The organism is Streptomyces sp. NPDC085937 (genome assembly GCF_044540535.1).
GTDB lineage: Bacteria > Actinomycetota > Actinomycetes > Streptomycetales > Streptomycetaceae > Streptomyces.
In genome coordinates this window covers 220,927-275,663 of the sequence record NZ_JBITSH010000006.1, presented here as the reverse complement: position 1 = coordinate 275,663, position 54,737 = coordinate 220,927, and the positions used below count along the sequence as shown (strand labels likewise).

Annotated in this window: 55 protein-coding genes and 2 pseudogenes (2 of these 57 only partly in view); 30 read left to right on the top strand and 27 right to left on the bottom strand. The window is 73.3% G+C overall.

Annotation, left to right across the window (positions count from 1 at the left end; all coding sequences use genetic code 11):
- On the top strand, positions 1 to 1,032 hold the 3' portion of the coding sequence (locus tag ACIF8S_RS15900; protein ID WP_399999709.1) for an FUSC family protein. 456 nt of this gene lie to the left of the window's left edge; the window shows 1,032 of its 1,488 coding nt (coding positions 457–1,488); its start codon lies off the left edge, out of view; its stop codon occupies positions 1,030 to 1,032.
- A 636-nt stretch (positions 1,033 to 1,668) separates the two neighbouring features.
- Here the strand turns inward: ACIF8S_RS15900 and ACIF8S_RS15895 are convergent.
- From ACIF8S_RS15895 to ACIF8S_RS15875, 5 genes are all read right to left on the bottom strand, one after another.
- The gene (locus ACIF8S_RS15895) at positions 1,669 to 2,592 is read right to left on the bottom strand and encodes a sirohydrochlorin chelatase (RefSeq protein ID WP_399999708.1); all 924 of its coding nucleotides are present in this window, start codon (positions 2,590 to 2,592) and stop codon (positions 1,669 to 1,671) included.
- Positions 2,593 to 2,676: 84 nt separating this feature from the next.
- Positions 2,677 to 3,690, bottom strand: coding sequence for an N-acetylglucosamine kinase (locus tag ACIF8S_RS15890; RefSeq protein ID WP_399999707.1), 1,014 nt, complete (start codon positions 3,688 to 3,690; stop codon positions 2,677 to 2,679).
- The gene (locus ACIF8S_RS15885; RefSeq protein ID WP_399999706.1) at positions 3,687 to 4,364 is read right to left on the bottom strand and encodes a uracil-DNA glycosylase; all 678 of its coding nucleotides are present in this window, start codon (positions 4,362 to 4,364) and stop codon (positions 3,687 to 3,689) included. Before ACIF8S_RS15885 ends, ACIF8S_RS15890 begins: the two co-directional genes overlap by 4 nt.
- A 73-nt stretch (positions 4,365 to 4,437) precedes the next feature.
- On the bottom strand, positions 4,438 to 5,523 hold the full coding sequence (locus tag ACIF8S_RS15880) for a WD40/YVTN/BNR-like repeat-containing protein (RefSeq protein ID WP_399999705.1): 1,086 nt from the start codon (positions 5,521 to 5,523) through the stop codon (positions 4,438 to 4,440).
- Positions 5,524 to 5,799: 276 nt separating this feature from the next.
- On the bottom strand, positions 5,800 to 7,488 hold the full coding sequence (locus tag ACIF8S_RS15875; protein ID WP_399999704.1) for a DNA alkylation response protein: 1,689 nt from the start codon (positions 7,486 to 7,488) through the stop codon (positions 5,800 to 5,802).
- A 182-nt stretch (positions 7,489 to 7,670) separates the two neighbouring features.
- On the opposite strand from ACIF8S_RS15875, the gene ACIF8S_RS15870 reads away from it, so the two are divergent.
- Positions 7,671 to 8,435, top strand: coding sequence for a PaaX family transcriptional regulator C-terminal domain-containing protein (locus ACIF8S_RS15870; RefSeq protein WP_399999703.1), 765 nt, complete (start codon positions 7,671 to 7,673; stop codon positions 8,433 to 8,435).
- A gap of 134 nt (positions 8,436 to 8,569) precedes the next feature.
- On the opposite strand, the gene ACIF8S_RS15865 is transcribed toward ACIF8S_RS15870, so the two are convergent.
- Entirely contained in the window at positions 8,570 to 9,649 is a 1,080-nt protein-coding gene (locus tag ACIF8S_RS15865) for an NADH:flavin oxidoreductase/NADH oxidase (RefSeq protein ID WP_399999702.1), read from the bottom strand.
- A gap of 123 nt (positions 9,650 to 9,772) precedes the next feature.
- Here ACIF8S_RS15865 and ACIF8S_RS15860 point away from each other — a divergent pair, with 123 nt between their 5' ends.
- Together ACIF8S_RS15860 and ACIF8S_RS15855 are read left to right on the top strand one after the other, a co-directional pair.
- The gene (locus ACIF8S_RS15860) at positions 9,773 to 10,126 is read left to right on the top strand and encodes an ArsR/SmtB family transcription factor (RefSeq protein ID WP_399999701.1); all 354 of its coding nucleotides are present in this window, start codon (positions 9,773 to 9,775) and stop codon (positions 10,124 to 10,126) included.
- Between the two features lie 26 nt (positions 10,127 to 10,152).
- Positions 10,153 to 10,687: pseudogene (locus ACIF8S_RS15855) on the top strand (hypothetical protein); the annotation flags it as partial.
- Here ACIF8S_RS15855 and ACIF8S_RS15850 read toward each other — a convergent pair.
- Entirely contained in the window at positions 10,632 to 11,975 is a 1,344-nt protein-coding gene (locus tag ACIF8S_RS15850; RefSeq protein ID WP_399999700.1) for an FAD-dependent oxidoreductase, read from the bottom strand. The pseudogene ACIF8S_RS15855 and the gene ACIF8S_RS15850 overlap by 56 nt on opposite strands.
- Before the next feature lie 200 nt (positions 11,976 to 12,175).
- On the opposite strand from ACIF8S_RS15850, the gene ACIF8S_RS15845 reads away from it, so the two are divergent.
- Positions 12,176 to 12,640: a DUF6214 family protein gene (locus ACIF8S_RS15845; protein ID WP_399999699.1), complete on the top strand. Its 465-nt coding sequence runs from the start codon at positions 12,176 to 12,178 to the stop codon at positions 12,638 to 12,640.
- 24 nt (positions 12,641 to 12,664) lie between these two features.
- Here ACIF8S_RS15845 and ACIF8S_RS15840 read toward each other — a convergent pair whose 3' ends face one another.
- Entirely contained in the window at positions 12,665 to 13,336 is a 672-nt protein-coding gene (locus tag ACIF8S_RS15840; protein WP_399999698.1) for a DUF305 domain-containing protein, read from the bottom strand.
- 208 nt (positions 13,337 to 13,544) lie between these two features.
- Between ACIF8S_RS15840 and ACIF8S_RS15835 the strand changes: the two genes are divergently transcribed.
- Positions 13,545 to 15,047: an LVIVD repeat-containing protein gene (locus tag ACIF8S_RS15835; protein ID WP_399999697.1), complete on the top strand. Its 1,503-nt coding sequence runs from the start codon at positions 13,545 to 13,547 to the stop codon at positions 15,045 to 15,047.
- Here the strand turns inward: ACIF8S_RS15835 and ACIF8S_RS15830 are convergent.
- From ACIF8S_RS15830 to ACIF8S_RS15815, 4 genes are all read right to left on the bottom strand, one after another.
- Entirely contained in the window at positions 15,035 to 15,712 is a 678-nt protein-coding gene (locus ACIF8S_RS15830) for a TetR/AcrR family transcriptional regulator (protein ID WP_399999696.1), read from the bottom strand. The genes ACIF8S_RS15835 and ACIF8S_RS15830 overlap by 13 nt on opposite strands.
- Before the next feature lie 86 nt (positions 15,713 to 15,798).
- The gene (locus ACIF8S_RS15825) at positions 15,799 to 16,599 is read right to left on the bottom strand and encodes a phosphatase PAP2 family protein (protein WP_399999695.1); all 801 of its coding nucleotides are present in this window, start codon (positions 16,597 to 16,599) and stop codon (positions 15,799 to 15,801) included.
- A 112-nt stretch (positions 16,600 to 16,711) separates the two neighbouring features.
- Entirely contained in the window at positions 16,712 to 17,647 is a 936-nt protein-coding gene (locus ACIF8S_RS15820) for a M56 family metallopeptidase (protein ID WP_399999694.1), read from the bottom strand.
- A 103-nt stretch (positions 17,648 to 17,750) separates the two neighbouring features.
- Positions 17,751 to 18,293, bottom strand: coding sequence for a DUF5134 domain-containing protein (locus ACIF8S_RS15815; protein WP_399999693.1), 543 nt, complete (start codon positions 18,291 to 18,293; stop codon positions 17,751 to 17,753).
- Positions 18,294 to 18,523: 230 nt separating this feature from the next.
- On the opposite strand from ACIF8S_RS15815, the gene ACIF8S_RS15810 reads away from it, so the two are divergent.
- Entirely contained in the window at positions 18,524 to 20,260 is a 1,737-nt protein-coding gene (locus tag ACIF8S_RS15810) for an FUSC family protein (protein ID WP_399999692.1), read from the top strand.
- Positions 20,257 to 20,958: a MarR family transcriptional regulator gene (locus ACIF8S_RS15805; protein ID WP_399999691.1), complete on the top strand. Its 702-nt coding sequence runs from the start codon at positions 20,257 to 20,259 to the stop codon at positions 20,956 to 20,958. Before ACIF8S_RS15810 ends, ACIF8S_RS15805 begins: the two co-directional genes overlap by 4 nt.
- Before the next feature lie 81 nt (positions 20,959 to 21,039).
- On the opposite strand, the gene ACIF8S_RS15800 is transcribed toward ACIF8S_RS15805, so the two are convergent.
- Positions 21,040 to 21,438, bottom strand: coding sequence for a VOC family protein (locus tag ACIF8S_RS15800; protein WP_349799512.1), 399 nt, complete (start codon positions 21,436 to 21,438; stop codon positions 21,040 to 21,042).
- A 149-nt stretch (positions 21,439 to 21,587) separates the two neighbouring features.
- Here ACIF8S_RS15800 and ACIF8S_RS15795 point away from each other — a divergent pair, with 149 nt between their 5' ends.
- On the top strand, positions 21,588 to 22,130 hold the full coding sequence (locus tag ACIF8S_RS15795; RefSeq protein ID WP_399999690.1) for a GNAT family N-acetyltransferase: 543 nt from the start codon (positions 21,588 to 21,590) through the stop codon (positions 22,128 to 22,130).
- A gap of 22 nt (positions 22,131 to 22,152) precedes the next feature.
- On the opposite strand, the gene ACIF8S_RS15790 is transcribed toward ACIF8S_RS15795, so the two are convergent.
- Positions 22,153 to 22,836 (bottom strand): glycerophosphodiester phosphodiesterase, encoded by a 684-nt coding sequence (locus ACIF8S_RS15790; RefSeq protein WP_399999689.1) that lies wholly within the window; start codon positions 22,834 to 22,836, stop codon positions 22,153 to 22,155.
- A gap of 254 nt (positions 22,837 to 23,090) precedes the next feature.
- Between ACIF8S_RS15790 and ACIF8S_RS15785 the strand changes: the two genes are divergently transcribed.
- The 5 genes from ACIF8S_RS15785 to ACIF8S_RS15765 all read left to right on the top strand — a co-directional run bounded on the left by ACIF8S_RS15785 (position 23,091) and on the right by ACIF8S_RS15765 (position 27,695).
- Positions 23,091 to 24,488, top strand: a complete 1,398-nt coding sequence (locus ACIF8S_RS15785; protein ID WP_399999688.1) for a DUF6421 family protein — start codon at positions 23,091 to 23,093, stop codon at positions 24,486 to 24,488.
- Between the two features lie 38 nt (positions 24,489 to 24,526).
- A complete protein-coding gene (locus ACIF8S_RS15780) occupies positions 24,527 to 25,273 on the top strand; it encodes an SDR family NAD(P)-dependent oxidoreductase (RefSeq protein WP_399999687.1) in 747 nt (248 codons plus the stop codon).
- Positions 25,270 to 26,340 carry a threonine aldolase family protein gene (locus ACIF8S_RS15775; RefSeq protein ID WP_399999821.1) on the top strand — a complete coding sequence of 357 codons (1,071 nt, stop codon included), beginning with the start codon at positions 25,270 to 25,272 and terminating at the stop codon, positions 26,338 to 26,340. The genes ACIF8S_RS15780 and ACIF8S_RS15775 overlap by 4 nt, the downstream gene beginning before the upstream one ends.
- A gap of 75 nt (positions 26,341 to 26,415) precedes the next feature.
- Positions 26,416 to 27,000 (top strand): transglutaminase domain-containing protein, encoded by a 585-nt coding sequence (locus ACIF8S_RS15770; RefSeq protein ID WP_399999686.1) that lies wholly within the window; start codon positions 26,416 to 26,418, stop codon positions 26,998 to 27,000.
- Positions 27,001 to 27,002: 2 nt separating this feature from the next.
- The gene (locus tag ACIF8S_RS15765) at positions 27,003 to 27,695 is read left to right on the top strand and encodes a B3/4 domain-containing protein (RefSeq protein ID WP_399999685.1); all 693 of its coding nucleotides are present in this window, start codon (positions 27,003 to 27,005) and stop codon (positions 27,693 to 27,695) included.
- A gap of 212 nt (positions 27,696 to 27,907) precedes the next feature.
- On the opposite strand, the gene ACIF8S_RS15760 is transcribed toward ACIF8S_RS15765, so the two are convergent.
- Positions 27,908 to 28,636, bottom strand: coding sequence for a 1-acyl-sn-glycerol-3-phosphate acyltransferase (locus ACIF8S_RS15760; protein ID WP_150155920.1), 729 nt, complete (start codon positions 28,634 to 28,636; stop codon positions 27,908 to 27,910).
- Between the two features lie 191 nt (positions 28,637 to 28,827).
- Between ACIF8S_RS15760 and ACIF8S_RS15755 the strand changes: the two genes are divergently transcribed.
- From ACIF8S_RS15755 to ACIF8S_RS15725, 7 genes are all read left to right on the top strand, one after another.
- On the top strand, positions 28,828 to 29,244 hold the full coding sequence (locus ACIF8S_RS15755) for a TlpA family protein disulfide reductase (protein ID WP_399999684.1): 417 nt from the start codon (positions 28,828 to 28,830) through the stop codon (positions 29,242 to 29,244).
- Between the two features lie 217 nt (positions 29,245 to 29,461).
- Positions 29,462 to 29,971 carry a flavin reductase family protein gene (locus ACIF8S_RS15750; protein WP_399999683.1) on the top strand — a complete coding sequence of 170 codons (510 nt, stop codon included), beginning with the start codon at positions 29,462 to 29,464 and terminating at the stop codon, positions 29,969 to 29,971.
- Between the two features lie 218 nt (positions 29,972 to 30,189).
- A complete protein-coding gene (locus ACIF8S_RS15745) occupies positions 30,190 to 30,978 on the top strand; it encodes an electron transfer flavoprotein subunit beta/FixA family protein (RefSeq protein ID WP_399999682.1) in 789 nt (262 codons plus the stop codon).
- 61 nt (positions 30,979 to 31,039) lie between these two features.
- A complete protein-coding gene (locus tag ACIF8S_RS15740) occupies positions 31,040 to 32,002 on the top strand; it encodes an electron transfer flavoprotein subunit alpha/FixB family protein (RefSeq protein WP_349799488.1) in 963 nt (320 codons plus the stop codon).
- A gap of 216 nt (positions 32,003 to 32,218) precedes the next feature.
- On the top strand, positions 32,219 to 33,532 hold the full coding sequence (locus tag ACIF8S_RS15735; protein ID WP_399999681.1) for a DUF6986 family protein: 1,314 nt from the start codon (positions 32,219 to 32,221) through the stop codon (positions 33,530 to 33,532).
- 93 nt (positions 33,533 to 33,625) lie between these two features.
- Complete coding sequence (locus tag ACIF8S_RS15730; protein ID WP_399999680.1) at positions 33,626 to 34,123, top strand: DUF2975 domain-containing protein; 498 nt, start codon at positions 33,626 to 33,628, stop codon at positions 34,121 to 34,123.
- Positions 34,123 to 34,362 (top strand): helix-turn-helix domain-containing protein, encoded by a 240-nt coding sequence (locus tag ACIF8S_RS15725; RefSeq protein WP_399999679.1) that lies wholly within the window; start codon positions 34,123 to 34,125, stop codon positions 34,360 to 34,362. Before ACIF8S_RS15730 ends, ACIF8S_RS15725 begins: the two co-directional genes overlap by 1 nt.
- Before the next feature lie 98 nt (positions 34,363 to 34,460).
- Here ACIF8S_RS15725 and ACIF8S_RS15720 read toward each other — a convergent pair whose 3' ends face one another.
- Positions 34,461 to 35,255 carry a hypothetical protein gene (locus tag ACIF8S_RS15720; RefSeq protein WP_399999678.1) on the bottom strand — a complete coding sequence of 265 codons (795 nt, stop codon included), beginning with the start codon at positions 35,253 to 35,255 and terminating at the stop codon, positions 34,461 to 34,463.
- 13 nt (positions 35,256 to 35,268) lie between these two features.
- A complete protein-coding gene (locus ACIF8S_RS15715; RefSeq protein WP_199785241.1) occupies positions 35,269 to 36,363 on the bottom strand; it encodes a LacI family DNA-binding transcriptional regulator in 1,095 nt (364 codons plus the stop codon).
- A 206-nt stretch (positions 36,364 to 36,569) separates the two neighbouring features.
- Here ACIF8S_RS15715 and ACIF8S_RS15710 point away from each other — a divergent pair, with 206 nt between their 5' ends.
- Complete coding sequence (locus ACIF8S_RS15710) at positions 36,570 to 37,523, top strand: ROK family protein (RefSeq protein WP_399999677.1); 954 nt, start codon at positions 36,570 to 36,572, stop codon at positions 37,521 to 37,523.
- A gap of 68 nt (positions 37,524 to 37,591) precedes the next feature.
- Positions 37,592 to 37,786 (top strand): hypothetical protein, encoded by a 195-nt coding sequence (locus ACIF8S_RS15705; RefSeq protein ID WP_399999676.1) that lies wholly within the window; start codon positions 37,592 to 37,594, stop codon positions 37,784 to 37,786.
- A gap of 265 nt (positions 37,787 to 38,051) precedes the next feature.
- On the opposite strand, the gene ACIF8S_RS15700 is transcribed toward ACIF8S_RS15705, so the two are convergent.
- Complete coding sequence (locus ACIF8S_RS15700; protein WP_399999675.1) at positions 38,052 to 39,230, bottom strand: Cmx/CmrA family chloramphenicol efflux MFS transporter; 1,179 nt, start codon at positions 39,228 to 39,230, stop codon at positions 38,052 to 38,054.
- A gap of 454 nt (positions 39,231 to 39,684) precedes the next feature.
- On the opposite strand from ACIF8S_RS15700, the gene ACIF8S_RS15695 reads away from it, so the two are divergent.
- Positions 39,685 to 40,725: an NUDIX domain-containing protein gene (locus ACIF8S_RS15695; RefSeq protein WP_399999674.1), complete on the top strand. Its 1,041-nt coding sequence runs from the start codon at positions 39,685 to 39,687 to the stop codon at positions 40,723 to 40,725.
- Positions 40,726 to 40,769: 44 nt separating this feature from the next.
- On the opposite strand, the gene ACIF8S_RS15690 is transcribed toward ACIF8S_RS15695, so the two are convergent.
- Positions 40,770 to 41,510, bottom strand: coding sequence for an MBL fold metallo-hydrolase (locus ACIF8S_RS15690; protein ID WP_399999673.1), 741 nt, complete (start codon positions 41,508 to 41,510; stop codon positions 40,770 to 40,772).
- A gap of 90 nt (positions 41,511 to 41,600) precedes the next feature.
- Positions 41,601 to 42,962, bottom strand: a complete 1,362-nt coding sequence (locus ACIF8S_RS15685; RefSeq protein WP_399999672.1) for a dipeptidase — start codon at positions 42,960 to 42,962, stop codon at positions 41,601 to 41,603.
- 194 nt (positions 42,963 to 43,156) lie between these two features.
- Here ACIF8S_RS15685 and ACIF8S_RS15680 point away from each other — a divergent pair, with 194 nt between their 5' ends.
- Positions 43,157 to 44,395, top strand: coding sequence for a geranylgeranyl reductase family protein (locus ACIF8S_RS15680; protein ID WP_399999671.1), 1,239 nt, complete (start codon positions 43,157 to 43,159; stop codon positions 44,393 to 44,395).
- Here ACIF8S_RS15680 and ACIF8S_RS15675 read toward each other — a convergent pair.
- Positions 44,379 to 44,834 carry a nitroreductase family deazaflavin-dependent oxidoreductase gene (locus tag ACIF8S_RS15675; RefSeq protein WP_399999670.1) on the bottom strand — a complete coding sequence of 152 codons (456 nt, stop codon included), beginning with the start codon at positions 44,832 to 44,834 and terminating at the stop codon, positions 44,379 to 44,381. The two genes, ACIF8S_RS15680 and ACIF8S_RS15675, sit on opposite strands and share 17 nt — an antisense overlap.
- Before the next feature lie 156 nt (positions 44,835 to 44,990).
- On the opposite strand from ACIF8S_RS15675, the gene ACIF8S_RS15670 reads away from it, so the two are divergent.
- The 3 genes from ACIF8S_RS15670 (at position 44,991) to ACIF8S_RS15660 (ending at position 47,758) form a co-directional block, all read left to right on the top strand.
- A complete protein-coding gene (locus ACIF8S_RS15670) occupies positions 44,991 to 45,722 on the top strand; it encodes a TetR/AcrR family transcriptional regulator (protein WP_399999669.1) in 732 nt (243 codons plus the stop codon).
- A gap of 102 nt (positions 45,723 to 45,824) precedes the next feature.
- Complete coding sequence (locus tag ACIF8S_RS15665) at positions 45,825 to 47,096, top strand: sensor histidine kinase (RefSeq protein ID WP_399999668.1); 1,272 nt, start codon at positions 45,825 to 45,827, stop codon at positions 47,094 to 47,096.
- Entirely contained in the window at positions 47,093 to 47,758 is a 666-nt protein-coding gene (locus ACIF8S_RS15660) for a response regulator (protein WP_399999667.1), read from the top strand. Before ACIF8S_RS15665 ends, ACIF8S_RS15660 begins: the two co-directional genes overlap by 4 nt.
- Here ACIF8S_RS15660 and ACIF8S_RS15655 read toward each other — a convergent pair.
- The 4 genes and pseudogenes from ACIF8S_RS15655 to ACIF8S_RS15640 all read right to left on the bottom strand — a co-directional run bounded on the left by ACIF8S_RS15655 (position 47,719) and on the right by ACIF8S_RS15640 (position 51,037).
- Positions 47,719 to 48,025: pseudogene (locus tag ACIF8S_RS15655) on the bottom strand (DUF6332 family protein). The gene ACIF8S_RS15660 and the pseudogene ACIF8S_RS15655 sit on opposite strands and share 40 nt — an antisense overlap.
- 41 nt (positions 48,026 to 48,066) lie before the next feature.
- Complete coding sequence (locus ACIF8S_RS15650; protein WP_399999666.1) at positions 48,067 to 48,801, bottom strand: maleylpyruvate isomerase family mycothiol-dependent enzyme; 735 nt, start codon at positions 48,799 to 48,801, stop codon at positions 48,067 to 48,069.
- A 54-nt stretch (positions 48,802 to 48,855) separates the two neighbouring features.
- Positions 48,856 to 49,734 (bottom strand): SDR family oxidoreductase, encoded by an 879-nt coding sequence (locus ACIF8S_RS15645; RefSeq protein ID WP_399999665.1) that lies wholly within the window; start codon positions 49,732 to 49,734, stop codon positions 48,856 to 48,858.
- Between the two features lie 139 nt (positions 49,735 to 49,873).
- Complete coding sequence (locus tag ACIF8S_RS15640; RefSeq protein ID WP_399999664.1) at positions 49,874 to 51,037, bottom strand: MFS transporter; 1,164 nt, start codon at positions 51,035 to 51,037, stop codon at positions 49,874 to 49,876.
- Between the two features lie 262 nt (positions 51,038 to 51,299).
- Here ACIF8S_RS15640 and ACIF8S_RS15635 point away from each other — a divergent pair, with 262 nt between their 5' ends.
- Positions 51,300 to 51,782, top strand: coding sequence for a hypothetical protein (locus tag ACIF8S_RS15635; RefSeq protein ID WP_399999663.1), 483 nt, complete (start codon positions 51,300 to 51,302; stop codon positions 51,780 to 51,782).
- Positions 51,783 to 51,962: 180 nt separating this feature from the next.
- On the top strand, positions 51,963 to 52,628 hold the full coding sequence (locus ACIF8S_RS15630) for a class F sortase (RefSeq protein ID WP_349799447.1): 666 nt from the start codon (positions 51,963 to 51,965) through the stop codon (positions 52,626 to 52,628).
- Between the two features lie 67 nt (positions 52,629 to 52,695).
- On the opposite strand, the gene ACIF8S_RS15625 is transcribed toward ACIF8S_RS15630, so the two are convergent.
- Together ACIF8S_RS15625 and ACIF8S_RS15620 are read right to left on the bottom strand one after the other, a co-directional pair.
- Positions 52,696 to 54,204 carry a tripartite tricarboxylate transporter permease gene (locus ACIF8S_RS15625; protein WP_399999662.1) on the bottom strand — a complete coding sequence of 503 codons (1,509 nt, stop codon included), beginning with the start codon at positions 54,202 to 54,204 and terminating at the stop codon, positions 52,696 to 52,698.
- Position 54,205: 1 nt separating this feature from the next.
- Positions 54,206 to 54,737: the 3' portion of a tripartite tricarboxylate transporter TctB family protein gene (locus ACIF8S_RS15620; protein WP_399999661.1), read on the bottom strand. Its footprint extends 5 nt past the window's final position; 532 of the gene's 537 nt are visible here — the last part of the coding sequence; its start codon lies off the right edge, out of view — the gene reads right to left on this strand; it ends in the stop codon at positions 54,206 to 54,208.

The following is a 54,737-nucleotide window of genomic DNA, read 5'->3' as shown; positions in this document are numbered from 1 at the left end:
GCGGCGGTGCGGTTCGGGCTGTGGTGCTACGAGCGCCGGCTGCCCCCGGCGGCCGTGCCGGCACCGCCCGGCGGTACGGGGCTGGCCCGCATCACCACCCGCCAGGCGGTCCAGGCGACCGCCGGCTCCGGCTTCGCCCTGCTCATGGGCCAGCTGGTGTCCGGGGAACGCTGGTACTGGGCGGTGGGCGCCACCTGGTGGGTCTTCGTCAACACCACCTCGCGCGGCGAAACCCTGGTGCGCGGCTTCCGCCGGGTGCTGGGCACGGTCGTCGGCGCCGGACTCGCGCTGCTCGTCGCCGTCCCCGCGCACGGCGACGGACCGGTTACGGCCCTGGTCGTCGCCGTCTCCGTCTTCGGCATCTTCTACACGGCGGCCGTCTCGTACACGTGGATGATGCTCTGGGTGACGGTGCTCGCCGCCATGCTCTACGGCCTCCTCGGTGTACTCACGCCGGCCCTGCTGGGCCTGCGGATGGTGGAGACCGGCGTCGGTGCGCTGGGTGCCGCCCTGGCGGTGGTGTTCGTGCTGCCGGTGTCCACCCACAGCGTCACCGACGCCTGGATCCAGCGGGCGCTGCGCTGCGTCCACGCCTGCACCGCGCAGACGGCCGCACGGCTGGCCGGTGCACCGGACGCCGACCCGGCGCCCACGGTCACGGAGCTGGAGCAGCTCCTCGCCCGGGTACGCCTGTCGGTGGCGCCGCTCGTGCACCCGCTCAACCCCATGCTCGGCCGCAAGCGGCGGGCGCGCCGGGTGCTCGCCCTGCTCGACGACTGCGCCCGGGAGATCCGCGGCCTCGTCGCCGTCGCCGGCGACCCGGAGGCCTCGCACGACGCCCGCCTGGCGGCGGCCTGCTGGCGCGTGGAGGCGGCCGTCGAGGCCCTCACGGGCGGCCGGGACATCGAGGTCCGCACGGCCCCGCCCGCGACGGAACCGGCCCTGGCCCACCTCCACAGCCTGGAACGTGCCCTCGCCGAACTCTCCACCCCCCTCCGCACCCCACCGGGCTCCCCCCTCGTAGGCACCTGACCCGCCCGCCCCACCGGCCCGCTTCCATGGGGCCTGGGCCACACTGCCGTCGGCCGGCACGCCTGTGCAGCCCGGCGGAGCCCGACTCGGGCGGCACGCCGGTGGCCGGCGGAGCGCCGCCCGAGTCGGCCCGCCGCGGGTGCCGCACCCGGCTTGGCTCGCAGACCTAACGCGCCGGATTCGGCCTCGCTCGCGGACGGCGGGCGCAACCGAGCGCTCGGTCGAGCCTCGCCCCTGTGCACCGCCGTCGGGCCACGCGTACTCGTCACGGTGAGAGCCGGGCGACCGCTTCAGTGGGGTGCCGCCGTAGTCGTACGGCGCCAGGCACGGTCCGAGACGTCCGCGACCGGCCGACGCCGCCTTCTGACCCGGGTGGCGCGCGCAGTCCGGACACGTGCGCCTGCGGCCGGTGGCACCGGCTCCCCGGGGGAGGCCTGCCCGGCCACGAGCCGGCCCCGTGCTCACGAGGCTCTTACCGCCCAGCGCCGGCGGGTCGGCCGCATCACGGGGTCCGGCCGTCGGGGCGTGACGTGCCGTGGCCGAGCGCCGCGCGCACCCCCGCGCCGCGTACGTCGAAGGGCCCGCTCCGGTTGTTCGGAGCGGGCCCTCTCGGCGTCCTGCGGGATAACTCTGGCGTCAGCGGGCCGGCGTGCTCTGGGCCTGCTGCGGGGCGATGCCCAGGGCGGTCGTGTACTTGGCGAGGGCCAGCTTGCCGATCGCCGGGTACGGGCCCAGCGCCTCGGACGCGGGGCAGCCCGCCTCCTTCGCGGCCTCCTCGACCAGCGAGGCGTCGATCTCCGGGCCGATCAGGTACGGCGCCAGCGCCAGCTGCTGCGAACCGGCGTTGCGCAGCTGCTCGGCCACGGAGGCGATGGAGCCCTCCTGGTCGAGGGCCGCGGCCATCACCGGCACGGCGAGGCGCGCGGCGAGCAGCATGCCGGTGATACCGGCCGCCTGCACCGCCTCGTCGCCGCCCACGGACGCGAGGATGATGCCATCGGCGGCGGTCGCCACGGTGAACAGCCGGGCGCGGTCGGCACGCGCCAGACCCGCCTCGGACAGCCGCACGTGCAGCGCCTCGGCGAGCAGCGGGTGCGGGCCCAGCACATCGGTCAGCTCGGCGGCGACCCGGCTGTCCATCACGGCCTGACGGATCTGGCGCAGCAGCGCGCTGTCCGGGCCGGCGAGCAGCGGGACGACGACGGCGACCGGGCCGTCGGGCTCCTTGACGTCCGAGCCGGCGGCGCGCGCCTGCTCGAAACGGGCGGTGCGCTCCTCGGCCGCGCGCGCCAGGACGGACGTCAGCGAGGGGTACTCCTCGTCGCCGCCGTCGAGGTGGCCGATCCGGGCGTCGAGACCGGGCAGCTCGGAACGTGCGATGCTCACGACCTCGTCGGCGAGCGAGCGGGTGGCACTACTGGGCGTACCCGGCACGGCGAGGACGAGCGCGGGCGCGTCCTCGGGAGCCACCAGGGGTTCGGGACGGCGGTGCCGTCCGGGCTGGCGGGGGCGCGGCATTCGTACGGGCAGGCCGGACGCGGGCCCAGTGGGGGTGCTCATGTTGCGGCATGTTAGTGGCTTCCCGGGCTCCCCTGTTCGGGGAGGGTGCAGGTGAGCGGTATCCGTCCGGTTTTGTCGGATGAGTTACGTACGGGTGCCGGCTGTGCGGGCCATCTCCTCGACTCCCGCGCCGGTCACACACAGCATCTTCTCGTCACGCGGAAGAGTCAGGTGACCTGCTGCGAGGTCCTCGGCGATCCGCACCGCGCCGTGCAGCGGATCCCCCTCCGCGTCGACCCGGCGCACCCCGGGCAGCCGCTCCGCCAACCGCTCGTCCAGGGGCCCCGAAAGCGCGGCACCCAGCCCGAACAGACCGCCGGTGCACCCGACCACACGCTCGCCCTCCGCGGGACCGGGACACACCGCCGCGGCGGAATCGGCCATGTGACGGGCCGCCTCGCGCAGGACGTCCACGGCCACCGGGTCCCCGTCCACCGCGCACGCGCCCACGCGCGGGGCGAACGAGGCGAGCACGGCCGCCCGGTCGTCCCGCGGATACACCTGGCCGGGCAGCCCGGTGACCGGCCCGAACAGCTCCTCGGCGGCCGCCAGCAGCCGCGCGGAGCCCCCGTCCCGTCCGTCGTGCGCACGCAGTGCGGCCTCCAGACCCGCCCGCCCGATCCACGCACCGCCGCCGCAGTCGCCGAGCAGATGGCCCCAGCCGTCCGCCCGGCGCCAGCCGGCCAGATCGGTGCCGACCGCGATCAGGCCCGTACCCGCCGCGATCACCGCGCCGGGCCGGGCCCCGAGCGCACCCACGTACGCCGTCACCGCGTCGGCGGCCAACGCCACGCGGCGCACGCCCAGGTCGCGGGCCAGCCCGCCCGGCAACTCCGCGCGCAGCGCGTCACCCAGGCTGGCCATCCCCGCCGCGCCGATCGCGGCCGTGTCCAGCCGCTCCAGCCCCGCCTCGGCGCACAACGCCCGCGCCATCGGCAGCAGTTGCTCCATGAAGTGACCGGGGTCCAGCCCCCGGTCACCGGTGCGCACCGGCACGTCCGAGGACGCCCGGCCCAGCGGACCGCGCCCGCGCACCCCGACGACGGCCCGCAGGCCCGAGCCGCCGGAGTCGACGGCGAGGTACCCCGCCTCGGTCACGGCAGGCGCCAGTCCACCGGCTGCCCGCCCTGACGGATCAACAGGTCGTTGGCCCGGCTGAAGGGGCGTGAGCCGAAGAACCCGCGGTCCGCGGACATCGGCGACGGGTGCGCCGACTCCACGGCGGGCAGATCACCCAGCAGCGGGCGGCAGTTGCGGGCGTCACGCCCCCACAGGATGGAGATCAGGGGCTTGCCCCGTGCCGCCAGCGCGCGTATCGCCTGCTCGGTGACCTCCTCCCAGCCCTTGCCGCGGTGGGCGCCGGGCTTGCGCGGGGCCGTCGTCAGCGCCCTGTTGAGCAGCAGCACGCCCTGCTCGGTCCACGGGGTGAGGTCACCGTTCGACGGCTGGGGCAGGCCCAGGTCGCTGTTCAGCTCGCGGAAGATGTTGATCAGGCTGCCGGGCAGGGGGCGTACGTCGGGCGCGACGGAGAAGCTCAGGCCCACCGCGTGCCCCGGGGTGGGGTACGGGTCCTGCCCGACGATCAGGACGCGTACCTCGTCGAAGGACTGCTGGAAGGCCCGCAGGACGTTCGCCCCCGCAGGGAGGTAGGTGCGTCCCGCTGCGATCTCCGTGCGGAGGAAGTCCCCCATCGCGGCGATTCGTCCCGCCACCGGTTCGAGGGCCTGCGCCCAGCCCGCTTCGACGATCTCGTTCAAGGGTCGTGGTGCCACGGGCGTCACCCTACTGCCGTGACGTCGGCGGAGATCAACCCGTGGCCCGGACCCGGCGGGATCCGCACGTACCTCACCCGACGACCGCGGCCCGCACGCACAGCACGTCCGGCAGGTGGGAGGCCAACTGGCGCCAGCTGTCCCCGTCGTCGGCGGACGCGAACACCTCGCCGTTGCGGTTGCCGAAGTAGACGCCCGCCGGGTCGGCGTCGTCGCTGCACATCGCGTCGCGCAGCACCGTGCCGTAGTGGTCCTCCTGCGGCAGTCCCGCCGACAGCGGCTCCCAGCTGCCCCCGGCGTCCGCCGTACGGTAGACGCGACATCGCCGGCCGGCCGGCACCCGGTCGGCGTCGGCGTTGATGGGGAACACGTAGGCGGTGCCTCCGTGACGTGGGTGGGCCACCATGGCGAACCCGAAGGTCGACGGCAGTCCCTCGCCGATGTCCGTCCACTTCCCGCCCGCGTCGTCGCTGCGGTAGACCCCCCAGTGGTTCTGCAGGTACAGCCGGTCCGGGTCCGCCGCGTCCCGGGCGACCTTGTGCACGCACTGCCCGAACTCCGGGTTCGGGTCCGGCAGGAACACCGCGGACACCCCCGAGTTGGACGGGCTCCAGCTCGCGCCGCCGTCCTGGGTGCGGAACACGCCCGCCGTGGAGACCGCGACCGTCACCGCCCGCGGGTCACGGGCGTCGGTCAGCACCGTGTGCAGGCCCTCACCGCCGCCGCCCGGCACCCACTTGGAGCGGGTGGGGTGCTCCCACAGCGGCCGGACCAGTTCGAAGGACTCTCCGCGGTCCTCCGAGCGGTACAGCGCGGCCGGTTCCGTCCCCGCGTACACCACGCCGGGCTCGGCCGCGGCCGGGTGCAGCTGCCAGACCCGCTCCAGCGAAGCGCCCGTGTCCGGTGGGAACTTGACGGCGGGGCGGGCCGGCTCGGTCCAGCTGCGGCCCAGGTCGTCCGAGTGGAACACCGACGGTCCCCAGTGCGCGCTGTCCCCGCCCACGAGCAGCCGGGGGTTCGGCCCCCGCGTGTCGATCGCGACCGAGTACACGGCCTGCGCGTTGAAGTAGGGGGACTCGTCGAACTCCCAGGAGCCGCCTCGCCGGCGCCCGATGAACAGGCCCTTGCGGGTGCCCACGGCGAGCAGTACCTCGGTCATGCCGATCACCTCCGTGACGTCGCCTTCGACGTCGTCAGATCAGGACACCGGTCAGTGTGCACCCCACCACTGACAGTGACCCCCGGACGGGCCCTCACCGCAGGTCACAGCGGTGAGGCGGCCGAACGCCGAAGGCGCGACGACCCGCCCGCACGGCGACCGGACCCGATCCCGCCCAGCCCCGTCCGGACCGAGGTTCAGCCCCGCCGCCGGCCCATCCGTGCCCCCCATTCGTGCCCCCCGTCCGTGCCCCCCCATCCGTGCCCCGACCCCGGCTCACCCCTGCCCCGGCAGCGCCCGCTCCACGATCGCGTCCAGACCGGACCCCGCCGGCAGCGTCCCGAAGGCGTGCCCCCAGTCGCCGCCGAGCCGGGTGGCGCAGAAGGCGTCGGCCACCGCGGCCGGCGCCTGCCGCACCAGCAGGGACGCCTGCAGGGTCAGGGCCATCCGCTCCACCAGCCGCCGGGCCGTCCCCTGCGATCCCTCGGCCAGCTGGTCCTTCAGACCGGCCACGGCCGCGTCCAGCCGGGCGTCCGAGCCATGGGTGAGAGCCAGTTCGTCGAACAGCGCCTGCGCGGTCGCCGGGTCGCGGCCGACCGCCCGCAGCACGTCGAGGGCGTTGACGTTGCCCGAGCCCTCCCAGATCGACAGCAGCGGGGCCTCGCGGTAGTGCCGGGGCATGCCCGACTCCTCGACGTAGCCGTTGCCGCCGAGGCACTCCAACGCCTCGGCGGTGAAGGCCGGGCCGCGCTTGGTGACCCAGTACTTGCCGACGGCCGTCGCTATCCGCCGGAACGCGGCCTCCTTCTCGTCCCCGCGCACCGCGCGGTCCGCCGCACCGGCCAGCCGCAGGGTGAGGGTGGTGGCGGCCTCGGACTCCAGCGCGAGATCGGCCAGCACGTTGCGCATCAGCGGCTGGTCCAGCAGGCGCGCACCGAAGGCGGAGCGGTGCCGCGCGTGGTGGCCCGCCTCGACGAGCGTCTTGCGCATCAGGGCGGCCGACATCATCACGCAGTCCAGCCGGGTGCAGTTGACCATCTCGATGATGGTCTTCACGCCCTGGCCCTCGGGCCCGACCAGCCAGGCGACGGTGCCGTCGAACTCGGGCTCGGAGGAAGCGTTGGAGCGGTTGCCCAGCTTCTCCTTGAGGCGCTGGATGCGGAAGGTGTTACGGGTGCCGTCGGGCAGCACCCGGGGCACCAGGAAGCAGGACAGCCCTTCCGGGGCCTGGGCCAGCACCAGGAAGACGTCGCACATCGGCGCCGAGGTGAACCACTTGTGGCCGCGCAGGGTGTAGACGCCGGGCTCGGTGGTCGGCGTGGCGACCGTGCTGTTGGTCCGGACGTCGGAGCCGCCCTGCTTCTCGGTCATCCCCATGCCGGCCAGCAGTCCGCGCTTCTCGGCCGGCACGCGCAGCCCCGGGTCGTACTCACGGCTCGTCAGCAGCGGCTCGTAGATCTTCGCCAGCTCGGGCTGCCGGCGCAGGGCGGGGACGGCCGCGTACGTCATGGACGTGGGGCAGCCGTGTCCCGCGTCGGTGTGGCCCCACACCAGTCCGCCCGCCGTGCGGGCCACGTGCGCGCCGGGGCGGTCGTCCGCCCAGGGGGAGCCGGCCAGTCCCTCGGTGACGGCCGTGCGCATCAGGTGGTGCCAGCTGGGGTGGAAGTCGACCTCGTCGACGCGGTGCCCGTACCGGTCGTGCGTGCGCAGCTCGGGCTCGTGACGGTTGGCCTGGTCGGCCCACTCCTGCGCCTCCTCGCTGCCCGCGAGCCGTCCGAGCCGGCGCAGGTCCTCCTCCGCCCAGCCGGCCCCCTCCCGGCGCAGTCCCTCCAGCAGGGCGGCGTCGTCGGACGCGTCGTAGGGGGCCGGGGGAGGGGGCTGGTTGGTGACGTCGTGCGTGGCCCCGCCGGGGACGTCGAGTCCGAAGGGGGCCTGCTGCGGCTCGTCCGCGCGTGTGAGGGTCATGACTGAGTGTTGCACTATTTCTGCGAACGCATCAATAGTGCAACACACCCATACATCAGTGCCCGCGCACGTCCCTGAGCCGTGCCGGTCGATCAGCGCCTCCATCGCGCCGTCCCGGCCGAGGGGGGTGGGGACCCGCCTGACGGAACCCGGGCATGGCCGGGGGCCTAAAGTACGGCTCCATGGGAAGCGGGAACGCGGCGGAGCCGGCACCGGGGGAAGCGCCGCCGCGCCCGCTCTCCGCGCGGTCGGTGATCCTCAGTCTGCTGCTGGGTACGCACCCGCCGGAGCTCCCGGCGCGCGAGCTCGGACGGCTGGTGGAGGGCTTCGACGTCGGCGGTTCGACGCTGCGGGCGGCGCTCAGCCGGATGGTGGCCGCCGGAGACCTGCGGCGCACCGACATCGGCTACCGCCTGAGCGACCGGCTGCTGGAGCGCCAGCGCCGCCAGGACGAGTCCGTACGGCCGCGTACGCGCGCGTGGGAGGGGGACTGGGAGCTGGTGGTCATCACCGCGACCGGGCGCGGCCCCGCCGAACGGGCGGACCTGCGCACCACTCTGACCGGTCTGCGCCTCGCCGAGCTGCGCGAGGGGGTATGGCTGCGCCCCGCCAACCTCGACCGCCCGCTCCCCGCCGGACTGGACGAGGTGGCCGAACGCGGCACCACCCGCCCCGCGCGGCCCGCCGCCGAACTCGCCGCACTCCTCTGGCCCCTGGACGCCTGGTCGGACGCGGCGCGTGCGCTGCTCGGGCACGTCGGGCGCACCGGGCGTCCGGCCGAGCGGCTGACCCTGTTCGCGGCCGTGGTGCGCCATCTCCTCGCCGACCCCGTGCTGCCCGCGCCCCTGCTGCCCCCGGACTGGCCCGGCGACGAGCTGCGGGCGGTGTACGCGGACTACCGGCGGGAGCTGGAGGGCGAGGTGCGTTCGCTGGTGGGCGGGGCCTGACCGCACGCGGTCGGACGTATGGCGGCCGACAGCCGTAGGGACGCCGCCGGAGACGCCCCCGACGGACGCCGGCGGCTCGGACGTCCCTCGCGGGTGTCCGGGCCGCCGGCGTGACGGTGTGGGCGGTGAGCAGGTCAGACGGAGAGGTGGTACTGGTCCGGCACGCGGACCCGCCCGTCCAGATCGCGGGCGGCCTGCCGGGCCCAGGACGGGTTGCGCAGCAGCTCACGGCCGAGCAGCACCGCGTCGGCCTCGCCGTTGGCGAGAATCTTCTCCGCCTGCTCGGGGTCCGTGATCAGCCCCACGGCGGCGACGGGCATGGGGGTCTCCTGGCGCACCCGCGCGGCGAACGGCACCTGGTAGCCGGGTCCGGTCGGGATGCGGACGCCGGTGGCGTTGCCGCCGGTGGAGACGTCGAGCAGGTCGATGCCGCGGGCGTGCAGGTCGGCGGCGAGACGGACGGTGTCGTCCGGGGTCCAGCCGTCCGCCTCCAGCCAGTCCGTGGCGGAGACGCGGAAGAACAGCGGCTTGTCGTCCGGCCACTCCTCGCGCACGGCGTCCACCACCTCGAACGCGAACCGCGTCCGGTTCTCGTACGAACCGCCGTAGGCGTCGGTGCGGTGGTTGGAGTGCGGGGAGAGGAACTCGTTGATCAGGTAGCCGTGGGCGCCGTGGATCTCGGCGATCTCGAAACCTGCCGCGAGCGCCCTGCGGGCGGCGGCGCGGAACTGGCCGACGATCTCCCTGATCTGCTCCGTGCTCAACTCGTCCGGCACCTGGTGGCGCTCGCTGAAGGGAACCGCGCTGGGTGCGACCGGCTGCCAGGCGTGGTCGTCCGGTCCGAGCGGAGCCCCGCCCTTCCAGGGCCGGTCGGTCGCGGCCTTGCGTCCGGCGTGCGCGAGCTGGATGGCCGGCACGGTGCCGTGCGCGGCGAGGAAGCGGGTGATCCGGCGGAACGCCTCGACCTGGGTGTCGTTCCAGATGCCCAGGTCGTACGGCGAGATGCGGCCCTCGGGCGACACCGCCGTGGCCTCGGCGACGATCAGACCCGCACCGCCGGTGGCGCGGGCGGCGTAGTGCGCGAAGTGCCAGTCGTTCGGGGCGCCGGCCTCCGGGCCGTCCGGCGCCGCGGAGTACTGGCACATCGGGGCCATCCACACACGGTTGGGGATCGTCAGGGCGCGCAGGGTGTACGGCTCGAAGAGCGTGCTCACGATGAGCTCCATTCGGCGGAGACGGCGGGTGTGCGACTCGTACGATAGCCGTCGTAGTACGGCGGATGTCAAACTACGAAGGTTCTCGTACAATGAGGGCTCCCAAGGCACCATGGAGCCGCCGTGACGACCGACCTTCCCAGCCGCCGCGTCCTGCCCCACCCCGCGCGGGACGAGGTCCGCCTGGAGTCCGTGCTGCACGCGCTGTCCGACCCTGTCCGGATGCGCATCGTCCGCGAACTCGCGGGCGCCGAGGCCGCGTTGTCCTGCTCCTACTTCGACCTCCCGGTCACCAAGTCCACCACCACGCACCACTTCCGCGTGCTGCGCGAGAGCGGTGTGATCCAGCAGGTGTACGAAGGCACCGCCAAGATGAACGGCCTGCGCCGGGAGGATTTGGACGCCCTGTTCCCCGGCCTTCTCGACGCCCTCCTCGTCGCGGCGCGCCGGCAGGCGACGCGGGACGCCCAGTCCTGACGCGCCGCCCCCGCGCGGTCAGAGGGCCGGCGGTGTGCCGGCTGCTCGGTGAGGGCGGTGACCGCTACGTCGCGACGGCCATGGAAAGGACGCCGCCCACGGACGCGGCCGGGCTCACGCGGCTGACGGGGACCTGGCTCGGCATCCGCCGCTCCCGGGCGGGAGTTCCTGGACGCCTACCCGCTGCCGCTCCGGCCGGTGTCCACCGAGCCGCCCGTCGAACCGTGGCTGGAGTCACGCGACGCGGCGGGACGCGAGCCGGTCGCCGGCGGGGCGCGAGCCGTTCGCCGGTGGGATGCGGCTGTGCACGGTGACCAGCTTCGGGGGCGTGCCCGCCGTGGCCGTACCGACGGGAACGCGCGACGGACTGCCGTGCGGGGTGCGGGTCGGGGGGCGTGCGTTCCGGGGACGGACCTGTGCCTGGCCGCCGCCCAGGAGATCGAGGACCGCCCCGGCGTGCTGACGCCGGTCGACCCCGTACGTGACGTCCCGGCCGGAGCCCGGACTACCCGCCCTCCTCCCGGGCCGCGGTCAGCAGCGCCTCCCAGTCGGGGAGTTTGACGACACCCCGCCCCAGGGAGGCGCCCAGGCGTGCCTCGGCGCGCTCGATGGCCTGCCAGCCCCGCCACGGCACCGGGTCGACGCCCTGCGCCCGCAGGGCCGTCAGCGGGTCGCCGGGCAGATCCCGCCGGGTGAGCGCCGGTGCGTCCGCCAGCAGGGACGTCACCGTCTCCTTGGCACACGAGCGGTTGGTGCCGATGACACCGGTCGGACCCCGCTTGATCCAGCCCGCCACGTACTCGCCCGGCGCGACCGCACCCCCGCGCAGCACCCGCCCCGCGAGATGCGGCACCGTGCCCGTCGCGGCGTCGAACGGCAGCCCCTCCAGCGGTACGCCCCGGTAGCCGACCGACCGCAGCACCAGCCGGCCCTCGATCACCTCGAAGCGGCCCGTCCCCGTGACCCCGCCCCGTCCGTCCGGCGCGGTCCGTTCGAAGCGCACGGCGCCCACCGCGCCGTCCCGGGCGAGCACTTCGACCGGGCGGAGGAAGAAGCGCAGCCGGATCAGGCGCCGGACGCCGGAGCGCGCCGGACCGGTCCAGCCGCGCAGCACCTCGACGTTGCGGCGGCCGGCCGGGGGCAGCCCGGCGGGGTCGGTGAACCCGGGGTCCAGCGCCGCCTCGGCCGCGTCGACCTCGACCCCCGTGTCCGGCAGCGTCCCCAGTTCGCGCAGCTCCTTGGTGGTGAAGCGGGCCTGCGACGGACCCCGCCGGCCCACCATGTGGATCTCCGTCACCTCGCTCGCCGCCAGCGCGGTCAGCGCCCCGTGCGGCATGTCGGTCGGGCTCAGCTCACCCGCCCCGCGCGCCAGCATGCGGGTGACGTCCACGGCGACGTTCCCCACGCCGACGACCACGGCCGACCGCACCCCGCGCAGGAACCCCAGGTCGGCGGCGTCCGGGTGCGCGCTGTACCAGGACACGAACTCGGTCGCCGACCAGCTGCCCGGCAGCTCCTCGCCCGGGATGCCCAGCCGCCGGTCCGTGGCGGCCCCCACGCAGTACACCACCGCGTGGTACAGCTCCCGCAGCCGGGCGGGCGGCACCCCGTCCGGGCCGACCCGGACCGCGCCCAGGAAGCGCACACGCTCGTGCTCCAGCACCGCGCGCAGGTTGTTCTGCAGCGACTTGATCTTCTCGTGGTCCGGTGCCACGCCGTAGCGGACCAGACCGTAGGGGCACGGCAGACGGTCCAGGACGTCGACGCGTACCCGGGGATCGAGCTGGACGAGGCTCTGCGCGGTGTAGCACCCGCTGGGCCCGGACCCGACGACGGCGACACGCAGCACGCGGAACTCCTCACCCCGGGGGATCGACAGGAGATCGCCGATGCCTCCAGCATGGCACCGTCCGCACTCCGCTGACAGGGTGCCGTCGGCCGTCCGGGGTGCGTGTTCCTACGGAGGGAAACTGATCACGCGGTTACGTTGCCTGTGTGCTCGAGGCATCTTTTCTTCAACTTTCCGATCGCTCTCCGGCGGAGGGTGCGGTGTCCGTGTGGCCCGCGTGGGAGGTGCGGGAGGGCGAGCGGGCCACCCGGTGGCTCCATGTGCGGGTGGCCTTCCGTGACGGCGCCACGATCGAGGCGCTGGCGACGGTGTGCGGGGGGTGGGTCTGTGTGGAGGACGTCCAGGCCCGCCCGGCGCTCGCCCTGGAGGACCTGGCCGTGTTCGCCGACTGGATCGAGGGACCGCTGGCCGAGGCGTGCGGCGCCGAGCCGGAACCGGACCGCGGGGAGGACGCCGGCGGTGCGCACCGGGACGGCTCCGGCCCGTCCGGCGGGCGGGCGCAGTGGCCGCTGGTGGCCCGGACCTACCGCGCGGCGCAGGAACGCGGCGCCGATCCGGTCCTCGCGGTGATGGACCGGACCGGGTACAGCCGGCGCGGGGCACTGCGGCTCATCGGGCGGACGCGCGACGCGGGTCTGCTCTCCCCGCGCCACGCCCGCCGCTGAGCGGCCCGTCCTCCGGGCGGGGCGTCACAGCAGGTCGCGCATCCGGTTGATCTCGCTGGTCTGCTGCGCGACCACGTCGTCCGCCATCTCCTCGATCCGGATGTTGTTCCCCTGGCCCTTCACGTCCGTGGCCATGGTGATCGCGCCCTGGTGGTGCGTGATCATCAGCGTGAGGAACAACTGGTCGAAGGCCTTGCCCTCGGCCGCGCGCAACTGCTTCAACTGCGCCTCGGTGGCCATCCCGGGCATCGTCGCGTGGTCGTGCCCGTGCCCCGACTCCCGCTCCGGCTTGCCGTGGGTGCGCAGCCAGCCCCGCATCGCACCGATCTCCGGCTTCTGCGCCGCGGCGATCCGCTCGGCCAGCTTGACGACCTTCACCGACTCGGCGCGCCCGGGCGCGAGTTCGGTCATGTCCAGCGCCTGCGCGTGGTGCTGGATCATCATCCGCGCATAGGACACGTCCGCGGAGTTGGGGGAGTCGTCCTCGGTGCGCTGCCGCTGGGCCTCCTCGGCAGACAGGGTCCGGTTCTGCTCGCCGGGCGCGCCGGGCGCGATCACCGAAGGTCCGGTCGCGGGGGCCGACTTGGCGCCGTCCGAGTCGGGGTCGGAGTCGCAGCCTACGAGCCCGAGGACGGCCAGCGCGGTCAGCCCGGCGGTGACGACGGACAGGCGCGGCACGCGGCGGCGGTGGTGCACATGGACCTCCTGTGGCTTGGCGGTATTCCCGCTCGGCGGTGGTGCGAACACCTCGTGAGTGTCGGTGACCGTCCTAGCACGCTTCCGCGCAACTTCGATCAAAAAACTTTGTTGCGATGCTGTGGAGCCCCTGTTGGTATGTGCATGTCGAAGACGATACTGCCGGTGCCACACCGTTCCAACGTGAACGGAACCAGGGAGGAAAACAGTGATCCTGTTGAGCGTTTCCCGCACCCGGCGGAGACGGCTGGGAGTTGCCGCGGCAGCGGGCGGCCTGCTGGCCGCGCTGCTCACCGCCGCGCCCGCCGCGGCGATCCCGGACCCGGGGGACTCGCCCGCCGCCGCGAAGGAAGTGTCCCGCAGCGACCAGGCCGAGGCCCGCGCCGCCATCAAGAGCGGTGAGATACCCGGCCAGGACGAGATCGTCCACTCCGCCAACATCAAGCACGTGGCCAACATCCCCAAGGACGTGCTGTCCGGCACCAACTCGGACCTCGCCTTCCAGGGGAAGTACGCCTTCGCCGGCAACTACGACGGCTTCCGCATCTTCGACATCAGCAACCCCAAGGCACCCAAGACGGTCGCCCAGGTGCTGTGCCCCGGATCGCAGAACGACATCTCCGTCTCCGGCAACCTGCTGTTCCTGTCGACGGACTCCTCGCGCAGCGACAGCAGCTGCAACAGCACCACGCAGCCCGCCACCGAGAAGTCCTCCTGGGAGGGCATGAAGGTCTTCGACATCAGCGACAAGCGCAACCCGCGCTACGTCGCCGCCGTCGAGACCGCCTGCGGCTCGCACACCCACACGCTGGTGCCAGACCGCAAGAACGTATACGTCTACGTCTCCTCCTACTCGCCCAACGCCGCCTACCCGGACTGCCAACCGCCGCACGACGGCATCTCCGTGATCAAGGTGCCGCGCAAGGCCCCGCACAAGGCCGCCCTGGTCGGATTCCCCGTGCTGTTCCCGGGTGAGGGCCCGGACGGCGGCGGCAACCCGGGCGCGCCCACCAACCCGGGCGTCTCCAAGACCACCGGCTGCCACGACATCACCGTGCTGCCCTCGAAGGACCTGGCCGCCGGCGCCTGCATGGGCGACGGCATCCTGTTCTCCATCAAGAACCCCGAGCGTCCGCGGGTGATCGACCGCGTCCAGGACAACGTGAACTTCGCGTTCTGGCACTCGGCGACGTTCAACCAGAAGGCCAACAAGGTCGTCTTCACCGACGAGCTGGGCGGCGGCGGCGCGGCCACCTGCAACGCGGAGATCGGCCCCAACCGCGGCGCCGACGGCATCTACGACATCGTCGGCAAGGGCGACCGCAGCAAGCTGGTCTTCCGCAGCTACTTCAAGATCCCCCGCCACCAGGCGGACACCGAGAACTGCGTGGCCCACAACGGCTCGCTGATCCCCGTCCGCGGCCGTGACCTGATGGTCCAGGCCTGGTACCAGGGCGGCATCTCGGTCTGGGACTTCACCAACTCCAAGAAGCCGCAGGAGATCGCCTACTTCGAGCGCGGACCGCTCTCCACCGACCAGCTGGTCACCGGCGGTTCGTGGTCGGCGTACTACTACAACGGCTACATCTACTCCAACGACATGGCCAAGGGCTTCGACGTCCTGAAGATCGACGACAAGCGCACGGACGCGGCCCGCAAGGTCCACATGGACGAGCTCAACGTGCAGACGCAGCCGGACTACTTCGACTGAGTTCCCGGCTCCGTCGCGAAGAACCGGGCCATGTCCGTCCGGTCCTTCTCCCTCGTCCCGCCGGTCCCCTCGGGGTCCGGCGGGACACCCATCTCCCAGTCCAGCCGGTAACGCTTGAACAGTTCGGCACGCAGCACCGGCACGGGCATCGGCGCCCCCGGCATCACGGCCGCGTACACGGCGCCCATCAACAGCGCCCGCAGCATGGGGTAGTCGGCTCCGACGTCCTTCGAACCGTGCCGTGCCACGGTGTCGCTGAGCAGCTCCGCCAGCCGCCGCTGCTCGGGACAGGGCAGGAAACCCTCGGCCTGCAGCAGCCCCGCCATGTGCCAGCGCATCAGCACCGGGCGCTCGCGCGCCAGGCCCAGGATCGCGTCGACGGCCCGCGCCATCCGCTCCCGGCCGTCCTCCGTGCGCGGCTCGCGCTCCAGCCCCTCCTCCAGGGTGCGGTGCATCAGCCGGTGCACCGCGGACTGCACGAGCTGCCGCTTCCCCGGGAAGTAGTACGACACCAGGCCCCGCGCGGAGCCCGCCCGGTCGGCGATGTCGGCCAGTGTGGTCGCCTCGTAGCCGCGCTCGTCGACCAGCTCGACGGCCGCGTGCAGCAGCCGCTCCTTGGAACGCCGACGCAACTCTTCATTGACCAGGGCGCTGCGCGGGGACATGCTGGACTCCTGCGTTGACTGGCTGCCAGCCAACTATACTCAGCGCACCCGGACGGGCCCTTGGCGGGCCCACTTCCGGCTGCCGTTCACCTCGGGCGACACGGGGGATCGTCCGAGGTGAACGGTTCGGGGTGAGGCGGACGGTTCCGTGAGGGGGCCGGCGAGCCCGAGCCGCTGGTCCGGACCTGCGGGTCCTCGTCGGCCACGGGCCGCAGCCGCCGGTGCACCGCGACCGCCGCGACGACCACCAGAGCGCCGAGCAGCCAGCCGCCGAGCACGTCCGACGGCCAGTGCACGCCGAGCCAGACGCGGGTGAGACCGACCCCGATCACCGAGACGACCGCCACGGCCAGCGCCGTCCGCCACAGTGCCGGACCCGCCCCCTGACGGCGCAGCACCCACAGCAGCAGACCCAGCACCACCGTCGCGGTCATCGCGTGACCCGAGGGGAAGGCGGCGTAGTGCGCGGTGTCGACCGGATCGGACCAGACCGGGCGCTCCCGGTCCACCGCGGCCTTCAGTCCCTGTTGCAGCGCCGTGCCGACGGCCACCACCAGGACCAGCCACAACGCCGTCCACCGGGCCGCGTGACGTGTAATCAGCCAGACCACGGCCACCCCGCACAGCAGACGCATCGTCCAGGGGTCCCACACCCAGTCCGTCAGCACCCGCGCCGCCCGGGTCAGGCCCCCTTCCGTGACCGCCCAGCGGTGGGTGGTCCGGGAGATGTCACCGTCCAGGTTCAGCAGAGGGCGCCACTCGGCGGCGACCAGCGCCAGCAGGAGGGCCGACGCGACGATCAGCACCGCGGCGGGAGCGGCCAAGGAGCGGGCCGTCGTGCGGCGCCGGGCGGGCCGAGGCGGTGCGGGGGCGTGGGGGTTGCGCATGGGGTGATCCTCGCCGACCGTAGGCGTCCGGGCCAGGACCCGGCACGCCCGGTCCACTGGGGGCGCGGACCGGCCCGGTCCCGGGACGGTCCGGCCGCGTCGGGGCCGTCGCCTACCCCAGTGCCCGCAATCCCGGCAGGAACGCCACGAGGAGGGGAACCACCGGCACCAGCGACGCGACCGCCGTCAGCCGCAGCCGCCGTCCCGCGGTGAGCCTCTCCCGCGGGGCGAGCAGCCGGTGCACCCGCGCCGGGACGTCGGCGCGCGACGCCGGTCCGGGGCCGAACACCCCGCGGTCCTCGTTGAGTTCGACCAGGGCGAGGGCGGTGGTCAGCCGGCCGAAGCGGCGGGACGCCGTGTCGTCGGCGGCGAGCTCGACCAGCCGGTGCATCTCGTCGCGGAACGCGGAGAACACCGGCACCTGCGGGAAACCCTCCGCCAGCGCCGACGAGCAGTGCAGCAGCCAGTCGTGCCGGGCCTGCGCGTGACCGCGCTCGTGTGCCAGCACGGCGTCCAGCTGGCGCCCCTTCAGCCGCCGCAACGCCGCGGTGGTGACGACCAGTTGGGGCGGGGTGCCGGGCAGGCACCAGGCGTCGGACCGGTCGCCCTCCAGCACCACCAGCCGGTCTGACGCCGTCTCCTCGCCGGGCAGCAGTGGCGCCCGCCGCAGCAGCTCGACGCGGCGCGCCCGGCGCCGGGTCCGGGCCCGCGCGATCTCCCGCACCAGCATCACCGCGCTCCACAGCCCGCCGCACGCCAGCGCCACCGCCGTGACATGCGCCCAGACGCCCGCCGTACCGAGTGTGTAGGCCTCCACCACCGCGCCGGGCGCCCCGGTGAAGACATGGCCGCCCACCGCCCGCCAGGCGGCCGCCGCGCTGAACGTCATCGACAGGGCGCAGCACAGCAGCACCGCCGCGATCACGCACTGCCAGGCCCAGAGGGCGACGACCGGCTCACGGTCCGGCCAGTCGGCCCGCGCGAGCAGCCGGGGACCCACGACAGCGGTCAGGGCGCCGAGCATCAGCAGGACCGCGGGGAGGATCATGACAGCAGCCTAGAAGCGCGGACGGCCCGTGGATACGGACCCGCGGTCGGAAGTGACGCAGACAACGGTCCCGCGCGGTGCCCGGACGGCCTCTTGCGCGCCCTCACATCGTCAGCAGCATCGCCACCATCGCGATCCCCATCGACAGCCGGCAGGCCCGCGCCACCTCCGGCCGGTCGCCCCAGCCGGTCGCCGGACCTCCCGCCACGGCGGCCAGGGGCACCAGCCGCGCGCCCGTCACCAGCACGTACGCGGCGAAGTACAGCAACAGGACCCCGGTGAGCAGAGGTGTGCCCGCACCGCCGTGGTGCGCCCCGCCCGGCCCGGCCGCCATCCCCGCCGCCATGTAGACCATCGCGCCCGCGCCCACCGCGTGGTGCAGATGGCGCGCGGAGGCGCGGGCCGACCACAGCGCGTGCAGACCGGCCGCCGCGAACAACGCCGCCCAGAGCGGCCAGGTCCAGGCCGGCGGGGTGAACGCCGCCGCCGGCACCGCCATCGCCGCCATCCCGAACCCCATCAGCGCCTCGCCGCCGGCGGCCCGGCGCTGCTCCTCCACGCGGCTGCGCATCCGCAGCAGGCAGTACATGCCGGTGGCCGCGCAGAGCACCACCAGCAGCCAGCCGGACGATCCCGGTCCGTGCACGCGAACCCCCCTCGTACCGCTCCACCGGACGGTCAGGAGATGCCCCCGCCCGACGGCGTGTACGCGAGCGCGAAGGGGTACGAGGGGGGCTCCCGGGGGAGCGCGGCGGACCGCGGGGATTCCGTTCCAGTGCGTGACACGGTCCCGGATCAGGGCGCCACGGATGAGATCTTGTCGGGCGACTTGAGGTGAATGATTTACCGGTAAAACACCTGTTAACATTGCTTCCCATGAGCAGTGCGACCCCCACCCCCACGCGTGTCCGGCGCCTCCCGGTCGTCGGCGCGCTGCGCCTCGGGCGACCCTCGGACGTCTGGTTCAAACCGGCGTTCAGCGTGATCGCCGCCGTCGCACCGCCCAGCCTGCTCCTGTGGGCGCTCGGCCGGCTCGACCTCGCGGTGTACACCATGGCCGGCTCCCTGTGCGCCCTCTACGCCCACAACCGCCCCTACGCCGCCCGGGCCAAGGTGCTGGCGGGCGTCGTCCTCGGCATGCTCGGCGGCCTCGCCGTCGCCCTGGTCTCCGCCTCCCTCACCCGCAACGCCGTGATCCTGGTGACCGTCGGCGCCCTGCTGGCCGCCCTGCAGAAGGTGGTCTGCGACGTCACCCGGGTCGGGCCGCCCGCCCACGTGATCCTGACCTTCGTCAGTTCGGCCTCGCTGTTCGTCCCGCAGAGCCTCGGCCAGGTCCCCGGCCACCTCGGGCTCGCCGCCGCGGCCGGTGTGTGGGCCTGGCTGGTGGGCATGGCCCCGGCGCCCTTCCGGCCGCACGGTCCCGAGCGGCGGGCCACCGCCCAGGCGCTGAACGCCACCGCCGCGTACGCCGAGGCCGCGCGGACCGGCGACGGGGCCTCCGGAGCCCGTTCCGCCGCCTACGCGGCCGTCCACGCCGCCTGGCAGACCCTGCTCGCGGCCGGCAACCGCCCTTCGGCCACGCGTCGCGCCCTGGAACGGCTCGTCGTCCGCGCCGAGGTCGCGCTCGCCGCACCGGCCGACGCCGATCCCGCGCGCCTGCGCGCCTGGGCCCGCGCCGTACGGGGCACGGGCCGTGTCCCGCGCACCGGAGACCCGCGCGGCGACGACCCGCTCACCGCGCCTCTGCCCGACGACGACCCGCGCACCGACGCCCCGCGAGGGGAGCGCGACGAACTTCTGGGGGTGGCCGCCGAGCGCGCCACCGCGCTCCGCCCGCTGTGGAGCAGGCTCGGCCCCCTGGCCCCGATCGCCGTCCGCACCGCGCTCGGCTGCGCCCTCGCCGGCTATGCCTCCCTCGCCCTCGGCGCCGACCGCCCCTACTGGGCCCTCGTCACCGCGGCCTCCCTCTACCAGGCCAACATCACGCTCACCTGGAGCCGGGGCGTGCAGCGCGTCGTCGGCAACCTGGCCGGCGTGCTGCTGTTCGCGGCGATCACCCCGGTCGCCCAGCTCGGCCCGCTCGCCCTCCTGCTGTGCATCCTGGCCTGCAACTTCGGTGCCGAGGCACTCATCGGCCGCAACTACTGGCTCGGCAGCGTCTGCGTGACCCCGCTGGCCCTGCTGGTCACCGAGCTGCCCGGCTACCAGCCGACCGGCGACCTGGTCACCGGCCGCGTGGTGGACACCCTGGTCGGCGCCCTGGTCGGCTTCGTCGCCGCCGTGGCCGTCACCAACCGCCGGGCGGGCCGGCGCGTCGAGCGGTCGCTCGCCGTGGTCGACCGGGCCCGCGAGCACGCAGCTCGCCTGGTGGCCGCCCCCGGCGCGACGGTCACGGACCTGGAGACCGCCCGGCGCGCACTCGCCGGTGCCGTGGTCGACCTGCGGGCGACCGCCGACGCCGCTGCCGGAGAATGGTGGCAGCGCGCGCTGCCGCAGGAGCGGGTGGTGCTCGCCGAGCAGGCGGCACACCGTACGCTCGCGGCCACGGTACGACGCCAGGGTCTGCTTCCCGACCCCGGCACCAGCACGCACACGGAGGACGCATCGCCATGACGGCGACCCACGGGCCATCGGCCGGCGACGCAGCACCGGCGACCGGCGGCGACCGTCGTACGGACCCCCCGGCCCCCACCGACGTCACGGCCCCCACCGACGCCACGGCCCCCACCGGCGCGCCGGCCCCCACCGACGCCACGGCCCCCACCGGCGCGCCGGCCCCCACCGGCGTCACGGACACGCCGGTGTCCGGCCGCGACACCGTCGCCGAGGTGGTCCGGCAGTGGCGGGCCGTCCACCCGGGCCTCGACACCGGCCCCATGGAGGTCATCGGCCGCATCAACCGCTGCTCGGCCCTCTTCCAGCAGGCCGAGGACGCCCCGCTGCGCCGGGCCGGACTGACCCGCCCCGAGTTCGACCTGCTCGGCGCGCTGCGCCGCACCGGCCACGAGCTGACCCCGAGCGAGCTGGCCCGGGAGACGTTCTCCTCGGGCGCCGCCGTCACCAAGCGGCTGAAGCAGCTCACCGAGCGGGGGCTGGTCGAACGCCGCGGTGACACGCGGGACCGCAGGGTCGCCCACGTCCGGCTCACCGACGCGGGGCGTGAGCTGGTGGACGGCATCCTCCCCGCCCAGCTCTCCTACGAGACCGCGGTGCTGTCGGGGCTCGACCACGCGGAGCTGGGTGATCTGGCCTCCTTGCTGGGGGGACTGCTGTCCCAGCTGGAGGGGCGCCTCGGAGCGTTGCGCGCGTAGGGGTGGCCGAGCGCCCGGGGCTGCCCCCGGACCCTCCTCGGCCCTGGCGGGCCTCGTCCTCGAACGCCGGACGCGCTGGTTTCAGATGCCCGGCCGGTAGCGCAGCGGGTGCTCGGCCGGGATCTCGACCAGGACGACCGGGGTCCCGTCCGGGTCCTCGATCCACATCTCGATCAGCCCCCACGGCTCCTTCACCGGAGGGCGGACGATCTCCACGCCCTTGGCCGCCAGCTCCTCCCGTGCCGCCTCGGCGTCCTCCACCTGGAGCCAGAGCCGGACGTCGGGGGAGCCCGCCGGGGCGGCGTCCGAGCGGCCCGAGAGCTCCAGGAACCCGCCGCCCAGGAAGTACACGGTGCCGCGCTCCGGGCCGGTACCGAACTCGCGGTGGACGGCGAGCCCCAGCCGCCGTCCGTAGAAGTCGCGGGAGCGCTCGGGGTCGGAGGGACGGAGCAGGACACGGCTGCTGAGTACATGCACCATGCCGCCGAGCCTAGAGTCCGTCGTCGCCCTTCCGCCCGAGGCCCGTCCGGAGGGTGGACCGGCCCTTCGGCGGCCCGGAACGCCGGGTTAGTCTCTGCCCCGTCCCAGCCACGTCGAACAAGACGCACACGAGTCAGGGGAACCGCGCCATGGGAACCGCCGCCGACACCGGACTGACCTTCCGCGACGCCACCGACGCCGACGTGGACGCCCTCGTCGGACTGGTCGAGTCGGCCTACCGGGGGGATTCCAGCCGGGCCGGGTGGACCACCGAGGCGGACATCCTGCACGGGCAGCGGACCGACCCCGCAGGCGTCCTCGACGTCATCGAGGCACCCGACAGCCGGCTGCTCACGGTCGAGCGCGAGGGCCGGATCGTCGCCTGCTGCCAGCTCGAACACCGGGGCGAGTACGCCTACTTCGGGATGTTCGCCGTCGACCCCGCCCAGCAGGGCAGTGGCCTCGGCCGGACCGTGATCGAGGAGGCGGAGCGCCAGGCCCGTGAGGGCTGGGGCGTGACCGAGATGCACATGACGGTGATCTCGGTGCGCGAGGAGCTGATCGCCTGGTACGAGCGGCGCGGCTACCGCCGTACGGGGCGGACGACTCCGTTCCCGTACGGCGACGAGCGCTTCGGCATCCCGCAGCGCGACGACCTGGAGTTCGAGCTGCTGGTCAAGAAGCTGGCCTGAGCCTCGTACGGCGGCCGGCCGGTCACGCGGTGAAGCGGCCGGTGCGTTTGATCTCCGGGTAGTCGGTGGTCGCCCCGTCCAGCCCCAGGGCGCGCACCAGTCGCAGATGGTCCTGGGTGTTGACCACCCAGCCGAACACCGACAGGTCCGCCTTGCGGGCGTGCTCAACGATCTCCAGGGTGATCCGGCGGATGTTCAGGCACAGCCGCGAGGCGCCGACCGCCACCGCCCGGTCCACCACGTCGGTGCCGTAGCGGCCCGCCACCAGGGCCGTACGTACCCCGAGCACCAGTCCGGCGATCTCGGCGATCGCCTCGTCGTGGAAGGACGCGACCTCCACGCGGTCGGCCAGCCCCCGGTCGTTCATCACCTCGGCCAGCGCCCGGGCCGCCCGGACGTCCTTGATCTCCGCCTGCAGCGGCGTCCGGACCGCGTCCAGCACCTCCGTGAACAGGGGAATGCGCTCGCCGCGCCCGGCGTCCAGGGCGCGCAGCTCGTCGAGGGTCTTGTCGGCGATGGCGCCGGTGCCGTCCGTGGTGCGGTCCACGCGCGCGTCGTGCATGACCACGAGTTCGCCGTCCTTGCTCAGGTGCAGATCCAGTTCGATGACGTCGAGGCCCGCCTCCTGGGCCGCGACGAAGGACCTCAGGGTGTTCTCGGGTTCGACGCCCATGACTCCGCGGTGACCGATGGTGAGGAAGTTCAAGATGCGACTCGCTTCCGTCGACGGCGGCGGGGGGCCGCGTCCCTGCGGCCCTCTGGGACCGTATCGCCTCTGCCCGTGTCGTCCAGAGGCTGAACCCGGAACGCATGGAGCGCCGCCGAACGGGGTAGGCGGCCGGAAAAAATGCGGTGGCGCCCCGGGTGAGGCAGGATAATTTCCTGAGGTGCCCCTTGCTGGGAGAAACGCCCTGTGTATACGGTCAGGCGTACGCAAGGTTCTCCTGTGGAGGATGGGACATGACGGAAATTCTTGTGCAGCAGGGTTCGGGGGAACAGGTTCCTTCGATGACCAGGGTGGTGGAGCACCCGGCATGGCCCGTGCTCAAGGATGCCGTGGAGCGGATCCGGCCCTGGCAGTCCAAGGACGGCTCGATCGACTTCGAGGCCGAGGGCGCCCCGTCCCGCAGCGACGCGGAGCACGCCGTACGCACCGTGATCGGCGCGGTCGACGAGCTGTCGCCGCTGCTCCCGCACGACCGCGAGTACCACGAGGCGCTGGGCAAGGACCTGGCCCGCTGGGCCGAGGGCGGCTTCGAGGTGCCGGACTTCCTCGACTCGCTGCTGGCCTTCGCGCCGGCCGCGCGGCGCGAGGACGGCCTTGAGCACCTGGTCGTCTTCCCGATGTACACGCAGAACGGCAACCCGGACCGCAACCTCGAGGCGGTCGTGTTCCGCATGGTCTGGCCGGACTGGCTGGCCGAGCTGGAGCGCACCCGCTACGACAACCCGCTGTTCTGCGGCATCACCTTCGAGGGCTTCACCGCGGGCTACGACACCAACTCCGCGGTGCTCTTCCCCGAGACCATCGCCGTCCGCGAGGCCCCCGAGCGCTTCACCTGGGGCGCCATCTTCTGCGACCGCGAGGCCGCCCGCTTCCGCCGGGTCACCGAGGCCGCCGTCGACATCCTGGGCCTGGAGCTGCCCGAGGACGTCGCCGCCCTGGTCCACGACCAGAAGCGCTGCGAAGAGGCCTTCGTGCTGTGGGACATGGTCCACGACCGCACCCACAGCCACGGCGACCTGCCGTTCGACCCCTTCATGATCAAGCAGCGCCAGCCGTTCTGGATGTACGGCCTGGAGGAGCTGCGCTGCGACCTCACCGCCTTCAGGGAGGCCGTGAAGCTCGCGGGTGAGGGCGTGCCGCAGGCCCGCGACGTGCAGATCGCCGTCATCTTCGACCGCATGTTCCGCTTCCCGGTGACCGGCGAGCGGGTGCGCAACTACGACGGCCTCGGCGGCCAGCTGCTCTTCGCCTACCTGCACAAGCACGACGTCGTCCGCTGGACCGACAACAAGCTCTCGATCGACTGGGAGCGCGCCCCGCAGGTCACCAACGAGCTGTGCGCGGAGATCGAGACGCTCTACCGCGACGGCATCGACCGCCCCAAGCTCGTCCACTGGTTCGCCGGTTACGAGCTGGTCTCCCGCTACCTCGCCCCGCACCCCGGCTCCACGTGGGCCAAGGGCCCGGAGGCCCTGGACCTGTCGCAGCCGCCGCGGAAACTCGTCGATGACGTGCTTCCGGACGAGTTTCCGCTGAGCATGTTCTATGAGGCCCTGTCCAAGAAGCTGAAGAAGGTGATCGCCTCCACCCGGGGCATCACGGCGGACGGTGCCGAGCGGGTCGCCGCGTGAGCGATCTCGTCCACAACACTGCTCAGGAGGCGAGAACCATGGGGAACGGGGCGCTCGAGGGTGCGGTGATCGCGGTGGCCGGCGCGGGCGGACCCGCGGGACGCGCGGCGCTGCTCAGGCTGGCCGAGGCGGGAGCCACCGTCGTCGGTTCGGACAACGACCCGGAACGGCTGGCGGAAGCGGTCGACGCGGCGCGCTACGCGCACGGCGGCGCCACCGTCACCGGGGAGACGGTCGACCTGCTCGACCTGGAGTCCACCCGGGACTGGGCCGCCCGCACCGAGAAGGAGTTCGGCCGGGTCGACGGCCTGGTCCACCTCGTCGGCGGCTGGCGCGGCAGCGAGACGTTCACCAAGACCAGTTTGGACGACTGGGACTTCCTGGAGCTTCTGCTGGTGCGCACCGTGCAGCACACCACGCTCGCCTTCCACGAGGCGCTCCAGCGCAGCGACCGCGGCCGGTACGTCCTGATCAGCGCGGCTGGCGCGACGAAGCCGACCGCCGGCAACGCCGCGTACGCGGCCGGCAAGGCCGCCGCCGAGGCGTGGACGCTCGCCATGGGCGACTACTTCCGCAAGGCCGGGGGCGAGCAGGGGCCGACGTCGGCTGCTGCGATCCTGGTGGTGAAGGCGTTGGTGCACGACGCGATGCGCGCCGACCGCCCCAACGCGAAGTTCGCGGGCTTCACGGACGTCAAGGACCTGGCCGAGTCCATCGTCGACGTCTGGGACAAGCCCGCCGCGGAAGTGAACGGAAAACGTCTGTGGCTGACCGAGAAGCCGTGAACCCGCCGCGGACCGACGCGCGTCGTCATCACGACCCGGAGGTCCGCGGTTTCGCCAGCGACAACTACGCCGGAGCCCACCCGGAGGTGCTCGCCGCCCTGGCCCTGGCCAACGGCGGGCACCAGGTCGCGTACGGCGAGGACGCCTACACCGAGAACCTCCAGCAGGTGATCCGCAGCCACTTCGGGCCCACCGCCGAGGCCTTCCCGGTCTTCAACGGCACCGGGGCCAACGTCGTGGCCCTCCAGGCGGTCACCGACCGCTGGGGCGCGGTGATCTGCGCGGAGAGCGCCCACATCAACGTGGACGAGGGCGGCGCGCCGGAGCGGGTCGGCGGCATCAAGCTGCTCACCGTGCCCACCCCGGACGGGAAGCTCACCCCGGAGCTCATCGACCGGGAGGCGTACGGCTGGGACGACGAGCACCGGGCCATGCCGCAGGTCGTCTCGATAGCCCAGGCGACCGAACTGGGCACGGTGTACACCCCGGACGAGATCCGCGCGATCTGCGAGCACGCCCACGCGCACGGCATGAAGGTGCACGTCGACGGCTCCCGGCTGGCCAACGCCGCCGCCACGCTGGACGTGCCGCTGCGCACCTTCACCAACGCGGTGGGCGTCGACCTGCTCTCGCTGGGCGGCACCAAGAACGGCGCCCTGTTCGGCGAGGCGGTCGTGGTGCTGGACCCGGACGGCATCAAGCACATGAAGCACCTGCGCAAGCTGTCCATGCAGCTCGCCTCCAAGATGCGCTTCGTGTCCGTGCAGCTGGAGGCCCTGCTGGCCCGGGACCTGTGGCTGCGCAACGCGCGGCACGCCAACGAGATGGCCCAGCGTCTCGCCGAGGGCGTGCGGGCGGTGCACGGCGTGGAGATCCTCTACCCGGTGCAGGCCAACGCCGTGTTCGCGCGGCTGCCGCACGACGTGAGCGAGCGCCTGCAGAAGCGGTTCCGGTTCTACTTCTGGGACGAGACGGCCGGCGACGTCCGCTGGATGTGCGCCTACGACACCACCGAGGACGACGTGGACCGCTTCGTGGCCGCCCTCAAGGAGGAGATGGCCCGCTAGCAGTAGATGCATAGGTATGCGATCGACCGAAAAAGCATTGACGCTCGGTCGGTCGCTTGCCTATGCTCCGACGCCATGCGGCTCATCCAGGAAAACCCGGACCTCTCCGCTTACTTGGCGGCCGACGAGGCGATCGACCATCATCATCCACGCGTCAGGGACGTGTCCGCCCGCCTGGCCGCCGACGCCCGCGACTCGTATGAATATGCGCAGGCGGCCTTCGTATACGTACGCGACCGCGTCACGCACTCGCAGGACGCCGACGACCCCCGCGTGACGTGGCGCGCCTCCGACGTGCTGGAGCAGGGCACCGGCATCTGCTACGCCAAGGCCCACGCGCTGGCCGCACTGCTGCGCGCCGAGGACATCCCGACCGCGCTCTGCTACCAGGAGTTGGGGGTGGTGCACGGCCTGGTCGCCGTGCGGTTCCACGGCGCCTGGCACCGGCAGGACCCGCGCGGCAACAAGCCCGGAGTGGACGCGCGGTTCTCCCTCGACGGCGAGCAGCTGGCCTTCACGCCCGACCCCTCGTCCCACGAGACGGACCATCCGGTCTTGTATGCTGCGCCGCACCCGGCCGTGCTGCACGCCCTGCGCGGCGCCTCCGACCGGGCGCACCTGTGGGCGACGCTCCCCACCACACTCCGAGAACAAGGCTGACCATGACCTTCGCGCCCACCGTGTCCGACGAGGTACGGGCCCTCGTGCCCGGATTCACCCACGTCGCCGTCGAGGCGCACGGACTGGTCAACGGGCCGAGCACGGAGGAGAGTTCCGCGCTGCTCGACGAGGCCGCACGCCGGCTCGCCGCCCGGCTGGACGGGCGCGCCCCGCACGAGGACCCGCACATGACAGCCTGGCGCGCGGCCTACACCACCTTCGGCTCCAAGCCCTCCCGCACCCGCAACTCGGCCGAGGCCCTGGCCAAGCGCGCCCTGTCGGAGGCCGGCCTGCCCCGGATCAACCTCCTCGTCGACGTCTACAACGCCGTCAGCGTCGCCCGGCTGATCCCCGTGGGGGGCGAGGACGCCGACCGTGTCCAGGGCACGATGCGGCTCGTCCGGGCCACCGGCCAGGAGGATTTCGTGACGGTCGCCGGGGGAGTGGAGACCGTCGAGCACCCCGACCCGGGCGAGGTGGTGTGGTGCGACGACCTCGGCGTCACCTGCCGCCGCTGGAACTGGCGCCAGGGCCCGCGCACCCGGCTCACCGAGGAGACCACCTCGGGTCTCTTCCTCCTGGAGAGCCTGCCCCCGGCGAGCCCCTCCGAGGCCGAGGAGGCAGCCGCCGAACTCGCCGCCCTCCTGGAGAAGTTCAGCCCCGGAGCGGGCATCACCGTCCATCCGGCCGCATGAGGGCGAGGTCGTCGCCCCACGCGTCCAGCACGGCGCCGAGCCCGGCCCCCGGGCCACCCCCTCGACCCGGCGAACAACCGCCGCTGAAGCGCCACGTCACCCGTCGCCGCGATCCGCTCCACGGCGTCCAGCAGAACACCGGCGTCCCGGCCGGCGGGAACGCAGCAGGTGCCGGGCCGTGCTGTGCACGGACCGGGACCTGAGAAGGGACCTCAGTGGGCCTCGGCCTCGCGGACCTGCTCCGGGGTCGGGGCGGTGCCGCCGAGGTGGGCCGGCATCCACCAGGTGTCGTCGTCGCCGCGGGGCCGCACCGGGTAGGCCCGCTGGGCCGCCTCCAGCAGCTCCTGCACACGCTCACGCAGCTGACGCGTGATCGCGCCGGCGTACTTGTCCTTGGAGGCCTCGATCGCCTCGCCCACACGGATGGTGACGGGGATGTGGCTGCGCTTGAAGTTGCGCGGGTGGCCCTTGGTCCACAGCCGCTGGGTACCCCACACCGCCATAGGGATCAGGGGAACGCCCGCCTCCTGGGCCATGCGCGCGGCACCGGACTTGAAGCTCTTCAGGGTGAACGACGGGGAGATCGTCGCCTCCGGGAAGACGCCCACGATCTCACCGGACCGCAGCGAGCGCAGCGCGTGCTCGTACGCCGCCTCACCCTGCTTGCGGTCCACCGGGATGTGCTTCATGCCGCGCATCAGCGGGCCGGAGACACGGTGCCGGAACACCGACTCCTTGGCCATGAAGCGGACGAGCCGCTTCTGGGGGAGCGCCGCCAGTCCGTTGAAGACGAAATCGAGATAGCTGATGTGATTGCTCACCAGCACGGCGCCGCCCGAGCGCGGGATGTTCTCCGACCCCTGGCAATCGATCTTGAGGTCCCACGCCTTGAACAGGGTGCGGGCGAAGCCGATCACGGGCCGGTAGACAAGTTCTGCCATGGGCGGGTCGGAACCCTTTCCTTCTCTGTCTGGGAAGGAGGCTCCCAGTCGAAGTTACGCAGCCGTAGGTTTACGGCCTGTCGCTGATGCTGCCCCAAGAACGGCCGGTGAACCAGTCCCGGGGGCGGTGCGCGGCGGAGATTCTCGTCACGTTCCCTTGATCCACCTCGGATTTTGCGGGGCGGACGGGAATGTTCGCGGTCTTCGGGACGCTGGAGGGCGTTGACGGCGGAATCAAGGGCGGGAGCGGACGCGTGCGAGGCAGTGACGACACAGGACGGACCGGCGAGGACGGCGGAGCGCCCGCCGTTCTCGCCGCCGAACTCGGCACGGCCCTCGGTGAGCGCGCCACCCTCGTGCAGTTCTCCAGCGCCTTCTGCGCGCCCTGCCGGGCCACGCGCCGGGTGCTGGACGAGATCGCCGGGATGGTCCCGGGCGTGACCCATGTGGAGATCGACGCCGAGGCCCGGCTGGACCTCGTCCGGCGCCTCGAGATCGTGCGTACCCCCACCGTGCTGGTGCTCGACGCCGGCGGCCGGGTGGTGCGGCGGGCCGCCGGACAGCCGCGCAAGGCCGATGTGATCGCCGCCCTGGGCGCGGCTCTGTGAACCCCGTCGCGATCATGGTGAGACATCTCCCATCCACGGGGACCGGCTTGACGCTGCGCGGCGCTTGTCGTCAGCCTGACGGCATGTCGTCCGGACTCTTCGGCCGCCGTCGGGTACCCGGCCCCGTCCCGGCCGCCGCCCGCGCCCCGCGTGTGTGCCGACCGGGCCGGTGAGCAGCCGCGAACCCGCTCGTGACCCCTCCCAGAAGGACTGTTTGATGACGGCAACGTCCGACCTCGGTACGGCCCGGCCCGCCTCGCCCGACCTGCTGCGCTCCGTCTTCCGCCGGCATCCGGCGGGCGTCGCCGTGGTCACGGCGCGCGGCCGCTCCGGTCCGGTCGGCTTCACCGCCACCTCCCTGGCCTCGGTGTCCGCCGAGCCCCCGATGCTGTCGTTCGGTGTCGCCACGGGCAGTTCCAGCTGGCCGGTGATCGCGGCCAGTGACCATGTCGGCGTGCACCTGCTGGGGGCGCACCAGGAGGAACTGGCGGCCACCTTCGCCCGCCGGGGCGCGGACCGCTTCGGTCCGCCCACCGCCTGGCGGGAGGGGCCGGAGGGGGTCCCCGTGCTGGAGGGGGTGCCCGCGTGGATGGTGTGCCGCGTGGAGGCGCGGGTGCCCGCCGGCGACCACCGGATCGTGCTCGCCGAGGTGCTGTTCGGCGACCCCACCGGCCACGGCCGTCCCCTCGTCTACCACCAGGGACGATTCAGCGGTCTGCCCGACTGAGGCGCACCCGTCCTCGGTCGCGGGCAGGAGGAGTTCCGGTTACGCTGCGTTGCGAAGGTCACAGTTCAAAGCGCTTGCTTAGCGGGCAGGAACTGGGTGTACTGACGAGTAATATTTCGATCGGAGCGTGGGTCGCCCCGACCGGGACCGCCCGCTTGTGGCGCCTATGCTGCCTGCAGGCAGGCAGCCAGAAATGACGATGCAGTAGGAGAGCCGGCGTGAGCTTGAGGATCGTTGTCACTGTGAAGTACGTGCCCGACGCCACTGGCGACCGGCACTTCGCCGATGACCTGACCGTCGACCGTGACGACGTGGACGGTCTGCTCTCCGAGCTGGACGAGTACGCGGTCGAGCAGGCGCTGCAGATCGCGGAGAACTCGGACGACGACGTGGAGGTCACCGTCCTGACCGTGGGTCCCGAGGACGCCAAGGACGCGCTGCGCAAGGCGCTGTCCATGGGCGCCGACAAGGCGATCCACGTCGAGGACGACGACCTGCACGGCACCGACGCCATCGGCACCTCCCTGGTTCTGGCCAAGGCCGTCGAGAAGGCCGGTTACGACCTGGTCGTCTCCGGCATGGCCTCCACCGACGGCACCATGGGCGTCGTACCGGCGCTGCTCGCGGAGCGCCTCGGCGTGCCGCAGGTGACGCTCCTGTCCGAGGTGAACGTCGAGGACGGCAAGGTCACCGGCCGCCGTGACGGCGACGCCGCCTCCGAGCAGCTCGAGGCGTCCCTCCCCGCGGTCGTGTCGGTCACCGACCAGTCGGGCGAGGCGCGTTACCCGTCCTTCAAGGGCATCATGGCGGCCAAGAAGAAGCCGGTGGAGTCCTGGGACCTCTCCGACCTCGGCATCGACGAGGACGAGGTCGGCCTGGAGAACGCCTACACCACCGTGGAGTCGGCGGCCGAGCGTCCCGCCCGCACCGCGGGCACGATCGTCAAGGACGAGGGCGAGGGCGGCAAGCAGCTCGCCGAGTTCCTCGCGGGCCAGAAGTTCATCTGAGCCGCACGGCTCGGCTCGCTCACCGCCCCTCATACTTCGCAAGCAGGAGAGAAGAAGTCCCATGGCTGAAGTTCTCGTCTACGTCGACCACGTGGACGGTGCCGTCCGCAAGCCGACCCTGGAGCTGCTGACCCTCGCCCGCCGCATCGGCGAGCCGGTCGCCGTCGCGCTGGGCAACGGCGCCGCCGACACCGCCGCCACGCTCGCCGAGCACGGCGCGGTGAAGGTCCTCACCCACGAGGCCGCCGAGTACGCCGACTACCTGGTCGTGCCCAAGGTCGACGCCCTCCAGGCCGCCCACGAGGCCGTCTCCCCGGCCGCCGTGCTGGTCTCGTCCTCCGCCGAGGGCAAGGAGATCGCCGCCCGCCTGGCGCTGCGCCTGGGATCGGGCATCATCACCGACGCCGTCGACCTGGAGGCCGGCGACGAGGGTCCGGTGGCCACCCAGTCGGTGTTCGCCGCCAGCTACACCACCAAGTCCCGTGTCTCCAAGGGCACCCCGGTCATCACGGTCAAGCCGAACTCGGCCGCCGTGGAGGCCGCCCCGGCCGCCGGCGCGGTCGAGGCCCTGAGCGTCACGTTCTCCGAGCAGGCGACCGGCACCAAGGTCACCGGCCGCACGCCGCGTGAGTCGACCGGCCGTCCGGAGCTGACCGAGGCCGCGATCGTCGTCTCCGGCGGCCGCGGTGTCAACGGCGCGGAGAACTTCGCGATCATCGAGGCGCTCGCCGACTCGCTCGGCGCGGCCGTCGGTGCCTCGCGTGCCGCCGTCGACGCCGGCTGGTACCCGCACACCAACCAGGTCGGCCAGACCGGCAAGTCGGTCTCGCCGCAGCTGTACATCGCCTCGGGCATCTCCGGCGCGATCCAGCACCGTGCGGGCATGCAGACCTCGAAGACCATCGTGGCCGTCAACAAGGACGCCGAGGCCCCGATCTTCGACCTGGTCGACTACGGCGTGGTCGGCGACCTGTTCGACGTCGTCCCGCAGCTGACCGAGGAGATCAAGTCCCGCAAGGGCTGATCACTCGGGCAACGTCCGAGGCCCCCGCGACCGCACCGGTCGCGGGGGCCTCGCCGTTTCCCCGCGGTCCCCTCACGGCGCGGTGGCGGGGCGGGAGCGGTCGTAGGACGGTGTTGACCGGCACGGAGGCCGCCGGATACCGTCATTCAACGAATTGTTGATTCCGTATCGCGGAAACCGATGCGGGGTCGGATCGCGGACGTCTGGGAGGGTGGCATGGGCCAGGGGCAGCAGGAGCGGGTGTCGACGAGTCTCGCGGGCGCCGTCGCCGAGGAGATCGGCGCCTCCCTCGCGCCGGTCGACGCCGAACTGGAGCGTTTGTACCCCGGCGACCCCGGCACGCGCCAACCCGTCCACACGGTCTACGTCCCCGGCGACGTCTTCGCCGCCGACACCGTCCGCACCTGGGGCGACCGCGCCCTCGCGTCCCTGGACGACCACGCGTCCGACGCCGCCTCCTTCGGTGCCGTCCTCGGACTGGACGGCGCGCTCGCCGAGGACGTGTACGGCCGGGTCCGCGCGAAACTGGAGCGCGAGCCGGTCGAGGACCTGCGCGTCGACTTCGAGGACGGCTACGGCAACCGCCCCGACGCCGAGGAGGACGAGGCCGCCGCCCGCGCGGCCCGGCTGGTCGGCGAGGCCCACGCGCGCGGCGGCGCCGCCACAACGGCCCCCTGGACCGGCATCCGCACGAAGTGCATGGAGGCGGCCGTCCGCGACCGCGGCATCCGCACCCTCGACATCTTCCTCACCGGCCTGATGCGGGCGGGCGGCCTGCCCGACGGACTGGTCCTCACCCTCCCCAAGGTCACCTACGCCGAGCAGGTCACCGCCATGGCGCGGTTGCTCGACGCCTTCGAGGAGACCTGGGACCTCGCACCCGGCCGGATCGGCTTCGAGATCCAGATCGAGACCAGTCAGTCCATCCTCGCCGCCGACGGCACCGCCACCGTCGCCCGCATGATCCAGGCCGCGGAGGGCCGTGCCACCGGCCTGCACTACGGCACCTTCGACTACAGCGCCTGCCTCGGCGTCTCGGCGGCCCACCAGGCCTCCGACCACCCCGCCGCCGACCACGCCAAGGCGGTCATGCAGGTCGCCGCCGCCGGCACCGGGGTGCGGCTCTCGGACGGCTCCACCAACGTGCTGCCGGTCGGCCCCGCCGAGCAGGTGCACGACGCCTGGCGCCTGCACTTCGGCCTCGTCCGCCGGGCCCTCGCCCGCGCCTACTACCAGGGCTGGGACATGCACCCCGGCCACCTGCCCACCCGCTACGCCGCCGTCTTCGCCTTCTACCGCGAGGGCTTCGAGCGGGCCGCCGCCCGTCTCGCCCGATATGCCGACCGGGCCGGCGGTGACGTGATGGACGAGCCCGCCACCGCCAAGGCCCTCGCCGGACACCTGCTGCGCGGGCTGGACTGCGGCGCCCTGGACGACGGCGAGGTCGCCCGCGCGAGCGGTCTCGCCCGTGCCGACCTGGAGACGTTCGCCTCACCCCGGCGGGGAGGCCTCACCGTCTCCGCGCCGTGACGGCCCCTCCGATCAGGGAGGCCGGCAGCGGTCGATTGCGCCATCTATCGACATTCGATAGATTCCCATCGTGCTTCGAGCGAAGGAGAGGCGATGGGACAGGCGACCGTGCTCGCGCTGCGCGCGGTGATCGTGGCGCTGCTGACGGGCTCCGTGGTGGTGCAGGCGGTGATGGTGCCGCTGCTGGCGAGCGACCTCGACGGACTGGACGCGGAGTACTCCTCCCTCCGGTCCCCGTTCCTCGCCATCGTGGTGCTCATCGTGCTGGCGGCCCAGACCGTCCTGGTGTGCGTGTGGCGGCTGGTGACGATGGCCCGGAGCGGGACCGTCTTCTCCCACGCGGCCTTCCGCTACGTCCACATCGTCATCGGGGCGTTCGTCGCCGCCGCGCTGCTGGTCTTCGCCCTCGGGGCGCTGCTCGCGCCGGGGGAGGCCGTCGCACCCGGCATCGTGCTCCTGGTGGGCGGGCTCGGCCTGGCGATCGGGGGGATCGCGCTCGTCGTCCTCGTGCTGCGGATGCTGCTGGCCCAGGCCGTGGAGCAGAAGCAGGAGGCCACGCGGATGCAGGCCGAGCTGGCCGAGGTGATCTGATGCCGATCGCCGTCGACATCGACGTGATGCTGGCGCGGCGCAAGATGTCCGTGGGGGAACTCGCCGAACGGGTGGGGATCACCCCGGCGAACCTGGCCGTCCTGAAGAACGGCCGCGCCAAGGCCGTGCGGTTCACCACGCTGGCCGCGCTGTGCGAGGTGCTGGAATGCCAGCCCGGTGACCTGCTCCGCCACGAACCCGACCACGCGACGCCGGAACCGGCCGGCAACAGGGCGTAGGGCGGCGGGGGCAGGCGAGGCAGGCAGGAGGGGCAGCTGGGCAGCCAGGGCGGTCGGGCAGCCGGGGCATACGGGTCCGGATGTGGCCCGCCGGTTCGCTAGGCCCGCGGCGGGCCCGGCTCGGCACCCGTGCCGTGACGCCCGGCCCCCGCGGTCGTCATGTACCGCTCCAGCCCGCTCGCGGTGACCCACCCCTCCTCGGAGAGCAGCCGCGTCCCCTGCTCGCACAGGGCCCGGTCGGCGCGCGCCCGGACGCAGAACTCCTCCGGCGTGGTGCCGAACAGGGCCCGCAGCCGGGGGAGTGTGGCCAGGAGGTCGGTCAGCAGGGGGCGTTGGCCGGGGTGGGTGCGCGGGGCGCCGGTGCCGTCGTGCAGCACGCCCCGGCGGTTGACGTACGCGTACGCGCCGGGCAGCGAGCTCCCGTCGGGAAGTTCGATCCGCACGTCCGGCGCGGGGAGCCGGACGCGCCGGAAGTTGCCGTGCGGCAGCGGCACCCCCTCGCTCGCGTCGATCACCGTGAGCTGCCGGGCGTCGAGCCAGATCACGAACAGCTCACTCACCCGCCCCGGCGTCACCACCGGCGCGTTGGCGACGTAACCCGCGCGGCTCACGTGCGCCGAGACACCGATGCCCAGCCCCGCCACCCGGGCCCGCACCATCGGCAGCGGCGTCACGATGCCCGACTCGGCCATCTTGTGCCGCAGTTGGGCGGGGCAGGCGTTGGAGCCGACCGAGACGACGGGTGTCCGGTCCTCGAACACCCACCGGTCCAGCGGCAGCAGGCGGTCCCCGTCGAGCAGGCCCGACTCACGCGGCCAGGAGCCCGGATACTCCAGCGGATGCTCGCGCGGCACCACGTCCAGCCCGAGCGCCCGCAGCGTACGGTCCTCCACCGGCGCCGCCCGCTCAGTCCGCCGGGGGCAGCTCGCCGGAGCCGCGGGTGATCAGCCGGGTCGGCAGTTCGATGCGCTCCGGGGCGATCAGGGTGCCGTCCAACTGCCGGAACAGCCGCTCGGCGGCGGTGCGTCCGAGGGCGGCGGCGTCCTGCGCGACGACCGTGACGCCGGGCTGGAGCAGATCGGCGAGCTCGATGTCGTCGAAGCCCACGAGGGCCACCGGGCGGTCCTGCGCGGCCAGCACCCGGATCACCGTGACCGTCACCCGGTTGTTGCCCGTGAAGATCGCGGTGACCGGCTCGGGGCCGGTGAGCATCTCCTCGGCCGCCCGCCGTACCCGCTCCGGATCGGTCACGCCCAGGGACATCCAGGAGTCCGCCACCGGTATGCCCGCGTCCTCCATGGCGGTGCGGTAGCCGCGCAGCCGCTCGGCGGCGGTGTGGATGCGGGGCATGTCGCCGATGAAGCCGATCCTGCGGTGTCCGTGCGCGATCAGATGGCGGACGCCGTCCCGGGCGCCGCCGAAGTTGTCCGACACGACGACGTCCGCGTCGATGTGCCCGGCCGGGCGGTCCACGAAGACGGTGGCGACACCGGCCTTGATCTCCGGCTCCAGATAGCGGTGGTCGTCCCCGGCGGGGATCACCACCAGACCGTCCACCCGACGGGCGCACAGTGCGAGCACCAACTCCTGCTCGCGGTCGGCGTCCTCCGCGCTGGAGCCGTTGATCAGCAAGGCGCCGTGCGCGCGGGCCACCTCCTCCACCGCTCGGCTCAGCGGCCCGTAGAACGGGTCCGCGAGATCCTCCAGGACCAGGCCGATGCTGGCGGTGCGGCCCTTGCGCAGCACCCGGGCGCTGTCGTTGCGGCGGAAGCCGAGGGCCTCGATCGCCTCCTGCACGCGGCGCTCGGTCTCCGGCGTCACGCCCGGTTCGCCGTTCACCACGCGCGACACCGTCTTGAGACCGACCCCGGCGCGGGCGGCCACGTCCTTCATCGTCGGACGGTTGCCGTATCGGCTCCCTGGGAAGCGGTCGGTGCGGCGGGTCGTCTCCGGCACGATGCGGTGTCCTGTCCTGTCGGCCACGGGGATGCGTGAGTCCATGGGCTTGTATGAGGATGTGGCGTCGAGCATAGAGCCTGGACAACGTTGTCAGGCTCGGGGGACACTGTCCGACGCACACTCCGGCCCGCAGGTCACCGCTCGACCGGGCCGTTGCCGTGCTCCGTGTGTTGCCTCCTGGTCGCGCATGGCCGTTCCCAGCGTGTTTTCTGATGTTTTCCGATGGTTGACGGGGAGATCCGACTTTGATGCACACCGACCTCGTGGCTGCGCTCGACATCGGCGGCACCAAGATCGCCGGCGCGCTGGTGGACCGTGAGGGCCGGATCCTGGTCCGCGCCCAGCAGCCGACCCCCGCGCAGGAGGACGGGGAGACCGTGATGGGCGCCGTCGGAGCGGTGATCGGCGACCTCACCTCGTCCCCCCTCTGGGAGCGGGCGGGTGCGGTCGGCATCGGCAGCGCGGGACCCGTCGACGCCTCCGCCGGCACGGTGAGCCCGGTCAACGTGCCCGGCTGGCGTGACTACCCGCTGGTCGCCCGGGTGCGGGACGCGGCCGGGGGCCTGCCCGTCGAACTGATCGGCGACGGGGTGGCCATCACCGCGGCCGAGCACTGGCAGGGCGCCGCCCGGGGCCACGACAACGCGCTGTGCATGGTCGTCTCCACGGGCGTCGGCGGCGGGCTGGTGCTGGGCGGGCGGCTGCACCCGGGCCCCACCGGCAACGCCGGGCACATCGGCCACATCAGCGTCGACCTCGACGGCGACCCGTGCCCGTGCGGTGCGCGGGGCTGCGTGGAGCGGATCGCGAGCGGGCCCAACATCGCCCGGCGCGCGCTCGACAACGGCTGGCGGCCCGGACCGGACGGCGACACCTCCGCCGCCGCGGTGGCCGCCGCGGCCCGCGCCGGCGACCCGGTCGCCGTGGCCTCCTTCGAGCGGGCGGCGCGCGCCCTGGCCGCGGGCATCGCGGCCACCGCGACACTCGTCGAGATCGACATCGCGGTGATCGGGGGCGGCGTGGGCAAGGCCGGCGAGGTCCTCTTCGCGCCGTTGCGGCAGGCGCTCACCGAGTTCGCCACCCTGTCCTTCGTGCGGCGTCTCGTGGTGACACCGGCGCAGACCGGCACCGACGCCGGCCTGGTGGGAGCCGCCGCGGCGGCTCTGTTCAGCAGGACCGGCCAGGCGGTCGCGGGGGTGTGAGAGCTCCCGCCGGGGACTCGCCGCAAGCGGGGCGTGACCCGGGGGCGGGTTCCGCAGTTGAGCCGGGCATGAAGAAGCGCAGCATGCTCGCCATCGCCTCCCTCGCCACCGGATTCGTCGTCGCGGCCGTCACCCCGTCGCACGCGCTCGCCGACACCGCCCTCGGCACGCTCGACGTCGAGGACACGCTCAGCACCCTCGACCGCACGGTCGCCGAGAACAACACGCTGGAGCTGGACATCGACCGGGACGGCAAGGACTGACGGGCCCCGACACACCACGCGACGGCGCCGGCCCCCGACGAAGGGGGGCCGGCGCCGCCGCATGCCGGCCACGCGCCCGCGCGGGGACCGACCGTCCGCGCGGGGACCGCCGGCCCGTGCCCGGGACCGCCCGCGCCGGGACGACCCGCATGCGCCAGGATCGCCCGCCCGCGCCGGGGGACCCCGGCCTCCGGCGGACGGCTCACCCCCCACGGGCCCGCGGCACAACGGTGTCCCTTCGTGTTCAGCAGCGCCTACGCACCCGTCACCGCCGCACCTCGGCCCTCCGGCCGGCCGTGACGACGGTGAGGAGGGGGAACGCGATGAGCAACGCGACCGCGACGAGGGATCCGCTCGCCCAGAGCGGTCCGAGAACCCCGGCTCCGGTGGAGAGCGTGGCCGCACCCACCACGGGGCCGATCACGGCGCCCACGTTGAGCGCCGCCGCCGCGTACGAACCGGCCATCGTGGGAGCTCCGGCAGCCTCGTGGAGGACGCGCGTGATCAGTGTGCCGCCCAGCGCGAACGACAGCGCGCCCTGCACGAACACGAGCGTCAACAGGGCCACCGGCTCATGGGCCAGCATCGCCGCGGCCGGCCAGCCGGCGAGCAGCAACGGGCCGGCGCACGCGATGACAGGTCCGGGACTCCGGTCGGACAGCCGGCCGGCGACGGTGACGCCCACGAAGGAACCGGCACCGAAGAGCACCAGGGCGACGGGGACCCACGACTCGGCCAGCCCGGCGCCGTCGGTCACCACGGGGGCGAGAAAGGTGAGGCCGGCGAAGGTCGCCGCGTTCACCAGCGCCCCGAGCAGCATCACCAGGACCAACCGAGGCCGGGCGAGCTGGGCGAGCTCCGCCCGCAGCGTCGGCCTGCCGGTCGCCCCGGCCGCACCGTGTCCTGCCGGGACGCCTTTCAGGATGCCGAGAGCGGCGGGCAGACAGAGGACGGCGACGGCCCAGAAGGTGGTGCGCCAGCCGAACGCCGAACCGAGCAGCGAGCCGCCGGGGACGCCGGCGATCGTGGCCACCGTCGTGCCGGAGAGCAGCACGGCCAGCGCGCGTCCTTTCCTGTCGGGTGGGACCAGCCGCGCCGCAGCCGTCACGGCGACGGCGAGGAACCCCGCGTTCGCCGACGCGGCGAGCAGTCGGGTGGCGAACAGGACGGCGAAACTGGTCGTGACGGCGCCCACGGCGTGAGCCGCCGCGAAGACGACGACGAACCCCAGGAGGGCCGGGCGCCCGGGCCGGTCGCGGGCCAGGGTGGCCATGACGGGGGCGCCGACGACCATGCCGATCGCGAACGCCGAGGTGAGCGCGCCCGCTGTCCCGACAGAGACGTCGTGGTCCGAGGCGATGTCCGGCAGGAGGCCGGCGAGCATGAACTCCGAGGTGCCCATGGCGAAGACCGCCAGGGCAAGCAGGTACAGCGGGAGAGGCATCGAGTGGCTCCGAGGCGAGGAGAGGCACGAGAAGGTCATCTCGTCACCGCGGCCAACCCCGACCGCGCACGCGTCCCACCGCGGAAGGCGGTGTGACGACGGGGCTACGAGCTCAGGGGCGCAGGGGGCCGGCGGCGTGACCGCAAGCCCCCACCCTGTCCGACTCAGGACTCGACATGCCCCGCACGCTACCCGACGGGTGCCGGGCGGAGCACGCCGGTTCCGACGGGTGTGGAGCGCGGGCAGACCGGGGCGGGAGGTTCCGGGTGTGGAGGGTGTGTACGGCGAGGTAACGGTCCGGATGGAGGTGCGGATCGTGGAGTATCTGCGGAGGGTCCGGGAGAAGGAAGTAGTGGGGGCAGGGCTGTGGACTCCGGCGTTTCCCACGCCTCTCCCGGTGGATCGGTGCAGGATGCTCCGCCGCTGTTCAGCCGCCTACTGTCTGGGAGTTTGAATGATCGTCTGGATCAACGGGGCGTACGGTGCGGGGAAGACCTCCACCGCGCGCGAACTGATCGAGCTGATCCCGAACAGCACGCTCTTCGACCCCGAGGTCATCGGCGGAGCGCTGGACCAGCTGCTTCCGCCCAAGCGCCTCGCCGAGGCCGGTGACTTCCAGGACCTCCCGATCTGGCGGCGCCTCGTGATCGACACGGCGGCCGCGATGCTCGCCGAGCTGGGCGGCACCCTCGTGGTCCCCATGACCCTGCTGCGCCAGGAGTACCGGGACGAGATCTTCGGCGGACTCGCCGCCCGCCGGATACCGGTCCGGCACGTCCTGCTGGCCCCGGCGGAAACGATCCTGCGTGAGCGCATAGCCGACCGGGAGGTCCCGGCGGACCTCCCCGACGGGGAGATGCGCGTCCGGCAATGGTCGTACGACCACATCGAGCCGTTCAAGGCCGCCCTGGCCGCCTGGCTGACCGCCGACGCCTATCCCGTCGACAGCGGGGCGCTCACCCCGCGCGACACCGCCCGCCGCATCGCCGAGGCGGTCGCCGGCGGGGAGGTGCCCGCCTGCGACATCGTGCAGACGCCCGAGCCCGCCGCCGAGACGGTGGCCGCCGGGGTGCTGCTCTTCGACGAACACGACCGGGTGCTGCTCGTCGACCCGACCTACAAGGCGGGCTGGGAGTTCCCCGGCGGGGTCGTGGAACGCGGTGAGGCGCCCGCCCGGGCCGGTATGCGCGAGGTCACCGAGGAGACCGGCCTGCGCCTCGACGACGTGCCGACGCTCCTCGTCGTCGACTGGGAGCCGCCCCGGCCCCCCGCCTTCGGCGGGCTGCGCCTGCTGTTCGACGGCGGACGTCTGGACTCCGCCGACGCCGAGCGGCTGCGGCTGCCCGGCCCGGAACTGCGCGCCTGGCGCTTCGCGACCGAGGCCGAGGCCGCCGACCTCCTGCCCCCGGTCCGCTACGAACGCCTCCGCCGAGCCCTGCGCGCCCGCGAACGCGGCCGCGCCATGTACCTGGAAGGCGGGGTGCCGGTGGGATGAGGGGAGCCGGGTGACGGTCCCGGGGTCTGCCCACGCGGGTGGCCTCAGCGGTCGGTCTCCCGCTGAGCCGCTTCCGTCATCGCCCGCAGCTCGCGTGCCGCGTTCGTGAGGACCGGGTCGCCGTGACCGAAGCACGCCACCGCCGTGTCGAGCGCCGCCAGGCGGCGGCAGGAGGCGAGGAGTCGCTGGCGGTCGAGGTTGAAGACGCCCGGGATCACCGTGCCGTCGGCCGGCGACACCGCCACCGTGTCCCCGGTGAACAGCACGCCGTGCCGGGGCAGATGGAGCGCGATGCTGCCGTGGGTGTGGCCCGGGACGTGCTGCACCTGGGCGCCGCCGGCCAGGTCGAGGACGTCACCGTCCGCCAACTCCGTCACGGACGACGGGCGTTCGTAGTCGTCCGGCGGCAGCAGCGACAACGCCCGCCGGTGCAGAGGGAGTTCCCAGTCCTCCAGGACCGGTGGCGGACCAGGTGCGTCTTCGCGGACGTGGGGCGCGTCCAGGCGGTGGGCCAGTACCTCCGCGCCGGTGAGCGCCGCGACCTCCGCCGCACCGCCCGCGTGGTCCTCGTGGAAGTGGGTCAGGACGATCCGCCGTACGTCCTCGGGGCGCGTGCCCAGGGCCGTCACCGCTTCGACGATCCGCGCGCCGGATCCCGCCGGACCGGCGTCGACCAGCGTCAGTTCGTCCGGGCCTCCGTCCCGGCGGTCACGCCAGAGGTAGGCCTGGCCGACCGGGAAGCGCAGCATCAGCAGACGGCCGGGGAGCAGTTCGACGACGTCCATGGCATCGACCGTAGGGCAGAGCCTCCGCCGGAGGAGGAGGCTCTGCCGACGGCAGAAGGGCAGCGGGGCGGAACGACCCGGCCGGACGCCTCAGTTGGTCCCGGCCGCGTAGTTGCGCAGGAACAGCGCCTCCGCGACCGACAGCCGCTCCAGCTCGTCGGGCGACACGCTCTCGTTCACCGCGTGGATCTGCGCCTCCGGCTCGCTCAGGCCGGTCAGCAGGATCTCCGCGTTCGGGTAGAGCCCGGCGAGCGTGTTGCACAGCGGGATCGAGCCGCCCTGTCCGGCGTACTGCATCTCCTGGCCGGGGTACGCGACCGCCATCGCGTCGGACATGGCCTGGTAGGCCGGGCTGGCCGGGTCGGCGCGGAAGGCCTGCCCCTGGCCGATCTGCTCGGTGCTCACCCGGGCGCCCCACGGGGTGTGCGACTCGATGTGCGTGCGCAGCAGTTCCGTCGCCTTCGCCGCGTCCACGCCCGGCGGCACCCGCAGGCTGATCAGCGCCCGGGCACTCGCCTGCACGGACGGCGTGGCACCGACCACCGGCGGGCAGTCGATGCCGAGCACGGTCACCGCCGGGCGGGCCCAGATGCGGTCGGCGACCGTACCGGAACCGATCAGCTCCACACCGTCGAGCACCTTGGCGTCCGTGCGGAACTGCTCCTCGTCGTACTGCAGTCCCTCCCACGCGCTGTCGCCGGACAGCCCGTCCACGGTGGTGCTGCCGTCCTCGGCGCGCAGCGAGTCCAGCACCCGCACCAGCGCGGCCAGCGCGTCGGGCGCGGCCCCGCCGAACTGGCCGGAGTGCAGGTTGCCCTCGAGGGTGTCGACCCGCACCCGCACCATGGTCATGCCGCGCAGTGTGGTGGTGACCGTCGGCAGGCCGACGCGGAAGTTGCCCGCGTCGCCGATCACGACGGCGTCGGCGCTGAGCAGGTCGGGGTGCTCCTCGGCGTACCGCTCCAGGCCGCCGGTGCCCTGCTCCTCCGAGCCCTCGACGATCACCTTGACGTTCACCGGCACGCCGCCGTTCGCCTTCAGGGCGCGCAGCGCCAGCAGGTGCATGATGACCCCGCCCTTGCAGTCGGCGGCCCCGCGGCCGTACCAGCGGCCGTCGCGCTCGGTCAGCTCGAACGGCGGGGTGGCCCAGCCGGACTCGTCCAGCGGCGGCTGCACGTCGTAATGCGCGTAGAGCAGCACGGTCCGCGCGCCCTCGGGGCCGGGCAGGTAGCCGTAGACCGACTGGGTGCCGTCCGGGGTGTCGAGCAGGGCCACGTCCTGGAAGCCCTCGGCGGTCAGCGCGCCGGCGATCCAGCGGGCGGCGCCCTCGCTCTCCTCACGCGGGAACTGGTCGAAGTCCGCCACCGACTTGAAGGCCACCAGTTCGGCGAGCTCCTCCTTCGCCCTGGGCATCAGTGAGGCGACGGTCACGACGACCGGATTCGGCGACATGGGCACGCTCCTTGTGGGTGCGACGTTGTGCAGGTGCGTACTTCTCGGTACGCGATGATCGTGTGGTGTGCGTGAGTGGCCCGTGTACGGGGCACTCACGTCGCCGATCCTCCCACAGCGGACCGTGACGACCGCCGCCGTAGGATGCGGGAGGACAGCAGCGGCAGGCGGCGTGGACGGAGCAGCAGACCATCGTGAGCAGCGAGAACTCTTCGGCGGACGACGTGCGGCAGGTGTGGGACGTCGTCGTGGTGGGCGCGGGACCCGCGGGGGCGTCCGCCGCCTACGCGGCGGCGGTCGCGGGGCGGCGCGTGCTGCTGCTGGAGAAGGCGGAGCTGCCCCGCTACAAAACGTGCGGCGGCGGCATCATCGGTCCCTCCCGGGACTCCCTGCCGCCCGGCTTCGAGCTGCCGCTCAAGGACCGGGTGCACGCCGTGACGTTCTCCAGCAACGGCCGCTTCACCCGGACCCGCCGCTCCCGGCAGATGCTCTTCGGGCTGATCAACCGCCCCGAGTTCGACCAGCAACTCGTCGAGCACGCGCAGAAGGCCGGGGCCGAGTTGCGCACCGGCGTCGCGGTGCAGCGCGTGGAGCAGCACGGCTCGGCCGTGCCGGACCGGCGCACGGTCGCGGTGGTCCTGCAGGGCGGCGAGACCGTGCTCGCGCGGGCCGTGGTCGGCGCGGACGGCAGCGCCGGCCGCATAGGAGCGCACGTCGGGGTGAAGCTCGACCAGGTCGACCTGGGCCTGGAGGCGGAGATCCCGGTGCCGGAGACGGTCGCCGAGGACTGGAAGGGCCGGGTGCTCATCGACTGGGGCCCCATGCCGGGCAGTTACGGCTGGGTCTTCCCCAAGGGCGACACCCTGACCGTGGGGGTCATCTCGCGGCGCGGTGAAGGCGCCGCGACCAAGCGCTACTTGGAGGACTTCATCGCGCGGCTCGGCCTGGCCGGCTTCGAACCGGCCATCTCCTCGGGGCACCTGACCCGCTGCCGCGCCGACGACTCGCCGCTGTCCCGCGGCAGGGTCCTGGTCTGCGGGGACGCGGCCGGGATGCTGGAGCCGTGGACCCGTGAAGGCATCTCCTTCGCGCTGCGCTCGGGCCGGCTGGCGGGGGAGTGGGCGGTGCGCATCGCCGAGGCGCACGACGCCGTGGACGCGCGCCGGCAGGCCCTGAACTACGCCTTCGCCGTCAAGGCGGGTCTCGGTGTGGAGATGAGCGTCGGCAAGCGGATGCTGGCGGCGTTCGAGCAGCGGCCCGGGGTGTTCCACGCGGTCCTCACCGGTTTCCGCCCGGCCTGGAAGGCGTTCAAGGACATCACCCAGGGCTCGACGACGCTCGGCGAGCTGGTCCGCACCCATCCGATGGCCCACCGTGCCCTGGTCGCGCTGGACCGGCGCCGGTCGGGCGGCGAGGTCAGTTCCGGACAGTGATCCGGAAGACCGGGTGGTCGGGGGCCGCCGCGATGAGTTCCTCGTCGGAGGACTTGGCGGTGACCCCCTTGAAGTACTGGTTGACCTCCCAGCCCCACTTCTCCAGGTAGGTGCGCAGCACCGCGAGCTTCTCCTCGTCGGGGATCTCGACGGCCGTGAAGACGCGGACCTTGCGGCCCACACGCAGTTCCCCGCCGCCGGCGGCCCGCATGTTGCGCACCCACTGGGAGTGTCCGCGCGCCGAGACCAGGTACTGCTCGCCCTCGTAGGTGTGCGGGTTGACCGGGATGCGCTGCATCTGGCCGCTCTTGCGGCCGCGGACGGAGAGCTCCGCGGAGCCGAGCAGGCTGAAGCCGTGGCGGGCCAGCCAGCCGACGACACGGTTGAACCGGACGGTGAGGGGGCTGCCGGCGCGGTAGTACGGCGTGGACGACGTCATCGTGACTCCTCAAGGACGGACGCGGCGGTGAGAGCGCCGCTCTGTTTTGTGAGCACCGCTCTCGCTTCGCCTTCAGTCTGCACGGCTTCGCGCGGCAAAGCAAGAGCAGTGCTCTCGTTTGTGTGCACCGCTCTGTTTTCGTGGAACACTGTCTCCATGACCAGCACCGCACACGGCGCCCGCGCGCGGGCCAGGATCGAGATCACCGCCGCCATCAAGGAGGAGGCGCGACGACGGCTCGCCGAGGAGGGCGCCGCCGAACTGTCCCTGCGGGCCGTGGCGAGAACGCTCGGCATGGCCTCCTCCGCGATCTACCGCTACTTCCCCAGCCGTGACGACCTGCTGACCGCTCTCATCATCGACGCCTACGACTCGCTGGGCGCGACCGCCGAAGCGGCGCGCGACGCCTCCGCGGGCGCCGCATCCGGCGAGCGCTGGACCACGGTGTGCGAGGCCATCCGCGCCTGGGCGCTCGCGCACCCGCACGAGTACGCGCTGATCTACGGCTCACCGGTGCCCGGCTACGCCGCGCCCGCCACCACCGTCCCGGCCGCCGCCCGCGTCGCCTACGCGCTCATCGACGTCGTCCGCGACGCCCATCGGGCCGGGGAGCTGGAGCTTCCCCCGCTCCCCGGGGAACTGGAGGCGGAGGCCGCGCGCATGGCGGCGGACGCCGTCCCCGACCTGCCGCCCGCGGTGGCACCCGCCTGTGTGGCCGTCTGGGCGCAGTTGCTCGGCCAGATCGGCTTCGAGGTGTTCGGTCAGTTCACCCGGGTCGTGGAGGAGCGGGACCTGTTCTTCCGCCACACCGTCGGCATCCTCGCCCGCACCGTCGGACTGCGGCCCACGGGGGCGGGGGCGGGAGAGGGCACCCGGAAACCCCGGTAGGCGGCCCCGCCCGCCCCGGCCGGACGTACTTCCGGGGGAGTACGTGTGATCACGCCGTCCGGCCGACGCCGCCGGGGGCGCCCGGCGTCTAGCGTGGCGGACATGGACGAGCAGCGTGCGCCCGGAACCGGGACGCCGGAACGGTGGCACCCCGGGCCGCCCCGGTGGTGGCGGCACGGCCCGCCCGGATGGAGCCGCCGCGCCGACGAGCGGGACCAGAACCTCGAGTCGGCGGGCCGCGCCCGCGTGCCGTGGCCCTCGACCCTGCTGATCACCGCCTTCGTGCTGATCGGCTCCGGCTTCGCCGACCACGCCCAGGCGGCCGGGCGGGTCGCCCTGGACCCGCTGGGACGGGTGCTGCTGTTCCTGTCGGGCGCGCTCCTGCTGTGGCGGTGGCGCCGGCCCGTCCCCGTGCTGTTCGGCACGGTGGCCACCGTCCTGGTGTACCTCGGCGCCGGCTACCCGTACGGACCGGTGTTCCTCACCGTCGCCGTGGCCTGCTTCACCGCCGTCGTCTCGGGGCGGCGGTACGCGGCCTGGGCGGCCATGGGAACCCTCTGGGCGGGGCACCTGCTCATCGCCCACGTGCTCTACCGCCGGCTGCCGCCGGCCGGCGACGGGGCGGGCTCCTGGAACGAGGAGATCATCGTCGCCACCTGGGTCGTCGCGCTCCTCGCGGTGTCCGAACTGGCCCGCACCCGCCGCGAACAGTGGGCGCGCGAACGGGCCGAGCGAGCCCGCGCGGAACGGCGGCGCGCCGACGCGGAACGGCTGCGGATCGCCCGGGAACTGCACGACGTCCTCGCCCACAGCATCTCCGTCATCAACGTGCAGGCCGGGGTCGGACTGGCGCTGCTGGACACCGACCCCGAGCAGGCGCGCAGCGCGCTCACCACCATCAGGGCCAAGAGCAAGGAGGCGCTCGGCGAGGTCCGTCAGGTGCTCGACACCCTGCGTGCCCCCGGCGCCGCCCCGCGCACCCCCGCACCCGGCCTGGACCGGCTGCCCGAACTGGTCGGCCAGGCCGCGAGCGCCGGTCTCACCGTCACCGTCGAAGGGGAGCCGCCGGCGCTGCCCCCCGGCACGGACCTGGCCGCCTTCCGCATCGTCCAGGAGGCCCTCACCAACGTCGTTCGGCACTCGGGCTCACGCGAGGCGCGCGTACGCGTCGGACACGGCGAGGGACGGCTGCGGCTGCTGGTCGACGACGACGGGCCCGCCACCGGCGCCGACGCGGGCGGCGGCGGGAACGGGCTGGCCGGGATGCGGGAGAGGGCTGCCGCGCTGGGTGGCACCATCGAGGCGGGCCCACGCCCGGACGGAGGGTTCCGGGTGCTCGCCGTGCTGCCGACCGAGGCCGAGGAGGACCGGTGATCCGCGTACTGCTCGCCGACGACCAGTCGCTGGTCCGGGCGGGGTTCCGCGCCCTGCTGGACGCCCAGCCGGACATCGAGGTGGCCGGGGAGGCGGCCGACGGCGAGGAGGCCGTGCGTCTGGTCCGCGATCTGCGGCCCGACGTGGTCCTGATGGACATCCGGATGCCCCTGCTGGACGGGCTGGCCGCGACCCGCCGGGTCACCGAGGACACGGACCTGGGCGAGGTGAAGGTGGTTGTGCTCACCACCTTCGAGCTCGACGAGTACGTCTTCGAGGCGATCCGCTCGGGCGCCTCCGGTTTCCTGGTGAAGGACACCGAGCCGGACGAACTGCTGCGCGCGGTGCGGGCCGTGATCGACGGGGACGCCCTCCTCTCACCCGGGGTGACGCGCCGGCTGATCGCCGAGTTCGCGGCCCGTTCCAAGGAACCGGCCGCCGCCGGCGCCCTGTCCGGGCTCACCGAACGGGAACGGGAGGTCATGGCGCTGGTCGGCCTCGGCCTGACCAACGAGGAGATCGCCCGGCGCCTGGTGGTCAGCCCGCTCACCGCCAAGACCCACGTCAGCCGCACCATGGTGAAGCTGGGCGCCCGCGACCGCGCCCAACTGGTCGTCCTGGCTTACGAGTCGGGGCTGGTACGGCCCGGCTGGCTGGGCTGAGCCGCCCGCCGGAACCGGATCAGGACGTACCCGGTCCGCACCGTGAACAGCGCCCCGGCGAGCACGGCGCCCCCGCGCGCCAGCAGTGTCTCGACCGCCCCCGGCAGGCTGAACAGCAGGGCTGGACCGGCCACCGCGCCGTACACGACCGCCGCCGCGAACGCCGCGCTGCACAGCGCGTACCCGGTCTCCACGGGTCACCGCGTCCCGTTCCGCCTGGCTACGGCGCCCGCCCCCGCCCGCCTCACGTCCCCCGTCGTCACGCATGCCGGAAGAAACAGCCGCACGGCCGGCGGACAAGCGGGCGTTCAGACGACCGCGGACGTCTCCCGCCACAGCGCGGCGACCGCGGGGTCGCCCGACACCTTGGGCATCGGCAGCCGGTTCCACAGCGAGAGGTACAGCTCGGCGGCCGGACCGGACACCTCGCACTCGGCGTCCCCGGCCGCGTCCCGCGTCGTCACCGGCGGTTCCGGGGACAGCCGTACGGTCCACACCGCGTCGGCGTCCGTCGCCCGCACCCGCAGGACACGGGGCTCCGGGGTGCGGACCCGGCTCCTGCGGCGCGCGTGGAAGCCGCGCAGCAACTCGTCCACGCCGTCCACCGCGAACCCGGTGTCGAAGAGTGCCGGCCGGCCGCCGCGGGCCGCCTCGGCGTCGTACCGGTGGACGGCTGTCTCGTGCGCCTGGCGGCGGGCCCAGAACGTGAGCGGGGAGAGGGCCCCGGGCAGGAAGGTGTAGCACTCGACGTCGGGCGCCGCCCCGGCGAGCGTGTCGAGGAGGCGGCGGTGTCCGGCGCGGTACCAGGCGACCAGTTCCGGGCCGTCAAGGTCCGGTTCCTCACCCATCGGGCGGGGCGTGGTGCACGCGTCCGCGACGAAGGCCGTCGCCCACCGGTGCACCACGCCGGTGTGCCGCAGCAGGTCCCGGACCCGCCAGTCCGGGCAGGCCGGGACGGGCGCGTCCGGTCCGGCCTGCTCCGCGGCGTCGGCCAGCGACCGGCCCTCGTCCTCCACCATGTTCAGGTACCAGGCAGTCTCCATGGCCGGGAGTCTGCCGCACCGACGGACCGCGTGGTGATCCTTTTCCGTGGCGCGCTACGGCAGCGGCGTGCCGCCCGTCGCGTTGACGATCTCGGCGGTGATGTACGACGCCTCCTGCGAGGCGAGGAAGACGTACGCCGGGGCCATCTCGGCGGGCTGGGCCGGACGCCCGATCGGGGCCTGCTTGCCGAACTCGGCGGTGTCCGGCAGCGTCGCCGGGATCAGCGGCGTCCACACCGGGCCCGGCGCCACGGCGTTGACCCGGATGCCGCGCTCGATCAGCATCTGCGCCAGCCCCTGGGTGAACGTGACGATGGCGCCCTTGGTGGTCGCGTAGTCCAGCAGGTGCGGGCTCGGCTTGTAGGCTTGCACGGACGCCGAGTTGATGATGCTGCCGCCCTCCCGCATGTGCGGCACGGCCATCTTGCACAGCCAGAACATGCCGTAGAGGTTGGTCCGCACCACCCGGTCGAACTGCTCGGTGGTGATCGCCTCGATGCCGTCCGGCTGCGACATCTGGTAGGCGGCGTTGTTCACCAGGATGTCGATGCCGTCGAACTCGGAGACCGCGCGGTCGATCAGCGCCCGGCAGTTCTCCTCCTCCCGGATGTCGCAGGAGACGGCCACGGCACGCCGGCCGGCCTCCTCGACCCACCGCGCGGTCTCGTCCGCCTCGTCCTTCTCGCTGTCCAGATAGGTGAACAGCACGTCGGCGCCCTCGCGGGCGAACGCCAGGGCCACAGCGCGGCCGATGCCCGAGTCCCCGCCCGTGATCACGGCCTTACGGCCGGCCAGCCGCCCGCTGCCCCGGTAGGAGTCCTCACCGTGGTCCGGCGGCGGGTCCATGGGGCCGGTCCAGCCCGGATGCGGCTGGTCCTGGGACGGGAAGTCGGGGGTGGGGTGCTGGTCGACGGGGTTCTGCTGCTCGTTCACGTTCTCTCCCGGATCCACGCGGTGGTCGCTGCCGGCGCCGCCCACACGGGCGGGCGGACGCCGACGACCGGGTACCCCGACACCGGCCCTCGATCCACCCCGGCCCGCCGACGGACCCGCCGCGGGGAGGGCCGTCTCCTCAGTCCGTGTTCACACCGCGCGTGACGAAGCCGATGGTGGTGGCCACCGCCGCCAGCACCGCCACACTGGTGAGGGCCGCCGGGAGGCTGAACCAGTCCGCCATGAAACCAATGGCGGGCGGGCCGAGGAGCATCCCGCCGTAGCCCAGTGTGGAGGCGGTCGCCACCCCGGTGGGGCCGGCCAGCGCGCCCGCCCGCTCGACGGCCACGGGGAAGAGGTTGGCGAGACCGAGCCCGGTGACCGCGTAGCCCAGCAGGGCCGCCCACAGGGACGGCGCGAGCGCGCCCAGCAGCATGCCGGCCGCCGCCGTGGAGCCGCCCGCGAGGATGGTGCGGGTCCGGCCGAGCCGTTCCAGCAGCGCGGTGCCGCTCAGCCGCCCCACGGTCATGGCGAGCGCGAAGCACAGGTAGCCGACGGCCGCCGCGCCCGGCGAGGCGTCGAGGTCCTCTTCGAGATGGAGCGCTCCCCAGTCGGCCAGCGCCCCCTCCCCGTAGGCGGTGCAGAGCGCGATGAGGCCGAAGACGACGACCAGGGCCCGGGTGCGGCGGTCCCGCCGGGGCGCGGCGCCCTTCGCGGGCCGTCCCCCGTCGGCCGGGGTCAGCGGCTCGCACCGCATCAGCGCCCGCCCCGCCACCGCCGTCACCAGCAGGGCGATCACGGCGAGCCCCGTGAGGTGCGGGGTGGGGGAGAGGGAGCCGGCGACCAGCGCGCCCAGCCCCGCGCCGACCATGCCGCCCAGGCTGAACGCGGCGTGGAAGCTGGGCATGATGGGGCGCCGCAGGACGGCCACCAGATCGACGGCAGCGCTGTTGAAGGCGACGTTGATACCGCCGTAGGCCGCGCCGAACACCAGCAGGACGGTGCCGAGCGCGAGCGCGGAGTGCGTCAGCGGCGGCAGGGCGACGCTGACACTGAGCAGCACCGCGCAGACCACGGTGACGAGGTGACTGCCGTACCGGCGGCACAGCCTGCCGGTCAGCGTCATGGTGATCACGGCCCCGGCGGACACCCCCAGCAGGGCGAGGCCCAGGGCACTCGCGGACGCCCCGGTCTGCTCCTTGATGGCGGGGATGCGCACCACCCAGCCGGCGAAGACGAAGCCGTCCAGGGCGAAGAACGCGGTCAGGGCGAGTCGGAGTCGGACGAGGTCGGTACCCGGCACGGCACTGTGCGAACGGGTTTTGTTTATCAGCGGCACAAAAGCAGGCTAGGTGGCGGCGTCCCCCGGGGCAAGAAGCCGCCGCGACGGGCAGAAGACCGGCAGAAGGCGGGCGCGCACCGCCGGAGGGGTGGCGGGGGTAACCCGTGTGATCGTCCCGGATGGTGGGACCGCACGACATGACTGAGCGTGGATCACGCCGGAGACCGGGAGATCCGTGCTGACGCGGAGTCAGCTGCCCGGCCTTCAGCGGAAGGACTCTCAGATGCGCTCTGCCCGCATGGTGCTCGCCACCGCAACGGCCACGGCGGCTCTCGCCATCGCCGCCCCCGCGGCCTACGCCGACCACGGCGGCGACGAGGGCCACGACAAGTCTTCCTACAGCAAGGAGTACGACAAGGAGAGCAAGCACGACGAGGGGAACAAGCACGACAAGCCGCACGGCGGGGTGCACACCGGTGGCGGCGCCCTGACCACGGTGAGCGGCGACGACTGGGGCACCGCCAAGGACCCGAAGTACGACCCCGAGACCTACAAGGACAAGGGGGACTCCGAGAGCGAGGACTCCTGGAGCGGCAAGCAGGACAAGGAGTGGAAGCACGAGAAGCCGCGCGGCGGCATGCACACCGGCGGCGGCGGTCTCGCCTCGCAGCCCGGTGTCACCGCGGGCGGCCTGGCGGCGCTCGCGGCCCTCGGCGCCGGCGCCTTCGCGCTGCGCCGCAAGAAGGCCTCCGGGGACATGGCCTGAGCCATGCCCGGCGTCATAGCGGCCGGGGCCGTCCCCGGCGACCCGCGCGTCACGACGGCCCCGCCCGCCCCCTCGCCTGACGACCCTTCTGCCGTACCCCCCCCGCAGTGCCCGATTGAGGTGGTTCCCCCGATGCCGGCCAGTCCTCCCACTCCCGACCGTACCGACCCGGCGTCGCCGATGAGGCGACGACTGCGCGCCGTCATGACCGCGGTCTTCTGGGGCGGCGCCGGCCTGCTGCTGGCCACCACGCTGATGGGCGGCGGCGAGGACCCGCCCGACGACGCCCACGGACCGCACGCCTCCCGCGCGGCCGCGACCGCACCGTCCGCCGGGACGTCCACCGGGCCGGCCGAGAGCGGACCCGCTCCCTCGGAGTCGCCCGCCAAACAGCTGCCGCGGGCCAGGCCGACCCGGCTGCAGATCCCGTCCATCGGCGTCGACGCCCCCTTCACCGCGCTCGCGATCAACAGCAAGGGGCAGCTCGAACCACCGCCGGCCCACAACACCAACCTCGTCGGCTGGTACGCCAAGGGCGTCTCGCCGGGTGAACTCGGCACGGCGATCGTCGCCGGGCACGTGGACACCGCCACCTCCGCCGCCGTCTTCGCGCGCCTCGGCGAACTGGAGAAGGGCGACCGCTTCCGCGTGCAGCGCGCCGACGGCACCACGGCCACCTTCGCCGTCGACGAGACGGAGTCCTTCGCCAAGGACGACTTCCCCGACGAGCGTGTGTACGCCGACACCCCCGACGCGCAGGTCCGGCTCATCACCTGCGCCGGCGACTACGACCGCACCGCCAAGGACTACACCGAGAACCTGGTGGTCTTCGCCCACCTCGTCTGAGAGCGACGCCCGGGACGCCGTCCGCGTCCCGGGCCCGGCACCGGGGAGTCCGCCGTCGTCCGACGGCTCAGGCGCTCTCGCCGGGTGCCGGCGGGCGGCGGCGGGGCAGCACCTTGCGGAGCAGCGGCCAGGCGAGCAGGAGCGACACGACGGCGTACACCGTCACCGAGAACGGCGTGTCGACCAGACCACCGACGCTTCCGTCGCTGATCTGCAGCGCGCGGCGGAGCTGCTGCTCGGCGGCCGGTCCGAGGATGACACCGATGACGGCGGGCAGCACCGGCAGGCCGTAGCGCCGCATGCCGAACCCGATGAGCCCGACGACCAGCAGCAGCACCAGGTCGATCACCTCACCGCCGACCGCGTACGCGCCCACCGCCGCGAAGAACATGATCCCGGCGTACAGGTACGGCCGCGGGACGCGCAGCAGCTTCGCCCACACCGGGGCGAGCGGCAGGTTCAGCGCCAGCAGCAGCACCATGCCGACGAACAGCGAGGCGATCAGGCCCCACACCAGGTCGGGCTCGCGCTCGAACAACAACGGGCCCGGCTGGATGCCGTACTGCTGGAACGCGGCCAGCATGACCGCCGCCACCGCCGTGGTCGGCAGGCCCAGCGTCAGCATCGACACCAGCGTGCCCGCCGCCGAGGCGGACGCCGCCGACTCCGGCCCCGCCACCCCCTCGATGGCGCCCTTGCCCCACTCGTCCTTGTGCTTCGACAGCCGCTTCTCCGTCACGTACGACAGGAAGGTCGGGATCTCCGCGCCGCCCGCCGGGATCGCGCCGAACGGGAAGCCGATGAACGGTCCGCGCGCCCAGGACTTCCAGGTGCGCCGCAGATCCGCGCGGCCCAGCCACGGCCGGCCCACCGGGATCGGGTCCGGTGGCCTGCGCCGCAGATGGGCCGCCACCCACAGCGCCTCACCGATCGCGAACAGACCCACCGCGACGATCACCACGTCCACGCCGTCGGCCAGTTGCAGCGAACCGAAGGTCAGCCGCTGCTGTCCGGTCATCTGGTCCAGGCCCACCAGGCCGATCGTCAGGCCGATCAGCAGCGAGGCCAGCCCCCGGATCCGCGACGAGCCGAGGACCGAGGTCACGGCGATGAACGCCAGCACCATGATGGCGAAGTAGTCCGGGGCGCCGATGTCCACCGCCAGGTCGGCGACCGTCGGCGCCAGCGCCACGAGCAGGACCGTCCCCACCATGCCGCCCGCGAAGTGGCCGATGGCGGCGGCCGCGAGGGCCTGCGCGCCGCGCCCCGACTTCGCCATCGGGTTGCCCTCCATGGCGGCGACCACGGCCGCGCTCTCACCGGGCGTGTTCAGCAGGATCGAGGTCGTCGACCCGCCGAACATCGCGCCGTAGTAGATCCCCGCGAACATGATGAACGCGCCGGTCGGCTCCAGTCCGTACGTCACCGGCAGCAGCAGGGCCACGGCCATCGCCGGGCCGATGCCGGGCAGGACGCCGATGGCCGTGCCCAGCAGCACGCCGACCGCCGCCCAGAGCAGGTTGAGCGGGGTGAGGGCCGTACCGAAGCCGTCCAGGAGGGAGTTGAGGGCGTTCACGTCACAGCACTCCCATCAGCGGACCGCCGGGCAGCGGCACTCCGAGCAACTTGTCGAACACGGCGTAGGTGAACAGCGAGAGCAGCGCCGCGATCAGCGGGTCACGGTCCGCCCTGCGACTGCCCAGCGCGAAGGCTGCGCCCCAGAAGAGCAGGGCGCCCGCGGCGGGGAAACCGAGCGGCTCGATGAGGACGGCGGAGCCGAGGAAAACCCCGGAGAGCAGCAGCACGGTGCGCCAGTCGGCGGGCTCGGACAGATCGACGTCCTCACCGGCCTCCGCCTGGCCCCGGCCGCCGCGCAGCACGTCGACGGTGAGGAGGGCGGCGACGACGACCAGTCCGAGGCCGACGACGACGGGCACGGTCCTCGGCCCCACGGGGCCGCGCTGGGTGATGTCGACGTCCATGGTGAGGGCGTCGGTGAGGACGAGGACGCCGAGGGCCAGGAGGAGGACGCCGACGCCCAGTTCGGAGTGGTCGCGGAGCCAGGCCCGGAAGGTGGGGGAGGTGTCGGGGGTGTCGGGGGTGCCTGTT

Bases quoted from the DNA above. Each gene is read 5' to 3' on its own strand.
- ACIF8S_RS15895 (WP_399999708.1), bottom strand. From the start codon at position 2,592: ATGAGCACCCCCACTGGGCCCGCGTCCGGCCTGCCCGTACGAATGCCG.
- ACIF8S_RS15810 (WP_399999692.1), top strand. From the start codon at position 18,524: ATGAGCAGTGCGACCCCCACCCCCACGCGTGTCCGGCGCCTCCCGGTC.
- ACIF8S_RS15780 (WP_399999687.1), top strand. From the start codon at position 24,527: ATGGGGAACGGGGCGCTCGAGGGTGCGGTGATCGCGGTGGCCGGCGCG.
- ACIF8S_RS15750 (WP_399999683.1), top strand. From the start codon at position 29,462: ATGACGGCAACGTCCGACCTCGGTACGGCCCGGCCCGCCTCGCCCGAC.
- ACIF8S_RS15755 (WP_399999684.1), top strand. From the start codon at position 28,828: ATGTTCGCGGTCTTCGGGACGCTGGAGGGCGTTGACGGCGGAATCAAG.
- ACIF8S_RS15880 (WP_399999705.1), bottom strand. From the start codon at position 5,523: ATGACCGAGGTACTGCTCGCCGTGGGCACCCGCAAGGGCCTGTTCATC.
- ACIF8S_RS15785 (WP_399999688.1), top strand. From the start codon at position 23,091: ATGACGGAAATTCTTGTGCAGCAGGGTTCGGGGGAACAGGTTCCTTCG.
- ACIF8S_RS15730 (WP_399999680.1), top strand. From the start codon at position 33,626: ATGGGACAGGCGACCGTGCTCGCGCTGCGCGCGGTGATCGTGGCGCTG.
- ACIF8S_RS15760 (WP_150155920.1), bottom strand. From the start codon at position 28,636: ATGGCAGAACTTGTCTACCGGCCCGTGATCGGCTTCGCCCGCACCCTG.
- ACIF8S_RS15770 (WP_399999686.1), top strand. From the start codon at position 26,416: ATGCGGCTCATCCAGGAAAACCCGGACCTCTCCGCTTACTTGGCGGCC.
- ACIF8S_RS15870 (WP_399999703.1), top strand. From the start codon at position 7,671: ATGGGAAGCGGGAACGCGGCGGAGCCGGCACCGGGGGAAGCGCCGCCG.
- ACIF8S_RS15725 (WP_399999679.1), top strand. From the start codon at position 34,123: ATGCCGATCGCCGTCGACATCGACGTGATGCTGGCGCGGCGCAAGATG.
- ACIF8S_RS15875 (WP_399999704.1), bottom strand. From the start codon at position 7,488: ATGACCCTCACACGCGCGGACGAGCCGCAGCAGGCCCCCTTCGGACTC.
- ACIF8S_RS15690 (WP_399999673.1), bottom strand. From the start codon at position 41,510: ATGGACGTCGTCGAACTGCTCCCCGGCCGTCTGCTGATGCTGCGCTTC.
- ACIF8S_RS15650 (WP_399999666.1), bottom strand. From the start codon at position 48,801: ATGGAGACTGCCTGGTACCTGAACATGGTGGAGGACGAGGGCCGGTCG.
- ACIF8S_RS15695 (WP_399999674.1), top strand. From the start codon at position 39,685: ATGATCGTCTGGATCAACGGGGCGTACGGTGCGGGGAAGACCTCCACC.
- ACIF8S_RS15630 (WP_349799447.1), top strand. From the start codon at position 51,963: ATGAGGCGACGACTGCGCGCCGTCATGACCGCGGTCTTCTGGGGCGGC.
- ACIF8S_RS15685 (WP_399999672.1), bottom strand. From the start codon at position 42,962: ATGTCGCCGAATCCGGTCGTCGTGACCGTCGCCTCACTGATGCCCAGG.
- ACIF8S_RS15705 (WP_399999676.1), top strand. From the start codon at position 37,592: ATGAAGAAGCGCAGCATGCTCGCCATCGCCTCCCTCGCCACCGGATTC.
- ACIF8S_RS15740 (WP_349799488.1), top strand. From the start codon at position 31,040: ATGGCTGAAGTTCTCGTCTACGTCGACCACGTGGACGGTGCCGTCCGC.
- ACIF8S_RS15805 (WP_399999691.1), top strand. From the start codon at position 20,257: ATGACGGCGACCCACGGGCCATCGGCCGGCGACGCAGCACCGGCGACC.
- ACIF8S_RS15830 (WP_399999696.1), bottom strand. From the start codon at position 15,712: ATGTCCCCGCGCAGCGCCCTGGTCAATGAAGAGTTGCGTCGGCGTTCC.
- ACIF8S_RS15735 (WP_399999681.1), top strand. From the start codon at position 32,219: ATGGGCCAGGGGCAGCAGGAGCGGGTGTCGACGAGTCTCGCGGGCGCC.
- ACIF8S_RS15800 (WP_349799512.1), bottom strand. From the start codon at position 21,438: ATGGTGCATGTACTCAGCAGCCGTGTCCTGCTCCGTCCCTCCGACCCC.
- ACIF8S_RS15795 (WP_399999690.1), top strand. From the start codon at position 21,588: ATGGGAACCGCCGCCGACACCGGACTGACCTTCCGCGACGCCACCGAC.
- ACIF8S_RS15715 (WP_199785241.1), bottom strand. From the start codon at position 36,363: ATGGACTCACGCATCCCCGTGGCCGACAGGACAGGACACCGCATCGTG.
- ACIF8S_RS15675 (WP_399999670.1), bottom strand. From the start codon at position 44,834: ATGACGTCGTCCACGCCGTACTACCGCGCCGGCAGCCCCCTCACCGTC.
- ACIF8S_RS15635 (WP_399999663.1), top strand. From the start codon at position 51,300: ATGCGCTCTGCCCGCATGGTGCTCGCCACCGCAACGGCCACGGCGGCT.
- ACIF8S_RS15825 (WP_399999695.1), bottom strand. From the start codon at position 16,599: ATGCGCAACCCCCACGCCCCCGCACCGCCTCGGCCCGCCCGGCGCCGC.
- ACIF8S_RS15820 (WP_399999694.1), bottom strand. From the start codon at position 17,647: ATGATCCTCCCCGCGGTCCTGCTGATGCTCGGCGCCCTGACCGCTGTC.
- ACIF8S_RS15710 (WP_399999677.1), top strand. From the start codon at position 36,570: ATGCACACCGACCTCGTGGCTGCGCTCGACATCGGCGGCACCAAGATC.
- ACIF8S_RS15670 (WP_399999669.1), top strand. From the start codon at position 44,991: ATGACCAGCACCGCACACGGCGCCCGCGCGCGGGCCAGGATCGAGATC.
- ACIF8S_RS15765 (WP_399999685.1), top strand. From the start codon at position 27,003: ATGACCTTCGCGCCCACCGTGTCCGACGAGGTACGGGCCCTCGTGCCC.
- ACIF8S_RS15665 (WP_399999668.1), top strand. From the start codon at position 45,825: ATGGACGAGCAGCGTGCGCCCGGAACCGGGACGCCGGAACGGTGGCAC.
- ACIF8S_RS15700 (WP_399999675.1), bottom strand. From the start codon at position 39,230: ATGCCTCTCCCGCTGTACCTGCTTGCCCTGGCGGTCTTCGCCATGGGC.